37 protein-coding genes, 1 pseudogene and 1 riboswitch are annotated in these 43,690 nt (G+C 50.6%); of the genes and pseudogenes, 32 read left to right on the forward strand and 6 right to left on the reverse strand.

Annotation, left to right across the window (positions count from 1 at the left end; all coding sequences use genetic code 11):
* Together E2980_RS24485 and E2980_RS20835 are read left to right on the forward strand one after the other, a co-directional pair.
* A partial coding sequence (locus tag E2980_RS24485) for a hypothetical protein (protein WP_205700008.1) occupies positions 1–203 on the forward strand: 203 nt, incomplete at its 5' end.
* Between the two features lie 610 nt (positions 204–813).
* Positions 814–1,332 carry a DinB family protein gene (locus E2980_RS20835; protein ID WP_135154156.1) on the forward strand — a complete coding sequence of 173 codons (519 nt, stop codon included), beginning with the start codon at positions 814–816 and terminating at the stop codon, positions 1,330–1,332.
* On the opposite strand, the gene rsgA is transcribed toward E2980_RS20835, so the two are convergent.
* On the reverse strand, positions 1,329–2,435 hold the full coding sequence (gene rsgA / locus E2980_RS20840) for a ribosome small subunit-dependent GTPase A (protein ID WP_135154157.1): 1,107 nt from the start codon (positions 2,433–2,435) through the stop codon (positions 1,329–1,331). The two genes, E2980_RS20835 and rsgA, sit on opposite strands and share 4 nt — an antisense overlap.
* Before the next feature lie 378 nt (positions 2,436–2,813).
* Between rsgA and E2980_RS20845 the strand changes: the two genes are divergently transcribed.
* The 4 genes and pseudogenes from E2980_RS20845 to E2980_RS20860 all read left to right on the forward strand — a co-directional run bounded on the left by E2980_RS20845 (position 2,814) and on the right by E2980_RS20860 (position 6,801).
* Positions 2,814–3,872, forward strand: a complete 1,059-nt coding sequence (locus E2980_RS20845) for a M42 family metallopeptidase (protein ID WP_135154158.1) — start codon at positions 2,814–2,816, stop codon at positions 3,870–3,872.
* 88 nt (positions 3,873–3,960) lie between these two features.
* On the forward strand, positions 3,961–5,202 hold the full coding sequence (locus E2980_RS20850; RefSeq protein WP_135154159.1) for a DUF445 domain-containing protein: 1,242 nt from the start codon (positions 3,961–3,963) through the stop codon (positions 5,200–5,202).
* Between the two features lie 114 nt (positions 5,203–5,316).
* Positions 5,317–5,550: pseudogene (locus E2980_RS20855) on the forward strand (glutaminase domain-containing protein); the annotation flags it as partial.
* 60 nt (positions 5,551–5,610) lie between these two features.
* Positions 5,611–6,801 (forward strand): GntR family transcriptional regulator, encoded by a 1,191-nt coding sequence (locus tag E2980_RS20860; protein WP_135154161.1) that lies wholly within the window; start codon positions 5,611–5,613, stop codon positions 6,799–6,801.
* A 26-nt stretch (positions 6,802–6,827) separates the two neighbouring features.
* Here the strand turns inward: E2980_RS20860 and E2980_RS20865 are convergent, their stop codons facing one another.
* Positions 6,828–7,691, reverse strand: coding sequence for an AraC family transcriptional regulator (locus tag E2980_RS20865; protein WP_135154162.1), 864 nt, complete (start codon positions 7,689–7,691; stop codon positions 6,828–6,830).
* 143 nt (positions 7,692–7,834) lie between these two features.
* On the opposite strand from E2980_RS20865, the gene E2980_RS20870 reads away from it, so the two are divergent.
* From E2980_RS20870 to E2980_RS20890, 5 genes are read left to right on the forward strand one after another with little or no spacing between them, the layout of a single operon-like run.
* Entirely contained in the window at positions 7,835–8,665 is an 831-nt protein-coding gene (locus E2980_RS20870; protein ID WP_135154163.1) for an amidohydrolase family protein, read from the forward strand.
* Entirely contained in the window at positions 8,662–10,155 is a 1,494-nt protein-coding gene (locus E2980_RS20875; RefSeq protein ID WP_135154164.1) for a tagaturonate reductase, read from the forward strand. Before E2980_RS20870 ends, E2980_RS20875 begins: the two co-directional genes overlap by 4 nt.
* Complete coding sequence (locus E2980_RS20880) at positions 10,152–11,645, forward strand: UxaA family hydrolase (RefSeq protein ID WP_135154165.1); 1,494 nt, start codon at positions 10,152–10,154, stop codon at positions 11,643–11,645. Before E2980_RS20875 ends, E2980_RS20880 begins: the two co-directional genes overlap by 4 nt.
* Complete coding sequence (locus tag E2980_RS20885; protein ID WP_135154166.1) at positions 11,645–12,589, forward strand: aldo/keto reductase; 945 nt, start codon at positions 11,645–11,647, stop codon at positions 12,587–12,589. Before E2980_RS20880 ends, E2980_RS20885 begins: the two co-directional genes overlap by 1 nt.
* A gap of 16 nt (positions 12,590–12,605) precedes the next feature.
* Positions 12,606–13,619 (forward strand): zinc-binding alcohol dehydrogenase family protein, encoded by a 1,014-nt coding sequence (locus E2980_RS20890; protein WP_135154167.1) that lies wholly within the window; start codon positions 12,606–12,608, stop codon positions 13,617–13,619.
* A gap of 94 nt (positions 13,620–13,713) precedes the next feature.
* On the opposite strand, the gene E2980_RS20895 is transcribed toward E2980_RS20890, so the two are convergent.
* Positions 13,714–14,613 carry a DMT family transporter gene (locus tag E2980_RS20895; RefSeq protein WP_240703126.1) on the reverse strand — a complete coding sequence of 300 codons (900 nt, stop codon included), beginning with the start codon at positions 14,611–14,613 and terminating at the stop codon, positions 13,714–13,716.
* Between the two features lie 185 nt (positions 14,614–14,798).
* On the opposite strand from E2980_RS20895, the gene E2980_RS20900 reads away from it, so the two are divergent.
* Together E2980_RS20900 and E2980_RS20905 are read left to right on the forward strand one after the other, a co-directional pair.
* Positions 14,799–15,749 (forward strand): hypothetical protein, encoded by a 951-nt coding sequence (locus E2980_RS20900; protein ID WP_135154168.1) that lies wholly within the window; start codon positions 14,799–14,801, stop codon positions 15,747–15,749.
* A 151-nt stretch (positions 15,750–15,900) separates the two neighbouring features.
* Entirely contained in the window at positions 15,901–16,110 is a 210-nt protein-coding gene (locus E2980_RS20905) for a hypothetical protein (protein ID WP_135154169.1), read from the forward strand.
* A gap of 9 nt (positions 16,111–16,119) precedes the next feature.
* Here the strand turns inward: E2980_RS20905 and pdxR are convergent, their stop codons facing one another.
* Both pdxR and E2980_RS20915 read right to left on the reverse strand, forming a co-directional pair.
* Entirely contained in the window at positions 16,120–17,568 is a 1,449-nt protein-coding gene (gene pdxR, locus E2980_RS20910; RefSeq protein WP_135154170.1) for a MocR-like pyridoxine biosynthesis transcription factor PdxR, read from the reverse strand.
* 27 nt (positions 17,569–17,595) lie between these two features.
* Entirely contained in the window at positions 17,596–18,216 is a 621-nt protein-coding gene (locus tag E2980_RS20915) for a hypothetical protein (RefSeq protein ID WP_167747207.1), read from the reverse strand.
* 164 nt (positions 18,217–18,380) lie between these two features.
* Positions 18,381–18,504: riboswitch (guanidine-I (ykkC/yxkD leader) on the forward strand.
* Positions 18,505–18,554: 50 nt separating this feature from the next.
* Between E2980_RS20915 and E2980_RS20920 the strand changes: the two genes are divergently transcribed.
* The 19 genes from E2980_RS20920 to E2980_RS21015 all read left to right on the forward strand — a co-directional run bounded on the left by E2980_RS20920 (position 18,555) and on the right by E2980_RS21015 (position 42,884).
* Entirely contained in the window at positions 18,555–19,277 is a 723-nt protein-coding gene (locus E2980_RS20920; RefSeq protein ID WP_135154172.1) for an urea amidolyase associated protein UAAP1, read from the forward strand.
* Positions 19,278–19,315: 38 nt separating this feature from the next.
* Positions 19,316–19,969 carry an urea amidolyase associated protein UAAP2 gene (locus tag E2980_RS20925; protein WP_135154173.1) on the forward strand — a complete coding sequence of 218 codons (654 nt, stop codon included), beginning with the start codon at positions 19,316–19,318 and terminating at the stop codon, positions 19,967–19,969.
* Between the two features lie 31 nt (positions 19,970–20,000).
* Entirely contained in the window at positions 20,001–23,651 is a 3,651-nt protein-coding gene (uca, locus tag E2980_RS20930; RefSeq protein ID WP_135154174.1) for an urea carboxylase, read from the forward strand.
* Entirely contained in the window at positions 23,648–25,417 is a 1,770-nt protein-coding gene (gene atzF, locus E2980_RS20935; protein ID WP_135154175.1) for an allophanate hydrolase, read from the forward strand. The genes uca and atzF overlap by 4 nt, the downstream gene beginning before the upstream one ends.
* A gap of 605 nt (positions 25,418–26,022) precedes the next feature.
* A complete protein-coding gene (locus E2980_RS20940) occupies positions 26,023–27,969 on the forward strand; it encodes an ATP-dependent DNA helicase (RefSeq protein WP_135154176.1) in 1,947 nt (648 codons plus the stop codon).
* Positions 27,970–28,069: 100 nt separating this feature from the next.
* Positions 28,070–28,615, forward strand: a complete 546-nt coding sequence (locus tag E2980_RS20945; protein WP_135154193.1) for an NADPH-dependent FMN reductase — start codon at positions 28,070–28,072, stop codon at positions 28,613–28,615.
* Between the two features lie 194 nt (positions 28,616–28,809).
* Entirely contained in the window at positions 28,810–29,886 is a 1,077-nt protein-coding gene (locus E2980_RS20950; protein WP_135154177.1) for a D-alanine--D-alanine ligase family protein, read from the forward strand.
* 4 nt (positions 29,887–29,890) lie between these two features.
* A complete protein-coding gene (locus E2980_RS20955; protein ID WP_135154178.1) occupies positions 29,891–31,294 on the forward strand; it encodes a UDP-N-acetylmuramoyl-tripeptide--D-alanyl-D-alanine ligase in 1,404 nt (467 codons plus the stop codon).
* Between the two features lie 12 nt (positions 31,295–31,306).
* Positions 31,307–32,506: an alanine racemase gene (gene alr, locus E2980_RS20960; RefSeq protein WP_135154179.1), complete on the forward strand. Its 1,200-nt coding sequence runs from the start codon at positions 31,307–31,309 to the stop codon at positions 32,504–32,506.
* Between the two features lie 105 nt (positions 32,507–32,611).
* Complete coding sequence (locus tag E2980_RS20965) at positions 32,612–33,502, forward strand: glycerophosphodiester phosphodiesterase (RefSeq protein ID WP_240703127.1); 891 nt, start codon at positions 32,612–32,614, stop codon at positions 33,500–33,502.
* 22 nt (positions 33,503–33,524) lie between these two features.
* Positions 33,525–33,800, forward strand: a complete 276-nt coding sequence (locus tag E2980_RS20970) for a YqkE family protein (RefSeq protein ID WP_135154181.1) — start codon at positions 33,525–33,527, stop codon at positions 33,798–33,800.
* Between the two features lie 258 nt (positions 33,801–34,058).
* Complete coding sequence (locus E2980_RS20980; protein WP_135154183.1) at positions 34,059–34,877, forward strand: M15 family metallopeptidase; 819 nt, start codon at positions 34,059–34,061, stop codon at positions 34,875–34,877.
* Between the two features lie 156 nt (positions 34,878–35,033).
* Complete coding sequence (locus E2980_RS20985) at positions 35,034–35,546, forward strand: GNAT family N-acetyltransferase (protein ID WP_135154184.1); 513 nt, start codon at positions 35,034–35,036, stop codon at positions 35,544–35,546.
* Between the two features lie 157 nt (positions 35,547–35,703).
* Positions 35,704–37,140 (forward strand): PTS mannitol transporter subunit IIBC, encoded by a 1,437-nt coding sequence (locus tag E2980_RS20990; RefSeq protein ID WP_135154185.1) that lies wholly within the window; start codon positions 35,704–35,706, stop codon positions 37,138–37,140.
* A gap of 69 nt (positions 37,141–37,209) precedes the next feature.
* Positions 37,210–39,294 (forward strand): BglG family transcription antiterminator, encoded by a 2,085-nt coding sequence (locus tag E2980_RS20995; RefSeq protein ID WP_167747208.1) that lies wholly within the window; start codon positions 37,210–37,212, stop codon positions 39,292–39,294.
* Positions 39,291–39,725 (forward strand): PTS mannitol transporter subunit IIA, encoded by a 435-nt coding sequence (locus E2980_RS21000; RefSeq protein WP_135154187.1) that lies wholly within the window; start codon positions 39,291–39,293, stop codon positions 39,723–39,725. The genes E2980_RS20995 and E2980_RS21000 overlap by 4 nt, the downstream gene beginning before the upstream one ends.
* Positions 39,722–40,873 (forward strand): mannitol-1-phosphate 5-dehydrogenase, encoded by a 1,152-nt coding sequence (locus tag E2980_RS21005; RefSeq protein WP_135154188.1) that lies wholly within the window; start codon positions 39,722–39,724, stop codon positions 40,871–40,873. The genes E2980_RS21000 and E2980_RS21005 overlap by 4 nt, the downstream gene beginning before the upstream one ends.
* A gap of 23 nt (positions 40,874–40,896) precedes the next feature.
* Positions 40,897–42,627, forward strand: coding sequence for a phosphoenolpyruvate--protein phosphotransferase (gene ptsP / locus E2980_RS21010; protein ID WP_135154189.1), 1,731 nt, complete (start codon positions 40,897–40,899; stop codon positions 42,625–42,627).
* Entirely contained in the window at positions 42,624–42,884 is a 261-nt protein-coding gene (locus E2980_RS21015; RefSeq protein WP_135154190.1) for an HPr family phosphocarrier protein, read from the forward strand. Before ptsP ends, E2980_RS21015 begins: the two co-directional genes overlap by 4 nt.
* 103 nt (positions 42,885–42,987) lie before the next feature.
* Here E2980_RS21015 and E2980_RS21020 read toward each other — a convergent pair whose 3' ends face one another.
* On the reverse strand, positions 42,988–43,368 hold the full coding sequence (locus E2980_RS21020) for a hypothetical protein (RefSeq protein WP_135154191.1): 381 nt from the start codon (positions 43,366–43,368) through the stop codon (positions 42,988–42,990).
* Between the last annotated feature and the right edge of the window lie 322 nt (positions 43,369–43,690).

Here is a 43,690-nt window from a genome sequence, read left to right on the forward strand (position 1 = left end):
AAGGTGCAGGTGTGGCTGACATTTCTCGTATGAGGGATGTCAGCTTTTGTTTTAGCGAATTCGCGTACTCATTCATTGGCAAAACCTCCTCGTTTTTTCAAGGGGCTTCGCCACACGATTTCACCTACTTGTCAAGTCCTTTTTTCTTTTCCGCGCAAGAAAAAGAGCAGGCTATCTTTTCGATAACCTGCTCTTTTTCTTGATTTTTGGCCCTGCGCCTTAACTTAATGACATTGCCGCATTTGGCTTTCTTTTTTTGTGGCACAAATACCCGCGCCAAGAACGCTTATTCCGCCGAAAATGCCCCCAACCAACCAAATATCCGCGCCAGTCTAATTCCACAGGAACGGCTGTTTCGCCGAAAGTATGGCTGCAGATCGGAGAAACCGCGCCCGACCACCTCTAACCATTAAAAGTATGGCTGCAGATCGGAGAAACCGCGTCCGACCACCTCTAACCATAAAAAGTATGGCTACAGCTCCGAGAAACCGCGCCCGACTACCTCTAACCATAAAAAGTATGGCTCCAGATCGGAGAAACTGCGTCCGACCACCTCTAACCATAAAAAGTACGGCTGTAGATCGGAGAAACAGCGTCCGATCTCCCGCAGCCATAAAAAGTATGGTTAAAGCGGCAAAAGTAGGCAGTTTGCATGCAGTGTAGCCAAAAAAGTACCTCTAACCAACCAAATACCCGCGCCAGGAACGGCTAATTCGAAGTCGATATTAAAGCGCGGCATTATCGTGAGAAAACGTCATCGGAATTCTAGCATTTCCCTGCTATAATAGGGAAAATGAAAGGTGGCGAAGAACGATGAACAATCGACCAACTAAAGACGAGTACGGCGCATATTACGAACAATACATAAGTCTAGTACCAACGGGCAATATTCAGGACATTTTGCGCGAGCAGCTAAGAAACACTTCCGACTTTCTCGCAAGCCTCACGATGGATCAAGGGAATTATCGCTATGCTCCGGACAAGTGGAGCTTGAAGGAAGTCATCGGCCACATTAACGATAACGAACGCGTCATGGCTTATCGTCTGCTGAGATTTGCCAGAGGAGATAAGACGGAACTGACCGGCTACGATCAGGATACGTTCATGGCCGGCGTTTCCTTCGACACGCAATCGATGGCGGAATTGATCGAAGATTACGCCGCGATTAGACAATCCACGCTGACGCTGCTGCGCGGTTTATCCGAGCAAGCTTGGTCCAGGATCGGAACCGCTAACCAGAACAAGATGTCCGTGAACGTGCTCGCCTACATCATTGCCGGCCATGAGATCCATCATCTAAAGATTATCCGCGAGAGATATATATCAAATTAATCCTCTTGCAGATAGGCTTTCTTGTTCGGTCTAAGCTTCGATTTATTGGGCTTCGATCGCTGCGTTTTTTGACTCGTTTTCAAACTGCTCGCGTTTTCCTTGCGCGCTAGATGGGCGAGCTCTCTGGCGGTTTTCTTGTAATTCGAGAAACGCTTGGCATCAAGCGCTCCGGAATTCACCGCTTCGATAACGGCGCAGCCTTGGTCGGTATCATGCTTGCAATCGCGATAACGGCACTGAGCGGCTAGCTCCTCGATGTCCGCGAAGGCATGTTCCCAGCCATCCTGGGCTTCCCAAAGCTGGAGCTCGCGCATGCCCGGCGTATCCATGACCAATGCGCCATTCTCTAGCAAGAATAGCTCGCGATGCGTGGTCGTGTGCCGGCCGCGGGCGTCGGCTTCGCGGATCCCTTGAACTTCTTGCAGCGGTTTGCCCGCAAGCCAGTTCAGCAAAGTGGATTTGCCTACGCCGGAGGAGCCGGTTACGCCTATGGTAATGCCTGCTCGCAAGTAATCGCCCAGAGCTTCCTTTCCTTGGCCGAGAAGGGCGCTAATGAAGTGAACGGGTACGCCGGGAGCGACGTTCTCTACTTGCCGGGCGAAATTCTCGGGTTCGTCGCACAAATCCGCTTTCGTCAGAAGTACGACGGGCTGAGCTCCGCTGTCCCATGCCGCTACGAGAAATCGCTCAATTTTCCGGACGTTGAAATCCTGGTTAAGGGCGTTCACGATGAACAAATAGTCCAAGTTCGCGCCGATGATCTGATCCTCGATAACGTTACCGGCAGCTTTGCGAACCATGGCCGTTCTGCGCGGAAGCACCGCATGGATCACGGAACGGTTCTCATTAGGCAGCCGCTCGACCATGACCCAATCGCCGACCGAGGGATAATCCCCCCGTTTGGCCGCGAGAAATTCGAATTTACCCGTTACGATTGCGCTATGCTCGCCCGATTCCGTCATGATGTTGTAGGAATGGGAGAATTGAGCGACTACCCGTGCAGGCGAGAGGCGCTGAATATTCTCGTTCTGATGGGACAGGGCAGTGTCCCAGTAAGTGTTCCAGCCGTAAGCTTGCAAGATAGCATTCTGTAGTGTATTCAATCGAAAACTCCTCTAATTTGAAATTTTTTGATGGAAAAAAAATAACCGCAGGGAATCCCTGCGGTTGTTAATATGCGCATGAACAAGAGTAATGCGCACAAAAAAACCGCCAAGAAACCGAATGGTCTCTGGCGGCGCGAAGAAAAACGAAGCTGACGGTAGTGCCAAACAAGCACGACGCGATCAACTATTTTCCATCTAACCCGTTCCGTAGAGACCGATGCTTATGAACAATCGAAACAATCAATAAGTTTGCCATTTCACATCAGCCTCCTTGCCGTTAATTTATGTCGTAATTATAATAAGCCTCATGGCCGTTGTCAATGTTTACCGATAAACAACTGAACTAGAACATCGATACTAAAGGAGACTTGTCTAATGTCTGCGCCTTTGAAGCCGCAATTGAATCGCGATTATATCGTGGATTTGCTACAAGCTTTACTTGCCATTCCAAGTCCTAGCGGCTACTGCATGGAGATCATGAAGATGATTCGCGAGGAAACGGACAAGCTCGGTTTCCGGCTCGAGATGACGCCTAAAGGAAATGCGATGATCACGATACCCGGCATCGATACGGAGAACAACGAAGTTCTTGCCCTAACCGCGCATGTGGATACGTTGGGCGCGATGGTTCGTTCGGTTAAACCGAACGGAATGATTCGAATCACTCCCATCGGCGGTTATGATATGCAAACGGTCGAGGGCGAGTACTGCCTCATTCATACTCGCGATGGAAGGACTTATGAGGGAACGGTGTTATCGACCAAAACCTCGGTGCACGTGTTCTCGGACGCGCGGGATTGGAAAAGGGAAGAAGCGAACATGGAAGTGCGCGTCGACGAAAACGTAAAGACGAAGGAGGATACGGAGAAGCTGGGAATCTCCCCGGGCGACTTCGTCTCGTGGGATCCGCGTACACGCGTCCTGCCGAATGGTTGGATCAAGTCGCGGCATCTGGATGACAAGGCGAGCGTAGCCGCGCTGTTCGGCGTAATGGAATGGTTGCGTCGCGAAGGAAGGACGCCTTCCCGAACGGTAAAGGTGATTCTGTCCACGTATGAGGAGGTTGGCCACGGCAGCTCTTATATCCCGCCCGACATTACCGAACTCATCGCTGTGGATATGGGAGCGATCGGAGACGACCTATCGACGACGGAGCAGGACTTATCGATCTGTGCCAAGGATTCCTCGGGGCCATACGATTATCCTATGACTTCGAGACTAATCGAACTGGCCAAGCGCGAGAATATCCCTTATGCAGTCGATATCTACCCGAATTACGGCTCTGACGCGTCTGCTGCCCTTCGAGGCGGAAGCAACATTCGGGCGGCCCTTATCGGACCGGGCGTGCATGCTTCGCACGGAATGGAACGGACGCATGCCGATGCGATCGTCAACACTGCGGGCTTGCTGCTCGCCTATCTGATGGACAAGTAGACCCGTCTACGAATCGGCGAAGTTCTTCAATACGCGCAATTTCGGGTATACTTATACCATACCAATCATTTCCTAACGAGGTCATCAGATGAGAACTAGATATATTGCCGGCCTATCCTTAGTTACGATGGGAGTCGGTTTCGTTACGACGTTATTCCTTCCTGAGCATCCACTTGTCGATCTGCTGAAGGGTGGATTCGAAGCCGGACTGGTAGGCGGGTTCGCGGACTGGTTCGCCGTTACGGCTTTGTTCCGCCATCCGATGGGCATTCCGATCCCGCATACCTCTTTGCTGTTGAAGAACAGGGATAAGCTCGCGAATTCGCTCATTTCGGCATTGGAAAACGAATTGCTTAACAAAGAGAGCATTTCCCAGAAACTTAAGAAGCTTCAGCTATTGAAAGTAGCCGGGTCCGCCTTGGTCAGGCTTGTGGGGAAGAGGCGCAATCGCGTCGCTGCGTTGGATTTTCTTCAAACGTTGCTTGCGAAGCTCCCGCTGGAGTCTTTGGTTCCTCATTTGCAATCGGGCATCGTATCGATCATTCGCAAGTCGGAAGCGCAGCCCCTAGCGGAGAAAGCGGTGGCTGTGGCGGTGCAAGAGCAATGGGACGAGAAGGCGTTAGATTACGCCCTTAACCAAGGAAGAGCATGGGTGAGCAAGCCGGAAACCGGATATATGCTCGGTTCGATCGCTCAGCAGAAGATATCGGAAGCCAAGGTCGGCGGTATTATGGGTTTCGCGGTCCAAGCGTTCGCCGGCTTCATGAACGAGGAGAAGCTGGGGACGATGATCCAGCAGCTGCTGCTATCCGGAATACAGGATTTAGCCCAGCCCGGTAACGCGAATCGGGGGAGATTGCTCGCGGAAATCCGCCATCAGATGGAATCAGTAGCTAATGATGAAGATCTGCTGAATCGCGGCAAAGAGTGGCTCGCCGATAAAGCCGGCAATCCGCAAAGCGGACAGTTTTTTTTAGAGAGGATGGAGCACGTTCGAAGCTCGCTCGTTGCGGCGTTAGAGAAGGACAAGCAGGGCGGAGGCCGGAAGGTTGCTTCCGCTGTTAGCTACGTCATTAGGAAACTGCAAGCCGAGAAGGAAATGACCGAAAGCGCGGAACGGAAGGTACTGTCTTTCATCGTCGACTTCGTGGAAGCGAATCATTACCGCTTGGGCGCATTGCTCAAGGATAATCTGGATCAGATGAACGATAAGGAATTGGTCCGGATGTTAGAAGAGAAGGTCGGCGGCGACCTTCAATGGATTCGCGTCAACGGTGCATTGTGCGGGTTCCTTATCGGCTTGGCGTTGACTTGCATCCAGTGGTTATAGATAGTTGAAACGCGTCGAAGGCCCGGACGTAAAACGGGTCATTTTTTGTTTCGATTGCTATAATTACATATATATTAAATATGGTGAAGACGAAAATTCGACCCGCTAGATAACAGGGAAGCTTATACGAAAGCGGATTGGCTGGTGTGGGTCGCGTCTTTGGCTTCGGAGCAAGGGGAATTCGCCAAGTTGATCGAACCGTTGTGGGTAGCATTGAACGAAACGCCAGATCGCGTTGCGTTCTCGGATTGGCACCATACGAAGACGGCCAGGCAAATGAATTTTCAACACCGCAGCGTCGTGGGCGGAATCTTCATGAAGCTCCTGAAAGAGAGATGGTGTCATTGACTCCAATGTCCAATTTGCTATAATTGACATATAAAATTAAGCATATAGGGGTTCCGATATATGAGCAATGATAGACAACCGTTATATTTGCAGATTCAGAATCACTTCAAGAAATTGATTACAACGGGCGTGTTAGTCCAAGGGGATAAAATTCCCTCCGAGAAGGAATTGATGGAGGAGTTTAACGTCAGCCGTATTACGGTCGCCAATGCGCTGACTCAGCTCGCGAAGGATCGGTGGATCTACCGCATTCCCGGCAGAGGGAGTTATGTACAGGGGAAAGAGGAACAGAAGGCCGAACAGTCAATTCCAGCCCGGTTCGAAGGGAATGAAGGCGTATACGGAATGATTACGGAAGAAAGAGCGGTTCCGCACTCCGCCGGACATCGGCGGATGATCGCTCTTCTTATACCCTCTATGGACGATTTCTTCGCCCTTAGGTTAATTCAAGGAATTAATTCCATTATTGACGAGAGTCGCTTTTACTTGGCTATCGTTCTCACCAATCATTCGAAGGAGAGGGAGAAGGAAGCGATTGTCGAGTTGGTTCAGAAAGGCGCGGCGGGCTTCATTATTTTCCCGATCGACGCGGAAACCTACAATGAAGAAATTCTAGCTCTTAAAGTCCGCGACTTTCCATTCGTGCTGATCGACCGTTATTTGCCTGGCGTGGAGACGAACTTCGTTTGCTCCGACAGTCGGAAGGGCTCGCATCTAGCGGTTTCCCACTTATGGGATCTGGGTCACCGGGACATCGCGATCTGTTCGGACTCCCCGCTACCTACTATTACCGTCGAAGAACGGCTAGCGGGTTATATGGAAGCATTGAAGCAGAAGGGGGCAATGATTAATCCGGCCTTGATCCTGACTGAATTTTCGGTAGATTACAAGAACTTGGACGATGATCACGCTCTCTACCGCTATATCAAGAATAGGTTTGCCACCGCGTACATTACGCTGAATGCCAAGCTTGGTCTACGCATTGCGAGTATTGCCCGTAAGCTCAATATGAAAGTCCCTGGAGACATCTCGATTCTGACCTTCGATGATCCGTCTTCGGGGATCGATGACCAAGGGATCTATACGCACGTTGCCCAATCCGAAGAGGAAATCGGCAGTCGCGCAGCTCAAATCTTGATTGATCGGCTGATTGATCCGGACAAGCCGAGCCAATATCGGAAGGTGATCCTGGAACCGAGTCTGATCGTGAGAAAATCGACGGGTCCACAGCTTAAAGAAGCGACTAAGTAGAATGATGTTCAACTCAAGATAGTCGATTACCCTTTCGCTCGTTTGTAAACCCCCGGAGTCATACCCGTGATTCGCTTGAAAATACGGTGGAAATGAGGCAGGCTCTCGAAACCGCAGCTCTCGGCGATCAGGCTCATCGTGTCGTCGGTTGCGAATAAGAGCTCTTTGGCTTGCGCGATGCGCTTGGCGTTGACGTAATCTGTAACGTTCATGCCCGTGAGCTGCTTGAAGACCCGCGAGAAGTGGGCGCCGGTAACCGAGGCTTGTCGTGCCAAGGCGGACAACCCGAGATCGGCGTTCGGGTGGGTCGCGATATAATGCAGGATTTCTCTCATCCATAACGGTCCGATTCTGGAGTCCTCGGGATCGTCGGATTGAGCCGAGAGCGTCTGGCGATTGATGCGGAGCAACCATTGCTGGAGGTGCAGGGAAACCGCCTGTCGATAGCCCGGTTTCTTTAGCTCAAGCTCAAGCAGGATTTCTTCTATCGTCTCTTCGGTTTGGTCTTTCAAGCGACTTACCATTTCCAGCTTGTACTGCTTCCGTTTTCTCGCGAGATCAAAGCATCGCATCCCGTTGTAAGAATCGTCAATCGTCTCATGAGTAATGAGGCTTGGCAAGAAAAAAACGGCGGTTGACGTGACGGGATCGACAGGATCGGGAAACGCGCGGTGGATCGAATTTCCCGGAATGATAAAGAGATCGCCTTGCTCCATATCGTAGAAGTTTTGGTCGATGAAGAACGTGCCTCTGCCCGAGTGCACGTAGACGAATTCATACCGATCGTGAAGATGGTCCGGAAGCTCTCGCTCCGGGCTTTTCGTGTCTTTATAGACGAAGTCGAAGGGGAATAGGGGATCGTTCGAGAACGCTTTCCGAACAGGATTCATCAGTTATTTCTCCGATATGTCTTAGATTTACTTTTAAAATATCAAAATAGAGTACTTTTATGCAAATATGAACACTGTTTAGGTTAGAAATTGCTGATATTATAGTAGAATAAGCGGTAACGAGAAAGGGGTAATACGCAAATATGAGGATTGACGCCCATCAACATTATTGGACAATGAAACGCGGCGATTACGGTTGGATTTCGCCGGAGCTTCCAGTGCTCTTTCGTGATTATTTGCCTGAGCATCTGATCCCGCACTTGAAGGAGCATCGAATAGACGGCACGATTGTCGTGCAAGCCGCGGCCACGTTAGCCGAAACGGATTACCTTCTCTCGCTGGCGGAGTCGTCCGATACGATCCTCGGCGTCGTAGGCTGGCTCGACTTGAACGATCCGCAGCATTTCTCCCACTATGAACGATTCCGCAAGCACCCGAAATTCGTCGGATTTCGAATCATGATTCAAGAGATGTTCGATGCATCGGCGATCCTCGATCCGCATTTCATGAAAGCGCTTCGCGTTTATGCCGAAGAAGATATTCCGTTAGATTTGCTAGTCGTCTCCCATCAGCTAGCGCCGCTTGTCAGGCTGCTGGAGGATATACCGGGCATACGCGGCGTTATTGATCATATCGCCAAACCGCGAATCGCGGATGGCGTCATGGAGCCATGGCTAAGTCAGATGAAAGAGATTGCCAAGCACCCGAAAATCCATTGCAAGCTTTCCGGAATGGTGACCGAAGCCGATCACCAGGCTTGGAAACCAGAGGATTTTACCGCATACATTCGTCATGCTATCGAGTTGTTCGGACCTGAACGCGTAATGTTCGGCAGCGATTGGCCGGTATGCCTGCTCGCCGCTAGCTATGATCAAGTGATGGACGTTCTGGAGCAAGCCTTGCCAGATAGCTGGGGGGAACGGGAACGCGGAAGGCTATTCGGCGATAATGCAAAGGAGTTCTATAAACTATGAGAGCTTTGGATCAATCGGCTTTAAGTGAAGCGGACCAGGGTCGATTGGCCGAATTAAACGTTAGTCCCGTGACCGTATTGCAGATTGGGGAGGGCAACTTCCTTCGCGGGTTCTTCGATTGGATGGTTCACGAGTCTCGCGAGAGGGGCTTCTTCAAAGGAAGCGTAGCGGTTACGCAACCTCGTCCGACAGGGAAACCGAAGATCGAAGCTTTAGCCGGCCAAGACGGCTTGTACACGCTAGTCCTTCGAGGGCTTGAAGATGGAGAGAGCGTTGAGCGCAAGGAGATCGTTTCGGTTTTCTCGGAGGCGTTCGATCCCTACTCCGATTGGACTCGAATGATCAAACTGGCGGTAAGTCCGGATTTGCGGTTCGTCGTATCGAACACGACGGAAGCCGGGTTAACTTATCGACCTGAGGCATTTACGGAAGGAGCGCCCATCTTATCGTTCCCAGGTAAAGTCGCGTACTTGCTCTATTTAAGATATCTGAAATATGAAGGAGCTGCTCAGCGAGGTCTGATCTTCCTGCCTTGCGAGCTGCTGGAGAGGAACGGAGACTCTTTAAGGGATGCGGTCCTCAGGTACGCGAATGATTGGAATTATCCCCATTCCTTCCGGACGTGGGTAAAGAAGCATAACCGTTTCTTGAATTCCCTCGTCGACCGGATCGTCACCGGGTACCCTGACGCAGAGCAGGCCGAAACGTGGTTCTCGGAATGGGGATATCGGGATGACATGTTATGTACGGCAGAGCCCTATCACCTGTGGGCGATCGAAGCCGAACAGGAGCTGGACGAAGAGCTTCCCTTCCGGAAAGCGGGATTAAACGTATTATGGGTGGAGGATTTGCGTCCTTATCAACAACGCAAGGTTCGTATCCTTAATGGAGCCCATACGCTGATGACGCCGCTTGGCATCCTTCATGGCGTAGACCACGTCCGCGAGTTAATGGAGCATGAAAAGCTCGGCGCATTCGTCCGAGCGACGGTGTCCGACGAGATCATCCCAACCTTGCCGTATCCGGAAAATGAAATGAGGGCATACGCGGATACGGTTTTCGAAAGATACTTAAACCCCTATATTCGGCATCGGTTAGCGGACATCGCGATGAATAGCATCAGCAAGTTCAAAGTGCGGCTTATTCCATCGCTAGCCTATTACGAGGAACGAGGTGAGCCGGTTCCGGCCGGTCTTGTACAGGGATTGGCGGGACTGCTGCGGTACTACAGAGTTAGGCGCAGTGGCGAACACTATGAGGGGACGACTTTCGAAGGTCAAAGATATTCCGTTCGCGATGACGCCAGAGCTTTGGAGACGATATCCTCGATCTGGGATAAAGCAGACAGGTTGAGCGAGCCGCTTAGCGATACGATAGCAAGACTGCTCGCGGAACAATCCTTGTGGGGACGGGATTTGTCTAGTTGGCCGTCGTTAACGGATTCCGTAACGGCCATCATGGCCCGATGGGCAGAGGGGGAGATTCAATGAGCGAATGGATAAGATTATCGACTAACGATCACGTTGTCATTTCCCTCAGGGCATTCTCTGCGGGGGAGTCCATTGCGCTTGAGGATGGTTCGCTCCTGACACTAAAGGATGAAGTGCCGAAAGGGCATAAGATTCTGACGAAGCCGGTAACAGAAGGCCATGACGTGCTGAAATTCGGTTACTCCATCGGCAAGGCGAAGGAAGCCCTCGAGCCGGGTGTCTGGGTGCATACGCATAACCTTGGAACGGGTTTGAGGGGTTTTCTCGACTATGCCTACGAGCCCGCATCTCCCGTTATTCAAGAAGAAAAACCGCTTCGACAAACCTTTCAAGGGTACGTACGAGATAATGGCGAGGTCGGCATACGCAATGAAATTTGGATTCTGAACACGGTCGGCTGCATTAACAAAACGTGCGAGATTATCGCTAACCGTGCCAACGCCGAGCATCGCGGCAGGGTAGACGGCGTGTATCATTTCGCTCATCCGTTCGGCTGCTCCCAGCTTGGCGACGATCTGAAGCATACGCAGAAGTTATTAGCATCTTTGGCGAACCATCCGAATGCCGCAGGCGTGCTCGTAGTGGGGCTAGGTTGCGAAAATAACCAAATCGACTCTTTCAAACAGGTGATCGGGGACTTCGATCCGCGGCGCATCAAATTCATGAGGTCGCAGGACGAGGAAGACGAGCTGGAGGTCGGGCTATCGCTTGTCGGGGAATTAGTTGAATACGCCGAGAGCTTCAAAAGGGAAACCGTGCCCGCCTCTAAGCTGAAGCTAGGCTTAAAGTGCGGCGGCTCGGACGGTCTATCCGGCATTACCGCCAATCCGCTCGTCGGATCGGTATCCGACAGGTTAATCGCAACGGGCGGAACGGCCATTCTGACCGAGGTGCCCGAGATGTTCGGCGCGGAGACGATTCTTATGAACCGCGCGGCCGATGAGGAAGTGTTCGGGCGGATCGTGTCGCTCGTGAACGATTTCAAGCAATATTTTATCCGGCATGACCAAGAGATTTACGAGAATCCGTCTCCTGGCAACAAGGCGGGCGGGATCAGCACCTTAGAAGAGAAGTCGCTTGGCTGCACGCAGAAAGGCGGCCACGCCACCGTTACGGATGTCATTCCTTATGGCGAGCGAGTAAGCAAAACGGGGCTTAACCTGTTGGAAGCGCCCGGCAACGATCTCGTTTCCGTAACGGCGCTCTCCGCCGGAGGGGCGCATATCGTGCTCTTCACGACGGGGAGAGGAACTCCGTTCGGCGGTCCGGTGCCGACCGTCAAGCTATCCACCAATAGCGAGCTGGCGCAACGCAAGAAAAATTGGATCGATTTCGATGCCGGACGGTTGCTCGAAGGCAAGAGCATGGGCGAGCTGACGGAGGAGCTATGGAATCGGATACTGGATATCGCTTCAGGGGATAATCGCACGCACAATGAAACGAACGGATTCCGCGAGATCGCTATTTTCAAGGACGGAGTGATTTTATAATGAAATATCGCAAGCTCGGACGAACAGGTCTCGACGTATCCGTACTCGGCTTTGGCGCTTCTTCGCTCGGATCTGTTTTCCGGACTACGGACGAAGCGGAATCCATCCGGACGGTGCATGCTGCGCTGGACTCGGGAATCAACTATATCGATGTATCTCCTTTTTACGGGCTAACGAAGGCCGAAACGGTACTTGGCAAAGCGATCAAGGAGCTGCCGCGGGATCGTTTCGTGTTATCGACTAAGGCTGGGCGTTACGGAATGGACAAATTCGATTTTACTCGCGATCGGATCACGGACAGCATCGAAGAAAGCTTCGCTAGGTTGAACACGGATTATATCGATATTCTTTACTTGCACGATATTGAATTCGTCTCCTCGGACATTATCTTGGAGGAAGCGATTCCGGCTGTCCAACGTTTAAAGGCTGAAGGCAAGATCCGGCATTATGGCATTTGCGGGCTTCCTATCCCGATGTTCGAGACGTTGCTGCCTCAGGTTGAAGTCGACGCCATCATTTCCTATTGCCATTACTCTCTTAACGATACGGCGCTTCTCGGTCTGTTGCCTCTCTTGGAGCGAAAAGGAATCGGTCTTGTCAACGCGTCGCCGCTTTCGATGGGTTTGCTCAGCGTTCGCGGAACGCCGGAATGGCATCCGGCGAGCCCGGAAATCAAGGCCGCGTGCAAACGCGCTGCCGATCTGTGCGCAAGTAGAGGGTCGGATATTGCCAAGCTAGCGATCCAGTATTCGACTTCCAACGAACGGATTCCTACGACTTTGGTCAGCACGGCCAATCCGGACAACATTCGGAAAAATGCGGCATGGACGGAAGAGCCGATCGACGAAGAGCTGCTCAAGGATGTGCTTGAAATACTAAAGCCGGTTCATAACCGTACATGGGTGAGCGGACGACCGGAGTATAACGGAAACTTGATCGTATAATGGGGGGACAAGGTAAATGCAAGCGATTGTTTGCGAGGAGATCGGACGATTCAAGATTAGCGAGTTTCCCGAGCCTTCGTATGTGGAAGGGGAAGCCATCGTACGAATAAAACGGATCGGCATTTGCGGCACGGACCTGCATGCATTTAAGGGGAATCAACCCTTCTTTACCTATCCCCGCGTGCTTGGCCACGAATTAGCCGGTCTCATTGAACGAATAGGGGACAACGAAGCGGGGCTCGCGGCAGGAGATCAGGTTAGCGTGATTCCTTACCTGCACTGCGGGAAATGTATCGCTTGCCGCAACGGTAAAACGAATTGCTGCACTTCGATGAAGGTGCTGGGCGTTCATGTCGACGGGGGAATGCGCGAGCTGATCTCCGTTCCGGTCACGCATCTCATCCGGACGAACGGACTGACGCTTGATCAGTCGGCGGTTCTTGAGCCGCTAAGCATCGGCGCTCATGCGGTAAGGCGATCGGGGCTTTTGAAAGGCGAAACGGCGCTAGTCATCGGGGGAGGCCCGATCGGGCTTGGCGTCATGGCATTCGCCAAATACGCGGGTGCCAGAGTTATCGCGATGGATATCAATGACGAACGCCTGGCTTTCTGTCGTTCATGGGCCGGTATCGATGAGACCGTTAACGCTTTACATGAACCTAAGGCTAAGCTTTCCGAGCTGACGAACGGAGAATTCCCGACAGTCGTATTCGACGCCACCGGGAATGCAAGGTCGATGACGGATGTTTTCGATCTGGCGGCTCATGGAGGGAAGCTTGTTTTTGTAGGCTTAGTCAAGTCGGATATTACATTCAACGATCCGGAATTTCACAAGCGAGAGCTGACGTTAATGGGCAGCCGGAACGCGACGAAAGAAGACTTCGATCATGTTTACTCCGCGGTAAAGAACGGCTTGATTGATGTCGGAGGCTATATCACGCATCGGTCGACTTTCGCGGGAATGATCGGCGAATTCGAAAGCTGGCTTAAGCCGGAGTCCAAAGTGATTAAAGCTATGGTCGAGCTATAGCGATCATTGATGAACAGAATACGATCAACAGGAGGAGCCTGCCACCAGCAGGCTCTTTTGTATACGATATTTATTGTAGTTCAATCGTGACAGGTTAGGCGGCTTCCGCGACCGGTTTCGCGGAGTACTCTGTCCTCATATAGAGAAGCAGACCCATAATAATGAACGCTCCCCCGACAAGTTGGAACGAGGTCACCATTTCCCCGAAGATGAATATACCGAGTAAGCTCGCGCCAACAGGTTCGGCGAACACCGTGATGGAGATCGTTGTCGGCTTCACGTATTGAAGAAGCCAATTGAAGATCATGTGTCCGAACACGGTCGGGACGATAGCAAGCAAAAGGAAGATCAACCATTCGCCGCTGGGGTAACTCACGATGTTGTAGCCCAACGAGAGATTATAGCCAGCGAAACAGATAAAGGCGATGGCGAAAACGATCAAGCTATACAAGAAGGAGGGCACTCGGGACAGAATTTGTTTGGCGATCAGCATGTTTATCGCCACCGCTAGTGTACCTAGCAACGACAACAGATCGCCTTTGAAAGCAGCGGAGGACAATCCGATATCTCCGGATCCGACGCAGAACGCGCCGATTAACGCGATCGTCAAGCCGGCTAACGCAAACTTACTTAGTTTATCCTTAAACACGAAGTATGCGCCTGCCATGACGAAGACAGGTTCTAGGGACAGGATGATGGTTGAGCTGGCAATCGACGTATAGTCGAGAGACGCCATCCATAGAAGGAAATGAAGCGCCAGGAAAAATCCGGCCAGCGCCAGCAGCGTCCAATCTTTGCCGGATATCTTGCTTATTGACTGGGCATGGCGTTTCCCGAAAGGCAACATAAGAAGAACCGTGAAAAGCATGCGATACATGCCTTGGACGGAAACGGGTGCATCGGAAAACCGAACGAGTATAGGCGCGAAGGAAATGGCGATCATTCCCACGATGAGCGGGATGATGGGCGAGATGGAGGGAGATGTCTTATTCACGGGAGTTAGATCCTTTCTTATTCATAAGCAATTATTGTAATGCGGAATAACGGAAAGATCAATCGTCGATTTCATGAAAAGTTTACAGCTTAGAAACATCGCGAGACGATCTGGATACATTCGTCGATTATTCTATGTTTAGAATCAACAATCACATCTAGCGGAAAAGCCAAAGGAGAATGAAAATGTATAGAAAATCCCGTAGATCGAAGACAATGACCATCGCCGCAATCGCCGCGTTAGCCTTCTCGATACAAGCCATCAACGTATCGGCCGCAAACCTCTCAAACCATTACGCAACGACTATGAGTACAATCGCAGCTGCCAACAGTTCGAATTCTGCTGCCGTAGTCAGCCAGTACGAAGCTTTGTTGAAGAAGGGCCAGCTCCCTAAGACGATTGCTTATTTAAACGCCCATATCAAGGGAGTCGGCAAAGCCCAGGCTACCGTCATGGTACTTCATTTGGAGAATGCGCTGAAGAAGCAACTGCCAGCGATACAGAAAAGCTTCGATAAAAGCTCCGTCCAACAGGGCATCGGCAAAGTATACAAAGTAGGGTACAGCTTCGATGACGTCATCAGTCGAACCAAAGATTCGAGCCTGAAGGCCTTATTGAAAGAGACTAGGGACAGCGGCTATAAGCTGGAGACCGCGGAAGGATTTTATTTCCCAGTCGAGGATTATGCCGGTTTCAAGCCCTATGGCGGCTATGTGAATACGGATATTAAAGCATATATCGATATCATGACTGTCGAGTCCGATCAGACTAACGTCAAAGACGGCGGGATTGTTATCGGATACCAGCAGTTGGTCAACAGGGCGATAAGCCAAGAGGGCTTCTTGCAGAAGTACCCTAAGTCGAACCGCGCCGCGCAAATCAGCAACCTGTTTCGCAGCTATCGCACGTTAACGTTCTATGGTGCGAACAATACGCCGCTGTTCGATTACGAAAGCAAAGCGATGCAGCCCAACGCGATAAAAGGTTTTAATGCCATCCTGAAATGGAACAAACCGGATTCGAGCCCATACTTGAAGACGCTTCGGGAATTCATGGATTTGCTTAAAGACAGCAAATATAAATTAACGCCTGAAGTAGAGAAATTCCGTAAGTTAAACGTGCCTAACGCTTATTAAACGTAAATCAATTCATGAAGTTGACCCTGATGCCAAAGCATCGGGGTTTTTTGCTAGCTCCCTCTAAGTGGATGAGCAATAAAATCGTGAAATGGATGGTCTCAAGCACAAACAAAACGGTTAGAATGAGCACAAAGGACGGTGCTCTAATATGGACACTAACGTTTTGTTGATCGTGACTGTGATTATCATGGCGGCAGCTGCCGTACTGACGATAATAGTTGGACAATCGCAAGGGAAAAAGGAAGGCGACAGCACCTATTTCGTCAATCCCGGTCGGAAGCTCGGGAGGCTGCTTTCGATATATGCCGTAGTAATCGTGATCGTTTTGATTATTTTCGTCGTCATCATGAGAGGTTGATTAGCGCGCTTATCGCGCGGCCTTCGCCGCGCGATAAGCGGCAGCGAGACCGCTAATGCCTTTGGCTATTAGATGGTCTTCCATCTTGCTGAAAGTGATGCGAATGTGCCGATCCGACGATCCTAAAGTGCTTCCGGGAGTGAAGATGACCCCGTTGCCGATAGCCAGATCGAACAAACGCAGCTCGTCCCACTCCCCTTGCAATTCGCACCAGAGATGAATCCCGCCAAGCGGGATATTGAACCGTGCTTCGTCCCCCATCTCCGCTCGTATGGCCTCGACCGTTAACTCCAGCTTTTTCTGCAAGCCGATTCTGAGCCGTGCTAGATGGTTGTCCAATTCCCGAGACGTGAGCAGCTGAGAAGCGATCCACTGTGAGATATTGGAATGTCCGAAATCGAGCTGTTGCTTGGCATCCGTCAATCGTTGGATAACGGATTGGGGTCCCGCGATCCAGCCGATGCGCAATCCCGTTGACACGATCTTGGATAAGGAGCTTACGTATAGAACCGAGCCGTCCTGATCTATTGATTTCAACGTACTCACGGATTGTTGGTCATAACTTGTCAGACTGTAAGGGTCATCCTCCACGATCGCTATCCCGTATTTCGTAGAAATCTCCAGCAACCTTTTCCTTCGTTCGCAAGATAGGGTGGTCCCGGTTGGATTATGGTAAATCGGATTCACGAACACCATCTTTATTCTATGTTGTTTATACAGCGATACGATTTGTTCGGGATCGATTCCCTCATCCTCGACCGGTAATCGATAAGTTTTTAATCCGGCTGAATGGAAGATGGGCAGAGAATAGGAGTAGGATGGATCCTCTATCGCAACCGCATCTCCTGACTTTAGTAGGCTCTGTACGATGAGTTGTATCGCTTGCTGCGCGCCGGAAGTGACTAAAATGGACGATGAAGAAGATTTGATCGTTCTATGCGTTTCCAGATGATTCGCGATAGCTTCTCTCAGTTTTAGATTGCCTTGTATGTGCTCGTAGCCTAGGTATTGCGTAATTTCCAACTGGCTATGAGCTTCTTGCATAAGCGTGACAGGGAATAAATCGGCGCTAAGTTCGCCGATCGCGAAGTTGATGTACGGCTTGTCCGATCCGACGATCTTATGAATTCGGCGAGTAAGGGGGTCGTTCAGCGGAAGGAAACCTCCCTTCACGTATTCTTCCCAATTCGGAACGCGTTTCACGATTCCTTCCTCGGACGCTTGAAGGTTAACGACCGTACCTAATCCTTTGATTCGACGCACCAGTCCGAGCGAATTCAACTGATCATACGCCGATACAATCGTGCTTCGATTAACCTCGAGAAGAGCGGCCAATGCGCGTTCGGAAGGCAGGGAGCTGCCCGAAGGATATTCTCCGTTCACGATCCGAGTCTCGAAATAATCGGCAATCTGTATGTAGACTGGGACTCGCGACGATTTATCCGGACTCCATTCCATGATGCGCAGCTCCTCCCTGTTGTGGTTTTACAAGCCGAAAAGCCGAAAGGTGATCGCCGTTACTCCGGCAGCAAGCGCTACGCCGGCAATGGTCTGCATGATCGTATGGGCTTCTAATCGCCATCTGGCCCACCCCACTACCGCGATGAGAACGGCTAGAAAGTAGAATTTGGGCGATACAAGCAAGCTAAGAGTCAGAACGGCACCTGTTATGCCGATCAGATGAAGGCTGATTTTCCAACGGGCGAATTGCGTAATGAGCAGGGCGGCTACGATCGCGCCGATCATGCCTACAAACGTTGCCAGCAACCGTTCCGAAACGTGCAGGAAAATAAGCAGGATAAGCGTGATTGCCATGCAACCAAGAGCGAAGAGGATAGGAATAAGCCTTTGCTCGCGTTTGCTAATATCATGATCCGAGAATTTCCCTCTTACTACGCCGCGGCGAATGAACAGGATAGGAGCGATCGACACGCCTAAACAAATAATAATCCACCACAATAAACCTTCGTAAGGATGGGATGCGGTTCGGAGCGAGATGGTCAAGTATAGAAAAACGGCGATTAATAGGGGATTGCATAGGAATGAGATGGCGTAGGCTAGCTTGTAACCTGCGTGTTGAGGCCCTTTAATGGCTTGTCGCGACATTCGGATTTCCTTCCCTTGATCCATGTCAAATACATTTAGCTGATTATAACACATGTGATAAAACCTAACATTTGTATTGACTTTCGTGCTCCGAGGGATATAATTAGGTTCAAGTCAAACAAAAACATTCAATTGAATACAGGTTCCCTAACATGAGATGGGAACAAAATTCTGTCTAGGGTTCCGTTGACATCGCGTCAAGTCTGGTCCAAGAGACGGGGATACGTAAGTCGTTCGCGCAAGCGGCGGATGACCGTATATACACGGAAGGATAAAAGCCTGGGAGATGATCTCCCGGGCTTTTCGTTATATCCATTTTACCTCAAGGGGGCTATTCGATGAACAACGCATGGAGCACGACAATCTCGCCGGGAGCCAAGTGGTCGGGAATGGTCGGCAAAGGAAAAACGATTCGATTTACTGCAAGGGGGGACGGGGCTAATGTATCCATGCTTCTCTTCAATGCACGCGATTTAACGGAACGTTACAATATGTCGGACACGCTAAAAGCCCAATACACCTCGCATTTAACCAAAGGAAACATTCTCATGAGCGATAACGGACTTGCGATGGCTAGCTTCGTGGAAGACCGGCTCGGCTGGCACGATACGATAAGCGGCTACACCTCCCGTAAGACAACGGATGCGAAGTACGGTGCGACTACCTATCAGGAGCTCAGGAATGAATGGCTGCGCAGCGGCGAAGAGAACCTGTCCGTGGAGCTGGTCAGAAACGGCTTGGGCGTTCGCGATTTGGGGCCGGTGGTCAATTTATTTTCCAAAGTGTATTGCGACGAACAGGGGACGATGCATTTCGCTAAAGACCATTGCCCGAAAGGCGCTTCCGTTACTCTGCGTACGGAGATGGATGTTCTGCTCGTGTTATCCAATACGCCAAACCCGCTCGATCCAAGCGAATCGTTTCCTTCCGTCCCGGTAATGATCGAGATTGCCGCTGCCGCGCTTGTAGACGAGTCGACCGACTTATGCGTGAACCATCGTTCGGAGAATCTCCGCGCTTTCGAGAACACATGGAATTATTATTCTCTGCTTTCCTTATAGCACCCCCCACCTATTCGAATATCCAAGGAGGAAATATCATGGCCGTATTTAATCGAGTCGAAAGCCCCCGCGTCGCGGAGGATGCGATATATAACGCGACCATCCCTGCCGGAGATGGATGGATGTATGAACTAAAGCCTGGGCAAGTGCTCAGAATCGTGGATTTGGAAGGCAATCAAGCCGCGGACACGCTATTTTACGATACCGTCAACCCGGAAGATCACTATAGCGCGATTCAGACCACTACCGGTCAAAGCAATATTTACTTAACGGCTGGCTCCGTCCTCCGCGCGGAATCCGGCAAAGAGCTATTAACGATCGTTGCCGATACTTGCGGATGCCATGACACGATCGGAGGCTCATGTTCCGCGCAGAGTAATACGGTACGTTATGCGCACGAGAAGCTGTCGATGCATAATTGCCGGGATACGTTCATGCTCCAGCTAGCCAAGCATGGGAACGGGAACTACACGAAACGCGATCTTGCACCGAACATTAACTTTTTCATGAATGTTCCCGTGACTCCCGAAGGCGGGCTCACGTTCGCCGATGGCGTGTCCGCGCCCGGCTGTTACGTGGAAATGCAATCAAGCGGACATACGACGGTGCTTATCAGCAATTGTCCTCAATTAAACAACCCTTGCAACGCCTACAACCCAACGCCTATCCAGCTTCTCGTTTGGGATCGGTAATAGACAGAGAGAGAGAGAGGTCGGGGACGCCATGTTCGATAAAATATTGATCGCCAACCGCGGCGCCATCGCCGTTCGCATCGAGCGAACCCTTCGCAAGCTTGGAGTGAAATCCGTTGCCGTCTATACGAAAGCGGATCAAGACAGCCTTCACGTGGATCAAGCGGACGAAGCTATTCTTATAGGGGAAGGCCCGGCTAAGGACAGTTACTTGAATACGGAGCTCATTTTGCAAATAGCGCGAGAGACCGGAGCGCAGGCAATTCATCCCGGATACGGCTTCTTGAGCGAGAATGCGGAATTCGCGCGCGCCTGCGAGAGGAGCGGGATTCATTTCATCGGACCTACTGCCGGTCAGATGGAGATGTTCGGTCTCAAGCACTCGGCGCGGGAGATTGCAGAGAAGGCTGGAGTACCTATGCTTCCGGGAACGGCGTTGATCGATCGGCTAGAAGCGGCTGTCGTCGAAGCGGACCGCATCGGATATCCGGTCATCTTGAAAAGCACGGCGGGCGGCGGAGGAATCGGCATGCGGGTATGCCCTGACGAAAGCGTGCTGCGTTCGGCTTTCGAAGCGGTGAGCCATCTGGCCGAGACGAACTTCAAGAACGGCGGCGTTTTTCTCGAGAAGTATATCGCGCGAGCTCGCCACGTAGAGGTTCAAATTTTCGGCAATCTATTCGGGGAAGTCGTCGCGCTTGGCGAACGGGATTGCTCCGTTCAGCGCCGCAACCAGAAGGTGATCGAGGAAACTCCTGCTCCTCATTTTCCTAAAGAAGTGCGGGAGCGAATGCTGGCTTCCGCAAAACGGCTTGCGGAAGAGGTGGGTTATCGCAGCGCGGGTACGGTGGAGTTTCTCTATGATCCCGAGACCTACGAATTTTATTTTCTAGAAGTCAATACGAGGCTGCAAGTCGAACACGGCGTCACGGAGGAAGTGCTCGGCATCGACTTGGTCGAATGGATGGTCAAGGAAGCTGCGGATGAGCTGCGGGATTTGGTATCGCTAGTGCCGGCAGCTCATGGACATAGTCTTCAAGCGAGAATCTACGCGGAGGATTGCTTCCATCAATTCAGGCCGAGCGCGGGTCAGCTGGATAAGGCTGAATTTTCGACGCAAGCAAGAATCGAGACTTGGGTTCGCGATGGGATCAACGTGACGACCCTCTATGATCCGATGCTCGCCAAGATCATCGTTCACGGATCGGACCGTGCGGATGCAATCACCAAGTTGACTACGGCGCTCGAAGAAACGCGTCTATACGGATTAACGACCAATCTCTCCTATATCCAGGCTTTGCTTCAGGAGGACGGCTTTAAGGAGGGGCTCGTGTATACGCAAATGTTAAATGCATTCAATCCAGCGGAGTCTGCCATAGAAGTACTTGACGGCGGCGTGCAAACGACCGTCCAGGATTGGCCGGGAAGAACCGGGCATTGGGACGTCGGCGTGCCGCCATGCGGACCGATGGATCCCTATTCCTTCCGAATCGGCAATAAGCTCCTAGGTAACGATGATTCTGCGGCCGGTCTAGAACTTACGCTGCGCGGCGGCTCTTACCGGTTCAGGCAAAGCATGTGGTTCTGCGTAACTGGAGCGCATATGAAGGCGGAATTGGATGATTCGCCGATTTCATTATACAAACCCATCCATGCCAAACGCGGGCAAGTGTTGAGTTTCGGGGAATCCGAGAGGGGTATGCGATCTTACGTGCTCGTAGCCGGCGGGTTCGATATGCCTCGGATACTGGGCAGCTCCTCGACCTTTACGCTTGGCGGTTTCGGAGGTCATGGAGGTCGGGCGCTAAGAACCGGCGACGTATTGCGCGTGGTCGGCGGCGTTGGCACGCCAACGGAATTAAGAGAGTTAGATCCTGCTTATCGTCCTGTCGTATCCGACGGACCCTGGATGATCGGCGTGATTCCGGGACCTCATTGTACGGAGGAATTTCTGAGTCCCGAATATTTGAAGCAATTGACAGAGACCGAGTGGGAGGTTCATTTCAATAGCTCCCGCACGGGAGTCAGGCTGATCGGTCCTGCTCCGCTATGGAGTCGGGAGGACGGAGGAGAAGCCGGACTTCACCCTTCTAACATTCATGATAACGCTTATGCGATCGGAACCTTGGACTTGACCGGAGATATGCCGATCCTGCTCGGTCCCGACGGACCAAGCCTCGGCGGATTCGTATGTCCGGTCACGACGGCTTCGGCGGAGTTCTGGAAGATCGGCCAGCTTCACCCGGGCGACAAGGTCCGATTCCGGCTATTGACGTTGGAAGAGGCCGCGGCTATGCGCGAATTGCAGGAACAGGCTTTGAAGGCTATCGGGGATGGTTTGGAGAACGGGCTGCCTAAAGACACTATCCGCGATCGTTCTACGGACCGCGTGTGGATGCCGGCTTATCCGATTCTGGTGCGGGAAACGGAAGGCCGCAGATTCCCGATTACGATTCGGTGCAGCGGCGACCAGAACTTGCTCGTGGAATACGGAAGCATGGAATTGGACTTATTGCTTAGATTTCAGGTTCATGCCTTGATGCAAGCCGTCGAAGAGAACACGGTCATTCCTGTATTGGATTTGACGCCGGGGATCCGATCGCTGCAAATCCATATCGATCCATCGCGAATGACTGTTATCGAGGCAAGCAAACTCGTCTTGAACATAGATCGCCAACTGCCGCCGTTGGAATCGATTCGCGTGCCTTCCCGAATCGTTCGGCTGCCGCTTTCCTGGGACGATCCGGCAACGCAGCTTGCCATTGACCGCTATCAGCAGAACGTTCGCCCGGACGCTCCATGGTGTCCTAGCAATCTGGAATTTATTCGTCGCATGAATGGACTGGGAAGTCTCGAGGAAGTACAGGAGATCGTATACAACGCCAACTATCTCGTTCTCGGATTAGGCGACGTCTATCTTGGCGCTCCCGTCGCAACGCCGATCGATCCTAGACATCGTTTGGTGACAACGAAATATAACCCGGCAAGAACCTGGACACCGGAGAATGCCGTCGGGATCGGCGGCGCGTATATGTGCATCTATGGAATGGAAGGTCCGGGCGGGTATCAATTCGTCGGCCGTACGATTCAGATGTGGAATCGTCTGCGTTCCACGGAGAGCTTCCAACCCGGCAAGCCGTGGCTCCTTCGGTTTTTCGATCAAATCCGGTTTTATCCGGTTACCGCCGACGAATTGCTCGTACTTCGCGAGGATTTCCTTCGCGGGCGCTTTGAAGCCGATATTACGGAAACGACGTTCGACCTTGGAGAATACCTGCAATTCTTACAGTCTATCGAAGAGAGCGCACAGTCGTTTAAGAGTACTCAGCAAGCGGCTTTCCAGGGCGAAAGGGAGAGCTGGAAATCGCTCGGATTGGCGGAATACGTATCCGAACAAGAGCCTTCAGTGGAGAAGGTTGAGGAGGAAATACCCGAAGGCGCTTCCGCCGTTCGATGCTCTGTTCCGGGCAGCGTATGGAAGGTAAACGTAAGCGAAGGCCGGGAAGTTAAGAAAGGGGATACGCTGATCATCGTCGAGAGCATGAAGATGGAATTTTCCTTGCAAGCCCCTTGCGATGGCTTCGTGCACTCCGCTTACGTGAAACCCGGGGATGGCGTACATGCCGGACAACTGCTGGTTAGCATTATGAAGAAGAACGTCAGAGAGGAGGTGAGCCTATGACGGCGAGCAATAAGTTAATCCCCATCGACTTAACGGTTGCTTGGCTTAAGGAAGGGTATGCTTCGGGGGAAATCACGCCTAAGGAAATCGTCGAAGAATTGATCCGGCGGGCAGTAGAGGATGCGGATTTGAATGTCTGGATCACTCCGCCATCTATGGCGTTCATACAACCTTACTTGGATCGGCTAGTCGAGTTGGATCCGGATGCCTCTCCCTTATGGGGGATCCCGTTTGCCATTAAAGATAATATCGACTTGGCCGGGGTGCCGACAACGGCTGCTTGCCCGGAATATGCTTATACGCCCGATGAACATGCGGTTGTCATCGGCAGGTTTATTGCCGCAGGGGCGATTCCGATGGGAAAAACAAACCTAGACCAGTTCGCGACGGGTTTGGTCGGTACGCGAAGCCCGTACGGAGAAACTCATAACGCGCTGAACGGCGAGCTTATTAGCGGAGGATCAAGCGCGGGCTCGGCGGTTGCGGTCGCTCGCGGTCAAGCCGTTTTCTCTCTCGGCACGGATACGGCGGGCTCCGGGCGCGTTCCCGCGGCATTGAACGGGTTGGTCGGGTATAAGCCTAGCCTCGGGGCTTGGCCGACGAAAGGCGTCGTACCGGCGTGCGCAAGCTTGGACTGCGTGACGGTGTTCGCCCGCACGATGGAGGATGCTCTTGCCGTTGATAAAGTTGCGCGCGGTTATGAGCCAACGGATCCATGGTCTCGCGACTATGCGCCTCCGAGTGCCAGATTGCCCTCTAAGATTGCGTTACCGCGCGGCGAGCTAGAGTTCTATGGCCCGTATGCGGAGCAATATCGCGTGGCTTGGAACGCGTCGGTTGAAAGGTTGGATAATATGAATCTTCCTATCGAATACGTTGATATGGAAATGTTCTCGCAAGCGGCCGCTATTCTGTATGAAGGCCCATGGGTTGCGGAGAGGTGGGCCGCGCTAGGCGACTTTGTCGAGGCGCATCCCGGCGTTACGTTTCCCGTAACGGAAACGATACTACGCAACGGGGCGAGCGACAAATATCAAGCGGCATCCGTGTTCCGCGCCATGCATCAGCTCGAAGCCTATAAAGCGGAAACCCGCCGACTGCTTAAGGATACGGTTCTTGTCCTGCCCACGTGCGGAGGGACTTGGACACGCGAGCAAGTAAGGAAGGATCCGATCGGCACTAATCGCGACATGGGCAAATACACGAACCACTGCAACCTGCTAGATCTATGCGCGATTGCGATTCCCGCAGGGGAAGCGGCTTCCGGTTTGCCCTTCGGAATATCGCTATTCGCGCTTGCGGATCAAGAGGATTTGATTATTGGAGCGGCAGGCTCGATCACGGGGGAATCTGTAGCTGTGTCATCCGTTCCGAAAGCAAACACCACGCTCGTTGCCGTCTGCGGCTTGCATATGCGAGGATTTCCATTGGAGAAGCAGATGATTGCTTGCGGAGCGAGGTTTGTTCGGGAGGCGGTCTCGGCGACGAAGTATCGATTGGTGAAACTGCCAACCACACCCGCTAAGCCCGGCATGATCAAGTTAGCGGACGGCGGAGCCGCGATACGGTTGGAAGTGTGGGAGATGCCTCTGGAATCGTTCGGCGGATTCGCGGCAGCGATTCCTGCTCCGCTTGGGATCGGGAAAGTCGAGTTGGAGGATGGCACGGAAGTGCCAGGCTTTACGTGCGAGGCTTATGCGGCAACGTACTCCGAGGATATAACGCATGTCGGGGGATGGCGGGACTTTATCAATCAATCTAAGTAGGTTCATATAATGGTGACCCCGCGCTTGTCGCGGGGTTTTTTCTTGCCATACGAAACCGTACCAACTCGCCTCTTCGCAGTCGAATCGAGCCGAGTAACGAAACCGTACCAGTTCACCCCTCCGCAGTCGAATCGAGCCGAATTAACGAAGGAACTTAGTTAACTCACCCAACTATCTGCGCCTTCCGCGACCGAACAGCATCGAGATAGTAACAAAACTTTACTATCTCCGCCCGCCGCGACCGAACAGCACCGAGATAGTAACAAAACTTAACTATCTGCGCCCGCCGCGACCGAACAGCATCGAGATAGTAACAAAACTTTACTATCTGCGCCTTCCGCGACCGAACAGCAAAGAGATAGTAACAAAACTTTACTATCTCCACCCGCCGCGCCTGAACAGCACCGAGATAGTAACAAAACTTTACTATCTCCGCCCCCGCCCACCGACACCGAATCGAGCTGAACGAAGGAACTTAGCTAAACTCTTTCCTCTGCAGTAGAATCGAGTCGACGTTTCCTACACGGGCCAATTCTTAAAGCTTTGCATTTCCTGAACGATCGTGTGATAATGTCTCGACAAGATTTCGTGGAGGCAGCATCATTGTGAGTAAATACCCATTTGAATACGAACATTCCAAGCCGTTCTTGCAGCAGGTAGGGGAATGGGTCGCAGACGTGTTCTACGACGTTCTGCCCGAAGCCGGCTTCGAGGTTCGCGACGAGCAAATCTATATGGCTTTCCAATTGGAGCGGGCTTTCGCGGAGAAACAGACGATTTTCGCGGAGGCGGGCGTAGGCACCGGAAAAACGCTAGTGTATTTGTTATATGCGATCTGTTATGCCCGATATCACCGTAAACCGGCGATCATTGCCTGCGCGGACGAGTCGTTAATCGAGCAGCTGATGAAGCCGGAGGGCGATCTGGCGAAGCTTGCGCAACATTTAAGCTTGTCCATTGACGCCAGAACGGGAAAATCCCAGGACCGTTACCTTTGTCTGGCGAAGCTGGAGCATGCGAGAACGGACTACGAGGATGTCGATCTCTATAAATCCTTATATGAAGAGTTGCCTTCTTTCGTCCATAAAAGCGAAGGCATGCAGAGCTTCCACGCTTATGGGGACCGTAAGGAATATCCGCATCTTAACGACGTGCAATGGGAGAGGATCAACTGGGATCCGTTCCAGGATTGCTTCGTCTGCGATAAGCGCCATCGTTGCGGGCAGACGTTATCGCGAGAACACTACAGGCAATCCACGGATCTGATCATATGCTCGCATGACTTCTATATGGAGCATGTGTGGACCTATGAAGGACGAAAGCGGGAAGGTCAGCTTCCGCTTCTTCCCGACCATTGCGCGGTCGTTTTCGATGAGGGACACTTGTTGGAATCCGCGGCACAGAAAGCCTTAACATACCGTATCAAGCATAATATTTTCGAGGAATTGATTACTCGGCTGCTCAAAAACGAAATTCGCGAATCGCTCGCCGTCCTGATCGACGAAGCCATTGATCGAAGCGAAGGCTTGTTTGAACTGCTGGAACGGCAAAGCGTATCGATTCCCGGATCCGATCGCAGGGAAATCATTCTGAACGATAAGCTGATTCAAGAGGTTGCGCAGCTTCGCAAGGTGATCGATGGAATAGAAGAAGAGCTCGTCTTCGAGAGTGAATTGTACACCCTGGACAGCTACCAACTTCGCATCGTCGAGGAGCATTTGGAAATGATGCAGAAGGCGCTCAGCCTGTTCCAGAGCTCAAACTCCCTGATTTGTTGGGCAACGGAAAGCGCCACGGGACTCACGCTCGTCATTATGCCGAAAGCCGTCAAGGAAGTATTGCGCGAGCGAGTATTCTCCTTGAACATGCCGGTTATTTTCTCATCCGCCACCTTGTCCGTGAACGGTTCGTTCGAATATTTGGCTTACAGCCTTGGAATCGAGAAATATTTATCCTTCAGCGTCGATTCCCCGTACGAATACGAGAACCGAATGGAAGTGTTGGCGCCTGCCTGGAAGAATGGAGCAACTTTCGCGGAGAAAATGAAAACGGCCGCAAGGATGCTTCAGCGTACGGAGGGGAGAGCCTTGATCCTGTTCCCTTCCAGAGAAGAGCTGAGACTATTCAAAGAAATGATTCCGTCCTTTCCGGAGTGCGGAGAGATGAACTTCGGTTTCGAAGGAGATAGGGAGATAAGCCATCTGATCTCGGATTTCCAACGGGATGAGACAAGCGTGCTCTGCGCGGTGACTTTGTGGGAAGGGCTTGATATTCCGGGTCCGTCGCTTTCGAACGTTATCGTTTGGTCGCTCCCCTACCCCCCGCAGGATCCGGTGTTCATGGCGAAGCGCCAGGAAGCCGATTCCGCTTACGAAGAAGTGGATCTGCCCTACATGTTGCTGCGACTAAAGCAAGGAATCGGACGTCTGATACGAACCCGGGAAGACTCCGGAATGATAGCGATTTTAAGCGAAGAGATCCATAAGGACGCCAACCTGCGAGAGTCGATCCAGAGCTTGCTGCCGCAAGGCGTCCGCCTTCAAGTCGAGTAATCGTTCTTTCCTAGCCAAATGAATTGTTTAATTCCCGGTTAGGATGCTAAAATAGATTCATAGCATAAAGGACGTATACAGAGGAGGTAGTGATCGAATGTTGAAAATCGCCGTGCTTATCGGAAGTCTTAGACATGGTTCCTACAATTTGCAGCTCGCCAACACCATGAAGGAACGTTACATTAACAAACTAGACCTAGAAATCGCCGATATTCGATCTCTTCCGTTTTTCGATCAGGATATCGAACTAAACCCGCCTCAGGTTGTCAAACAATTATTAAATAAAATCGCAGCGGCTGACGGAGTGCTCATCATTACCCCGGAGTACAATTGGTCGGTTCCCGGCGTGCTTAAGAACGCGATCGACTGGTTATCGCGGATAGATAAAGTGTTGATCGGCAAGCCCGTAATGACCGCTGGCGTGTCCCCGGGAATGATGGGAACGATACGCGCGCAGTTGCACCTTCGAGAAATTCTAGCTAGCCCAGGCATCCAAGCCAAGCTTCTGCCTCCAGCAGGCAATGAAATTTACATTAGCTCCGCGGGCTTGAAATTCGATGAATCTACGGCGCGTCTGGTAGACGAGTCTACTCTCCGGTTCATCGACCGCGTCGTGGATAAGTTTATCGATTTCGCGCAGAAATGATTTACCGTCATCTTTTCATTACAAGAGTTCTTCTGTGATCCGTCCGGGATCATAAGGGGCGCTCTTTTTTTAATTTCTAAATTATTAATTTAGGAATCTTAAGCTTTAATTAAACAATAATTACGGGATAAATCAGCTTTGTTCGTTATCTTGGAAGTAGACAAGCATACGATCAAGGAGGCTTTCCCATAGTCATGAAAACCCTATTGTTTATCCTCTACGGCGGCAAATCGGTTGAACACGAAATCTCGCTAAAGACGGCATTGACGGTCATTCCATCCATTGATCCCAGAAAATTCGATGTGTATCCCATCTACATTACTCCGGAAGGGGTTTGGTGTTCTCACGGGAAACTCTCGTCCGTTCCGGCCGAGATTAAAGACCTTGTCTTACTGCCGTCCTTTGGTCAAGCGGCTTCTTCGTTAGGCGACATTATGACGCGTTTCTTCTCTTTGGCAGGGAATAAGGTCGTGTTGCCGCTTCTGCACGGGTCCAATGGGGAGGATGGAACGATTCAAGGTTTACTAGAGCTTATAGATGTTCCATACGTCGGCAACGGCGTACTCTCCTCCGCAGTTGCCTTGGACAAAGCGGTTTCCAAAGAACTTTTATCCCATGCGGGTATACCTCAAGTCGAGTATCGGAACTTTCAATATGCTCAATGGACATTAAATGCAGAGGAAGTAAGTCGTTCGATTAACGAAAACATCGGATACCCCTGTTACGTAAAGCCTGCATCCCTTGGTTCCAGCATCGGGATAAGCAGGTGCGAGAACGAGGAAGAGCTTCGGGACGCAATGGCGACGGCTTTTCGCTATGACCGCAAAATCGTCGTTGAAAAGGAAGTAGCCGGCAGAGAGATCCAAGTCGCCGTAATGGGCAATGAACAACCGCTGGTTTCCGTCCCGGGGGAATTCATTCAAGACAAATCCTTTTTTGACTATAACGCGAAATACGTTGACGGGCGCCTAACGATGTCTATACCCGCGGACATTCCCGAACATCTGGCCGACCGGATTCAACGAACGGCAAAACTTGCCTATCAAACTTTACAGTGCGCCGGATTGGCAAGAGTGGATTTCTTTATCGACCCTCAGGAGCGCCTATACTTAAACGAGATCAATACGCTTCCCGGATTTACGAAGTTCAGCATGTACCCCGTCATGTGGGAAAAGACGGACGGAACGACGTATTCCGAGCTCATCGAGAAACTGATCGACTACGCGTTTATGCGCCACTTAGAGAAACAATCCATTCAATATTCGAGGTGATCTCATGATCCGCAGAACCTTGCAGCAGATTTCGGTTATGGGACTTACGTCTATTCCTACGAACGACCAGAAGAAAATCAAGATAGACGGCGTTTCGATAGACACACGAACTTTATGCAAAGGGAATTTGTATATCCCCATCGTCGGAGATCGTTTTAACGGACACGATTTCGTGGCTCTCGCGATAGAGAAGGGGGCTGCCGCCGTTCTTTGGAACCGGGATGAACCTAACCCTCCCCTAGGGAAAATCCCCGTGCTGATGGTGAAAGACACTTTACTTTCACTTCAATCTTTAGCGAGAGAGTATCGCTCCCAGTTGCAAGCGACGGTCATCGGCATTACCGGAAGCAACGGCAAAACTTCGACGAAGGATATGCTTGCGGATTGTTTAGCAATGCAATTCAAAACTCAGAAGACTTTCGGGAATCTAAACAATCATCTCGGAGTTCCTCTAACGCTGTTGAGCTTGGAAGAAGACACGGAGATGGCCGTCGTGGAAATGGGAATGTCGGGGCTTGGAGAAATCGAATTGCTTTCGAGGATGGCCCAGCCCGACATTGCCGTCATTACCAATATCGGCGAAGCCCATCTGGGGGATTTGGGAAGCACCCGCAATATCATACAGGCCAAGCTGGAGATATTGTCGGGACTGAAGGACAACGGAACGTTAATCTACAACGGGGACCATGTTCTGCTGGCGGGAGCGGTTCAGTCTTTGAAAGACGATCATGCGAAAATAAACTTCGGTTGGGAGCCGATGAACGACTATCATCCGATTAGCGCGGAGATGGATCGGAATGGATCGACATTTTCTATCGCTCAATATCCTTCGCTTGCCTTCACCGTTCCCTTAGCAGGCAAACATCAGATTCTTAATGCGTTAGCGGTTGTTGCAGCTTCCGTCGCAGCGGGGATGAGCAGGAATGCGATTCGAAATGGCTTGGCTAACGCGAGAATAACCAACATGCGCAACGAGATAATCGAGGGCGATCGATTCATTCTCATAAACGATACTTACAAATCCAATCCATCTAGCGCGGTTGCCGCGCTCGATACGTTATCATTATGGCCCGTGGACAACCAGAAGATTGCCGTGCTGGGCGATATGCAGGATTTGGGAGAGCAAGCTGTTTCTATGCATCACCATGTCGGTTCCTCTATCGATGGAGAAAAGTTGGATTATTTATTTACATTCGGTCCCTTGTCCTTGCATACGGCGGACAGCGCCCGACGGCTAATGTCTCCGGAGAGGGTATTCAACTACGAGGACAAACCAAACATGATCGCTCATATTCAATCGGTTCTTAAAACTGATGCCGTTGTACTAGTGAAAGGGTCTAGGGCAATGAAACTAGAGGAAGTCGTTTCTTCGCTGATAGAAGGACATGCCCAATTGGCAATAGACTGACGAGGAAGGGGAATGGAGATGGAACGGTCGGAATTATATAGGGATACATGGGCGGAAGTGGATTTGTCATGCATTAGCCATAACCTGAAAAGTATCAAATCCCGTTTGCCGGCGAAGACGGAAATCATGGCTGTCGTTAAAGCAAGCGGTTATGGGCACGGTGATGCGGAAACGGCTAAAACCGCGGTTCAATCCGGTGCCGGAAGCTTAGCGGTAGCCTACCTAAGCGAAGCGATTAACCTAAGAAGACACGGCATAACCGTGCCGATCCTCATCCTGACTCCCATCCAACCTCATGAAACAGCCGTTGCGATTCATTACGATCTGATGTTGACCGTGACCTCCGCCGAATGGTTTATGCAATTGAGAGCTTGCAAAGTCATGAATTCTAAGACAAAGCTAAAGGTACATGTGAAATTCGATACCGGACTCGGGAGAATCGGGATACGGGAACGGGAAGAGTGGGAAGCGATCGCCCCTTGGCTAGTGCAGCCAGACATTCAGGTAGAGGGAATCTATACTCATTTTGCTTCCGCAGGCGAAGAGGATTCCGGATATCTGAAGGCTCAGGCTGCAAAATTCAAAGAAGCGGCAGGTTGGGTAAAAGAATCCGATATTCCTTTTCGGCAAATTCATTGCGCGAACAGCGCGGCGGCATTGCGTTTTCCCGAATTAGCGATGGATATCGTTCGCATAGGTGCAGCGATGTATGGGTATTATTCTCGGGATCATGCCCAAGGTCTTCGCTTAAAACCGGCGTTCAGCCTATATAGTCGCCTTATTCAAGTGAAAAGAGTGAACAAGGGAGAATATATTGGCTACGATAACTCTTATCGGGCGTCCGAAGAGGAGTGGATCGGTACCGTTCCGATCGGTTACGCGGACGGTTGGTCGCAAAGTCTGCAAGGTTCCTGCATGCTTGTGGATGGAGTGCGCGCGCCAATCGTCGGCAAAATAGGAATGGATCAATTGATGATCCGATTGCCGCGTTCTTATCCCGTCCATACGCTCGTAACGATTATTGGAAAACAAACGAAGGATGAAATCACATGCATGGAACTAACTTCTTATTCGGGAAGAGTTCCCCAAGAAATCTCGACTTCATTGACTTCGAGGATAACGAGATTATATAAGCGGGATGATTGCTATGCAGAAGTCGTGAGTTCTACGTTCAAATTTAATTCGTATGCGAATTATTCTGCTGCGAAATAATATATACGTAACCAAAACGACAAGCGAGCGGCATCTTAAAGAGTCAGGGGTCGACCTTCTTCGGAAGGTTGACCTTATTTGCGATTACAATAGGAGATGGATAAAATGGGAGTTCCGCGTTATTATTTTTACAGGATTCACGTGCTTCTGTTTATATCCATATTGGGATTGCATTCATGGCCGTCGGGTGCCAGCGCAAGGGTAAGCATATCGCCTTTCAAGGAAAACAGCACTGTGATCGTGGCCCATCGCGGAGCGTCTGGTTACGCGCCGGAAAACACGCTTGATTCTTATCGGATAGGTGTTAGAATGCAAGCGGATTATATCGAAATCGATCTGCGGCTTACGAAGGACGGCGAGCTTATCGCCATGCATGATGAGACGGTTGACCGGACGACGAACGGTACAGGTCTAATTAAGAATATGACTCTGACCGAGATCAAGGCATTGGACGCCGGCTCTTGGTTCAACGATAAGAATCAAGCTTATGGCAGTGAGGAGTATGTGAACGAGAAGGTTCCGACGTTGAAGGAAATCTTCGAAACCTTCGGTAAAGACACGCGATATCTGTTGGAGACGAAGGCTCCCGAAGACTATCCCGGTCTTGAGGAGAAAATGTTGAAACTAGTCGAGGATTTCGGACTGACCCGGCATATCGCGGTTCAATCGATCAGCAAGGAAAGCCTGAAGAAGATTCGCAAGCGGAACAAGGACGTCCCTTTGTTTCAGTTATTCTGGTATAAAAATCCGGCGAGCATATCCTCTGCGAGATTACGGGAGATTAGCGGTTATGCGAATGGAATCGGCGCGAATTTCCTTCGAATAGACGAGAGTTACGTACGCAAAGTCAAGAATGCGGGATTGCTCCTGTATCCATACACGGTCAACTATCCATTGAACATGGAAATGGCTCTAAGATGGGGAGTCGATGGCGTCCATACGGATTATCCGGATCGTTTAATGAAAATGATTCCGGAAGGAATTCGTCATTTATGAATGACAATGAGGAGGTTTTCGAATGGGAAACAACAAGAAGAAGCAACAGAGGCATGTGCCGGCAAAAGAAACGGCCCCGAACTCCGACAAACCCGTTACTCTTAAGGACTTGCTTGGAGCCGGAACCGTTGCTAAGCTGAAGGAACAAGCGGAAGCGATGAAGCTGGAGGAAGCAAAGCAACGGGAGTCTAAGCGCCAAGAGGCGGAAGCGGCGCGTATCGCGGAGCAGAAGCTGAAGGAGAAAGACTTCGAATATTTGTTAAATAACAGCTCGATGGATTGGAAGAAGTATAATTAAGCTAAGGGTCGGCTTTTCGGTTCGAAATTCAAACAGGGTTTCCCGGAAGAAGATAACACGGTCAGACTCGGCATTTGGAGAGACTTGAAGCCGAAGGCTTTGCAGCCCTTAGGGAATTGCGGGTCCCAGGTAACATAGAAGTGACGGCATTTCATGCAATCGATACGTACCGATTCCGACATCTCGATCCCTCGTTCTAATGATGATGAATCTATTATACCTTATCCAATTCATTGGGTTAAGAGAGAGGGGCTGACAATGAACCTATACGGCGGCAATAGCAAATCCAAGCCCTTTCTACTTGTATTAACAGTATTTATTGTCTTGCTTACAGCGTGTAACGGCGTAAATAGCGGGGGTCCGCCGCAGAGATCAACAACTCCCGCAAGCGAAAACAGCGAAATCACTCCTAGCCCTGTAACTAGTCCACCTAAGAGTGTCGAAGATGCTGTCAAGAAGAAAAGAAAGCTTCCCAAAGGCTTTGTTTACGTCGACGAAGTCATCCCCACAGCCATGTTCGATATCCGTTATTACGGAGAGTATAACTTCATCGGTACGAGGATCGACGGATATAAGGCACCTCTAGCGATTTTGTCCATAAAAGCCGCGAATGCTCTCAAGTCGGTTAATGCGGAGCTGGAACGCAAAGGTTATGTCTTGCTTATCTACGATGCTTATCGTCCGCAGAAAGCAGTTGATCATTTTACCCGGTGGGCTAAAGACTCTAAGGATACGAAGATGAAGAAGGATTTCTATCCCGAGGTGGACAAGTCTAAAGTATTCAAGCTAGGTTATGTGGCAGCGAAATCCGGCCATACCCGCGGAAGCACGGTTGATTTAACGATCGCCTTTAAGAAAACGGGAAAAATCGTAGATATGGGGAGTCCGTACGACTTCTTCGGTGAAATATCCAGCCATGGCACAAAGCTAATCACCGCTGAGCAAACGGCCAATCGCAATATCCTCAAGAATGCGATGCTGAAGCACGGTTTCAAGCTTTACGAGAAAGAGTGGTGGCACTACACGCTTAAGATAGAGCCGTATCCGAACCGTTACTTCAACTTCGACGTGGAATAGTTACTCTCATGGTTTATCCTTCTGTCGCGCGGGTATTATAAAAATAGGCTAATCTGCATTAATATCGCGAGGGGCTATCTTGGTCGTTCTTATTCTAAGCGCGATCTTGAGAAGTACCCGTAAAGCTTAAGAGAGTAAAGATTCAGGAGGGGCTTCATGACTTCTTTCACAAGCATAAGAAGAGCCGAGCCGGAGGATACGCAAGAGATCATGCGGCTTCTCGTCAACACGGCCGAATGGCTGTTAAACAAAGGCTCCTCCCAATGGAACGGATTGCTTAGAGGAGAGGACTCGCATAATACTCCCGAGGCGATTAATCGCGGGGAAGTATTTATCTTCATGCAAGATTCCGATATCGCGGGTATGGTCATGCTGCTAAGGAGACCAAGCACATGGGATCGGGAGTTATGGAGCGGCGAGAATGATGATTCCGCGATTTACTTGCACCGACTGGCTATTAACCGTAAATTCTCGGGCAAAGAAGTCGGCAAACGGATCATGCAATGGGCGGATACCGAAGTTCCGACATGGGATATTCCGCTTATCCGGCTAGATTGCATAGCAAACAATCAGGTACTCAACGACTTCTATAGCAAGCTGGGATATGAGCTTGTAGGAAAAGCCGCGAATTCCTTAGGCACGTTTAGCAAGTATGAGAAGAAGTTTTGATTCTAGGAACGAAGGTAATAAAGTTCTGTCAACAGCTTTCATGACGAAAGCTGTTTTTCCTTTGATTGAACCTGAAAGCGCTTTCCGTTTATGATGATTACAGAGAAGGAATCCTTATACAGTCTATTGGTGAAAATATTAAGGGAGGTTATCATTCATGAGTCAAAATACAGATCAACAAGTTTCTTCCGGTCAAGGAGCAAAAGTAGCCGTTCAAAAGTTCGGCAGGTTTTTAAGCGGTATGGTCATGCCGAACATCGGAGCTTTCATTGCATGGGGTTTAATCACGGCGTTGTTCATTCCAACAGGGTGGATTCCTAACGAAAGTCTCGCTTCCCTTGTTGGCCCAATGATCACTTATCTATTGCCGCTCTTAATCGGTTATACGGGCGGACATATGATTCACGGAACCCGCGGCGGCGTCATCGGTGCTGTGGCAACGATGGGCGTTATCGTCGGTGCAACCATTCCGATGTTCCTCGGCGCAATGATCATCGGACCATTGGCCGCTTGGATTCTAAAGCGGTTTGACAAGTCGATCGAGGGCAAGATCCCTTCAGGCTTCGAGATGCTGGTCAACAACTTCTCTTCGGGCATTATCGGCGGCGCTCTGGCTCTGGCAGCTTTCAAAGGCATCGGACCCGTCGTTGAAGGGATAAGCAAGGGACTTGCCAATGGAGTGCAAGCCATGATCGATGCAGGACTGCTTCCGCTGGCCAACATTATTATCGAACCGGCGAAAGTATTGTTCCTGAATAACGCAATCAATCACGGGGTATTGAGTCCAATCGCTTTGGAACAGGCTTCCACGGCCGGGAAATCGATTATCTTCATGCTCGAGTCGAATCCCGGACCGGGACTTGGCATCCTGTTAGCTTATTGGCTCTTCGGCAGGGGGACGGTGAAATCATCGGCTCCGGGCGCGATCATTATCCACTTCTTGGGCGGGATTCACGAGATTTATTTCCCTTACATCTTGATGAAACCTCGTTTGATCTTGGCGGCGATTGCCGGCGGCATAGTCGGCACGTTCACGTTCCAGCTATTCGGAGCGGGCCTTGTAGCCACGCCTTCCCCGGGCAGTATCTTCGCGTATATCGCAATGACTCCGAAGGGCGGACTTCTAGCGGTATTAAGCGGGGTCGTTACGGCGGCAATTGCGTCTTTCTTGGTTGCTTCCGTACTATTGAAGACTTCTAAGCAAACCGCTGAAGATGATCTGGAAGCCGCATCGGATAAGGTCAAACAGATGAAGGCACAATCAAAAGGCGCGACTCCAACTTCAGTTCCAGCTGCAGGCATAGTCAAATCAAATGCCGAAGTGAACAAAATCGTATTTGCTTGCGACGCCGGAATGGGATCCAGCGCAATGGGAGCTTCCATCCTTCGGAAAAAAGTAAATGAACAAGGAATACAGGTAGCGGTCACGAATACGGCAATAAACGATATTCCCGGGGATGCCGATATCGTCATCACTCATAAAGAGCTTACGGATCGAGCGCGGCAAAAGGCGCCGGCCGCTGAGCATATCTCGATCGATAATTTTCTCAAGAGTCCTGAATACGAAAAGCTGGTTAGCCGTTTGAGTAAATAATTAACTTGTAACGCAGGCGTGTTTAACGCCGGCGTTACATCCATTTTCATGGAAGGGAGACTGCCGTGGATGAAATTGTCCAATAGACAGCGACGCTTATTGGAAGTGCTTCTGAATCGGCAGGGGGAAGTGACCGCAGGCCAACTCGCGCAAGAAGTCCAGATCAGCTCCAGAACGGTTCATCGCGAGCTGCACGAGCTTGAGCCTGTACTAGGCCTTCATGGGATTTCGCTAATCAAAAAATCCGGTTTAGGAATTATCCTTGAAGGTAACGAGCAGAGCTTGAGCCGGTTTCAAGACGAGCTCCGACGATCTGAGACGGAAACTTATTCACCTGATGAGAGAAAGCTGCTCATGCTCTGTCTTCTGCTGGACGAAGAGGAACCGATCAAGCTTTTCTCGCTAGCCAGCGAGGCGCAAGCGGCTATTCCAACCATAAGCCGCGATTTGGAAGAGCTGGAGCCCCAATTAAGGAATGGCGGCTTGCAGCTCATCCGTAAACGGGGATACGGCGTAGAGATTATGGGTAACGAAATAGCCAAGCGCCGATTTATCGTTAGGCTAGCGGAAGATTACCTGGAGCATTCCGATTTCTTTGGATCTCCATCGGGGCCAACGGATTTGTGGCCAACGACAAGAAGGTTATTGAATTTGGTCGGCAAGGATTCGTTTATGGCGATTGAGCAATCGTTATGGCAACAAGGCGAAGCGTGGCTAAAGGGGCTTAAAGAAGCGGACTATACGCGTTTGCTTATCCGCCTTTCCGTCGCCATCATTCGCATTAAACGAGGTCACCGAATCCAGCCTCCCGATAGCGGCAACTCAACCAAACGCAACGATAGGAACGATTCTACGTTGTGGCGATTCACGGATTTGCTTGGATTGAGCGATTTACCCAAGGAAGAAACCGATTATTTGCAAATGCTATTGGACGAAGCCAAAGAAAAGGCAGTGGATAGCTCCTCCGTTATTATAGAAAAATACGGTATGGAATTGGCAGAACAAACGGTCGGGTTTATACGTTCGTTAGAACTGTCAATAGACATTCCTCTCAGTAAAGACCGATCGCTTCTGGATGGCCTGATTCGCCACTTGGGTTCGTCCATGGAACGCATGCGGAAGGGAGAGGCGATCAGAAATCCGCTGCTCTCTCAGATTAGAAAGGATTATGATTCCTTGTTTAACGCCGTTCGGAGAAGCGCCGACGAAACATGGAAGGGCTTGGTTATACCGGACGAGGAAATCGGTTATCTGGTCATGCATTTCGGGGCGGCAATCGAGAGGTGGAAGCTTACCCCCGGTAATGTCAGGGTACTGCTCGTATGCATGAGCGGAATTGGTTCATCCAAATTGCTTGCCGTTCGAATTACAAAGGAAATTCCCCAAATTCATTTATTGGGTCATTACTCCTGGTACGAAGCTTCTCGCATGCCGAAGGATCGTTACGATCTTATTGTATCGACCGTGGATCTTCCCGTTGAACCCGAGCGTTATATCAAACTTAGCCCTTTGCTGACCCGGGAAGAAACGGAAAGGCTGCGGTCCCATGTTCGCGAGCTTGCCTTTTCGGTGAATTCGGCCGTTCCCATCGAGCCGACCAAAGATCAGGGAGCATGGGAACGCATGAAGCTGATGAAACAGTATACTTCGGAACTAGTTGTCGTTCTGGAACGATTTCAAGTTTATCGACCAGACACCGGGCATGCAGCTAACGATTTACAAAGTTTATTGACCAGTCTTCTCACGATGATTTCGCCTAGTACTACCGTACTGCAGAATGTGGATCATATTGCCAAGCAGCTAATGGATAGGGAAGCTCAAGGAAGTATTTTTATCCCAGACACGAAGCTGGCTCTCCTCCATACTCGCAGCGAATGGGTTGTTGAGCCCATCATCGCCCTATACAACTTAAAAACTCCTCTTCGTCTAGGCGAAGAAGAATCGAGTGAAGCAAAGCAGATATTTCTCATGCTTGCCCCCCTGACCTTAAACAAACAAGCGCTGGAGGTGCTTAGCGAAATAAGCGCTATGCTGCTGCTTCCGGAGATGATTAAGCTGCTTGAAGATGGCGATACGGAAATCATTCGCGCATTCATCTCGCAGACGATGGAGGCCTATATCAAAACCAAATTAGAATGGAGCAAACCGACATGAGCATTTTGACGAAGGATAAAGTAAAACTGAACGTGAAGGTCAATGATAAATACGAGGCTATCCAGCTTGCCGGTCAACTGCTCGTTCAAGCAGGGCATGTACCTGAAGAATACGTGGATAAAATGATAGAACGGGAGAACGTATCATCGACCTATCTAGGTGGAGGTCTTGCGATGCCGCACGGGACGAACGATTCCAAGGGGCTTATTCGCTCCACGGGGATGTCCGTGCTCGTGCTCGCGGAAGAAGTGGATTTCGGCGACGAACCCGCACGATTGGTCATCGGATTGGCCGCTGTCGGCGAAGAACATCTAGAAGTGCTGTCGAGCGTTGCCGTACTCGTATCCGATGACGACGATATGCAGCGGATCCTTCAAGCTAAGTCCGAGGATGAATTGATCGCGATTTTCAAGGAAGGAATGGGAGCATGAAGGCTGTCCATTTTGGCGGGGGAAATATCGGGCGAGGGTTTATAGGCTTATTGCTGTCCAGATCCGGGTACACAGTAGAATTCGTCGACGTTGACGAACAGTTAGTTCAATTATTAAATGAACGGGGACAATATACCGTTGAACTGGCGAATGAAGCAGCAGACACCACCATAGTGCGTAACATCAGGGCAATTAACGGAAACGACAAGGAGCTTGTGGCTCAGGCTGTGGCCGAAGCCGATTTGGTAACGACAGCCGTTGGCGTTAACGTTTTGAAATTCATTGCCCCGAACATTGCGGAAGGAATTAGAAGGAGACTAAAAAGTCCGACATCACCGCTTCATATTATCGCATGCGAGAATACGATCGGAGGAAGTACGCAGCTTAAAGGACTTGTATACGAGCAGTTGGACTTGGAGCTAAGAGAGCAAGCAGATCGTCGTATCGCTTTTCCCGATGCGGCTGTCGATCGGATCGTTCCGATTCAGCAAAATGAGGACCGGTTGAAAGTGGTTGTTGAACCGTTCTACGAATGGGTGGTGGATCGCTCCGCCATGTTAGAGGGTTTCCATGAGATCGAGGGGATTCATTATGCGAAGGAGCTTCAGCGCTACATTGAAAGGAAACTGTTCACGGTTAATACCGGTCATTGTTGCGCGGCTTATCATGGATACCTGCGAGGTTACCAGACGATCCAAGAAGTTATGAAAGATCAGGCAATCGTTGAGGAAATCCGCGGGGCGTTGGGGGAGACGGGAGCTGCTCTGATCAAGCAATATGATTTTGACGCAGCCGATCATGAGACCTATATCGATAAAATTATAGATCGTTTCCGCAATCCTTATCTAACGGACGAAGTCGTCCGTGTAGGCCGTTCGCCCATTCGTAAGCTTTCGCCGAACGACAGGTTAGTTCGCCCCGCGACTATGGCACATTCGTTCGGAATAGAAGTGCCGTATTTGACGAAAGCAATGGCCGCGGCATTGTTGTTCGACTACGAGGAAGATCCGGAAGCTACCGAGATTCAGAGGAGTTTGCTGGAGCAGGGCGTAAGCCAAAGCATAACCCGATATACTGGACTTGCAAGTGAACATCCCCTCCACAGCCAAATCATCACGGCTTACGATTCCTACAAGGAGCGGAAATAAGGGGCAGAAAGGACTGACGAAGGATGGAACAAATTTTCAAAGGGATAGGAGCTTCTCGGGGATTGGTTGCGGCGCGAGCTTTTGTTTATAAATTGGAAAGCTATGTACCTGCCCAAGCCCAAGTGGAACAACCGGATCTTGAAGTCGAGCGGTTTCAAACCGCTATTCGCCAAGCTCAAGCGGAGCTTGAACAAATCCGCGACATAACCGAGAGAAGACTGGGCTCGGACAAAGCGGAGATTTTCGAAGGCCATCTCATGATACTGGAAGATCCCGATCTTATTGACGTTATTATAGAGAAGGTGAAGGAGGAGTCGGTCAACGCCGAGTACGCGTTATACGTAACGTCCCGTTCCTTCATCGACATGCTAAGCCAGATGGATGACGAATATTTGCGAGAAAGGGCAGCCGATGTCCGCGATGTATGCAATAGAATCATGAATAACCTTAGAGGAAAGCAGCAAGCGGATTTATCCGCCATTTCCGAAGAGTGTATCGTGATTGCCGAAGATTTAACGCCATCCGACACGGCTAAGCTTAATCTTGACTATGTTAAAGGGTTCGTAACCGAGATCGGGAGCCGTACGTCGCATTCCGCCATCATGGCGCGTTCATTGGGAATCCCCGCGATCGTGGGGGCGGGAGCGGAATTAAGCCGAATCGAGACCGGAACGATGATCGTAATGGATGCGACCGAAGGGGTACTTCGAGCTAATCCAAGCACTGAAGAGTTAATAGAATTCGGGGAAAAGAAAATTCGGTACGATCAGCGTCAAGCGGAATTCGCGAAGTGGGTTAATCGGAGTTCCGTGTCCAGCGATGGTCACTCTGTTGAACTCGCCGCCAATATCGGTAAATTGGAGGACGTCCAGAAAGCGCTGGATAACGGGGCGGAAGCGATCGGGCTCTTCCGCACCGAATTTCTCTACATGGGCCGCAGCAAGCTTCCGACGGAAGACGAACAATTTAACAGCTACAAATACGTTTTGGAGAAAATGAATGGCAAACCCGTAGTCATCCGGACGTTGGATATCGGCGGGGACAAGGAGCTGCCTTATCTGAATTTACCTAAGGAAAGCAACCCGTTCCTCGGCCAACGGGCGCTCCGATTCTGCTTGGATCGGCCGGATATTTTTCGCACGCAGCTTCGCGCTCTGCTTAGGGCTAGCCGCTATGGCAACCTTAAGATCATGTTCCCAATGATAGCCGTGCTTAGCGAGCTGCATGCCGCCAAACAGCTTCTCGAGGAAGAGAAGCGTAAGCTTGAAGCGGAGGGTGTCGAGCTTGCCGAGAGGATCGAAGTAGGGATGATGATCGAAGTTCCGTCTGCGGCCATCTCGGCGGATTTGTTCGCTAAGGAAGTGGATTTTTTCAGCATCGGAACGAATGATTTGATACAATACACGATGGCCGCTGATCGAATGAACGAGACCGTGTCCTATTTGTATCAGCCTTGTCACCCTTCCATATTGCGGTTGATCCGTATGGTTATCGAGGCAGGGCGCAAAGAAGGGAAATGGGTCGGCATGTGCGGGGAAATGGCGGGCGATGAAACAGCTATTCCGCTATTGCTCGGATTGGGGCTTCATGAATTCAGCATGAGCGCGAGTTCAATCCTTCCGGCAAGGGAGCTGATCGGACACTTGTCCCGTAAGGAATGGTCCTCCCTTGCGGATGAGGCTATGGCGCTTAAGACTCAGGAAGAAATAATAGCGTTCGTTCGCAATCATAAGCAAGGGGGGCAAAACGCATGATTTCAAAAACATTTACGATTATTAATCCTACGGGTTTCCACGTTCGTCCGACCAAAGCGTTCGTCCAAGCGGCAAGCGGGTACCCGTGCAAAATCAGCGTTATCAATAAAGGCAAGAAGGTAAACGGAAAAAGCTCGCTGAGCATGCTTACCTTGGGGATTGCCTCGCAGGACGAGGTAACGCTGGAAATCGACGGCGAACGAGAGGCGGAGGCAATGGAGCACTTAGGTAAACTGTTAACTCAGATTCATGAATAACAGTTAGATTTTTGAAGTGGGAATTAAAACAAAACAAGGCTGCCGTCGGATGATCCGATGGCAGCCTTGTTTTGTCATATTAGGAGCTTAAAATGATGGATGTTTACAGCGCACCAGCGTCATGTACGATTGTCAAAGCTTTTTCATAGTCATCTTCTTCCACAATCGCAGTTAATATAATATCTCGGCCGGTAACCCGATTATCCGGTCCGCCCGAGCTATAGCCGCTGGCGCTCACGCTTGCCGAGGCCAATACGGACGCCTCATGAGAATCGAAATCTCCGCCAAGCGTCAAATACCCAAGCCCCGGAAAGCCTCCCGTGATCGAATTCTCGATTTTGTCGATATGGTTTATCCCGGTGCCAGAATATCCGTCAAACCGGTCGATCGCATACTCTGCAAGCCGGAGAGATTTGAGCTTCTCAAGCGCCTGCTCGGCTTGTTCGGGCGTATTGAAATAGGCCATGACCGTTCTCTCTGCCATACGAAAAGTTCCTCCAACTCCGGAAATTGTGTAATCCGTAAATGATCTTTTTAGTATGAGCTGGGAGTTGGGGGAATATTCCTTTTGCTGCTTAGGTAGGGAAGAGGGATATGGAGCGTGGGATATCGACAACAAAAGTAGCATGGCTTCCGGAATATGGTAATATGAATTATAGTTTCGAAATGGTGGGTGTGCATAAAAGTATTTACGAAGTTCGTAGATATTTTGTTATCGGAAATCTCCGAGTGCGAAAGAGCAATTGAAAGAATTAAATAAAGACAAAGAAATGAATAAACAATCTCGCCAAAGAATAATTAAATCA

The sequence above is a fragment of the Cohnella luojiensis genome, assembly GCF_004564235.1.
GTDB classification, from domain to species: Bacteria; Bacillota; Bacilli; order Paenibacillales; family Paenibacillaceae; genus Cohnella; species Cohnella luojiensis.

Bases quoted from the DNA above. Each gene is read 5' to 3' on its own strand.
- E2980_RS20915 (WP_167747207.1), bottom strand. From the start codon at position 18,216: ATGTCGCGACAAGCCATTAAAGGGCCTCAACACGCAGGTTACAAGCTA.
- ptsP (WP_135154189.1), top strand. From the start codon at position 40,897: ATGGAACAAATTTTCAAAGGGATAGGAGCTTCTCGGGGATTGGTTGCG.
- E2980_RS20920 (WP_135154172.1), top strand. From the start codon at position 18,555: ATGAACAACGCATGGAGCACGACAATCTCGCCGGGAGCCAAGTGGTCG.
- E2980_RS20900 (WP_135154168.1), top strand. From the start codon at position 14,799: ATGTATAGAAAATCCCGTAGATCGAAGACAATGACCATCGCCGCAATC.
- pdxR (WP_135154170.1), bottom strand. From the start codon at position 17,568: ATGGAATGGAGTCCGGATAAATCGTCGCGAGTCCCAGTCTACATACAG.
- atzF (WP_135154175.1), top strand. From the start codon at position 23,648: ATGACGGCGAGCAATAAGTTAATCCCCATCGACTTAACGGTTGCTTGG.
- E2980_RS20950 (WP_135154177.1), top strand. From the start codon at position 28,810: ATGAAAACCCTATTGTTTATCCTCTACGGCGGCAAATCGGTTGAACAC.
- E2980_RS20970 (WP_135154181.1), top strand. From the start codon at position 33,525: ATGGGAAACAACAAGAAGAAGCAACAGAGGCATGTGCCGGCAAAAGAA.
- E2980_RS20880 (WP_135154165.1), top strand. From the start codon at position 10,152: ATGAGCGAATGGATAAGATTATCGACTAACGATCACGTTGTCATTTCC.
- E2980_RS20835 (WP_135154156.1), top strand. From the start codon at position 814: ATGAACAATCGACCAACTAAAGACGAGTACGGCGCATATTACGAACAA.
- uca (WP_135154174.1), top strand. From the start codon at position 20,001: ATGTTCGATAAAATATTGATCGCCAACCGCGGCGCCATCGCCGTTCGC.
- E2980_RS20890 (WP_135154167.1), top strand. From the start codon at position 12,606: ATGCAAGCGATTGTTTGCGAGGAGATCGGACGATTCAAGATTAGCGAG.
- E2980_RS21005 (WP_135154188.1), top strand. From the start codon at position 39,722: ATGAAGGCTGTCCATTTTGGCGGGGGAAATATCGGGCGAGGGTTTATA.
- E2980_RS20925 (WP_135154173.1), top strand. From the start codon at position 19,316: ATGGCCGTATTTAATCGAGTCGAAAGCCCCCGCGTCGCGGAGGATGCG.
- E2980_RS20990 (WP_135154185.1), top strand. From the start codon at position 35,704: ATGAGTCAAAATACAGATCAACAAGTTTCTTCCGGTCAAGGAGCAAAA.
- E2980_RS20985 (WP_135154184.1), top strand. From the start codon at position 35,034: ATGACTTCTTTCACAAGCATAAGAAGAGCCGAGCCGGAGGATACGCAA.
- E2980_RS20870 (WP_135154163.1), top strand. From the start codon at position 7,835: ATGAGGATTGACGCCCATCAACATTATTGGACAATGAAACGCGGCGAT.
- E2980_RS20860 (WP_135154161.1), top strand. From the start codon at position 5,611: ATGAGCAATGATAGACAACCGTTATATTTGCAGATTCAGAATCACTTC.
- E2980_RS21015 (WP_135154190.1), top strand. From the start codon at position 42,624: ATGATTTCAAAAACATTTACGATTATTAATCCTACGGGTTTCCACGTT.
- E2980_RS20845 (WP_135154158.1), top strand. From the start codon at position 2,814: ATGTCTGCGCCTTTGAAGCCGCAATTGAATCGCGATTATATCGTGGAT.
- E2980_RS20850 (WP_135154159.1), top strand. From the start codon at position 3,961: ATGAGAACTAGATATATTGCCGGCCTATCCTTAGTTACGATGGGAGTC.
- E2980_RS20995 (WP_167747208.1), top strand. From the start codon at position 37,210: ATGAAATTGTCCAATAGACAGCGACGCTTATTGGAAGTGCTTCTGAAT.
- E2980_RS20955 (WP_135154178.1), top strand. From the start codon at position 29,891: ATGATCCGCAGAACCTTGCAGCAGATTTCGGTTATGGGACTTACGTCT.
- E2980_RS20905 (WP_135154169.1), top strand. From the start codon at position 15,901: ATGGACACTAACGTTTTGTTGATCGTGACTGTGATTATCATGGCGGCA.
- E2980_RS20885 (WP_135154166.1), top strand. From the start codon at position 11,645: ATGAAATATCGCAAGCTCGGACGAACAGGTCTCGACGTATCCGTACTC.
- E2980_RS21020 (WP_135154191.1), bottom strand. From the start codon at position 43,368: ATGGCAGAGAGAACGGTCATGGCCTATTTCAATACGCCCGAACAAGCC.
- E2980_RS20965 (WP_240703127.1), top strand. From the start codon at position 32,612: ATGGGAGTTCCGCGTTATTATTTTTACAGGATTCACGTGCTTCTGTTT.
- E2980_RS20865 (WP_135154162.1), bottom strand. From the start codon at position 7,691: ATGAATCCTGTTCGGAAAGCGTTCTCGAACGATCCCCTATTCCCCTTC.
- E2980_RS21000 (WP_135154187.1), top strand. From the start codon at position 39,291: ATGAGCATTTTGACGAAGGATAAAGTAAAACTGAACGTGAAGGTCAAT.
- alr (WP_135154179.1), top strand. From the start codon at position 31,307: ATGGAGATGGAACGGTCGGAATTATATAGGGATACATGGGCGGAAGTG.
- E2980_RS20875 (WP_135154164.1), top strand. From the start codon at position 8,662: ATGAGAGCTTTGGATCAATCGGCTTTAAGTGAAGCGGACCAGGGTCGA.
- E2980_RS20980 (WP_135154183.1), top strand. From the start codon at position 34,059: ATGAACCTATACGGCGGCAATAGCAAATCCAAGCCCTTTCTACTTGTA.